Origin of the sequence: Klenkia terrae (assembly GCF_900491935.1) — a bacterium.
In the GTDB taxonomy this organism is placed as follows: domain Bacteria; phylum Actinomycetota; class Actinomycetes; order Mycobacteriales; family Geodermatophilaceae; genus Klenkia; species Klenkia terrae.
This window is the reverse complement of sequence record NZ_UEXK01000004.1, coordinates 1,651,060-1,695,294: the sequence shown is the minus strand read 5'-3', so window position 1 is coordinate 1,695,294 and position 44,235 is coordinate 1,651,060. Positions and strand designations below refer to the sequence as shown.

The 44,235-nt window shown below is 74.9% G+C and carries 44 protein-coding genes and 1 tRNA gene (1 of these 45 only partly in view); 16 read left to right on the top strand and 29 right to left on the bottom strand.

Translation table 11 applies throughout. The annotated features are described in order from the left end of the window. The 8 genes from LFA75_RS08785 to LFA75_RS08755 form a co-directional block, all read right to left on the bottom strand. A partial coding sequence (locus tag LFA75_RS08785) for a hypothetical protein (RefSeq protein WP_225233262.1) occupies positions 1-727 on the bottom strand: 727 nt, incomplete at its 3' end. A gap of 43 nt (positions 728-770) precedes the next feature. Next, positions 771-1,424: a TetR/AcrR family transcriptional regulator gene (locus LFA75_RS08780; RefSeq protein ID WP_225233261.1), complete on the bottom strand. Its 654-nt coding sequence runs from the start codon at positions 1,422-1,424 to the stop codon at positions 771-773. Between the two features lie 163 nt (positions 1,425-1,587). Beyond that, entirely contained in the window at positions 1,588-1,713 is a 126-nt protein-coding gene (locus LFA75_RS23825) for a hypothetical protein (RefSeq protein WP_263639366.1), read from the bottom strand. 64 nt (positions 1,714-1,777) lie between these two features. Then, the gene (locus LFA75_RS08775; protein WP_225233260.1) at positions 1,778-2,665 is read right to left on the bottom strand and encodes a metal ABC transporter permease; all 888 of its coding nucleotides are present in this window, start codon (positions 2,663-2,665) and stop codon (positions 1,778-1,780) included. 12 nt (positions 2,666-2,677) lie between these two features. Continuing rightward, the gene (locus LFA75_RS08770; RefSeq protein ID WP_225233259.1) at positions 2,678-3,463 is read right to left on the bottom strand and encodes a metal ABC transporter ATP-binding protein; all 786 of its coding nucleotides are present in this window, start codon (positions 3,461-3,463) and stop codon (positions 2,678-2,680) included. Further along, positions 3,460-4,389: a metal ABC transporter solute-binding protein, Zn/Mn family gene (locus LFA75_RS08765; RefSeq protein WP_225233258.1), complete on the bottom strand. Its 930-nt coding sequence runs from the start codon at positions 4,387-4,389 to the stop codon at positions 3,460-3,462. The genes LFA75_RS08770 and LFA75_RS08765 overlap by 4 nt, the downstream gene beginning before the upstream one ends. 80 nt (positions 4,390-4,469) lie before the next feature. After that, on the bottom strand, positions 4,470-5,480 hold the full coding sequence (locus LFA75_RS08760) for a TIGR03617 family F420-dependent LLM class oxidoreductase (RefSeq protein ID WP_225233257.1): 1,011 nt from the start codon (positions 5,478-5,480) through the stop codon (positions 4,470-4,472). After that, positions 5,480-7,009, bottom strand: a complete 1,530-nt coding sequence (locus LFA75_RS08755; RefSeq protein ID WP_225233256.1) for an acyl-CoA synthetase — start codon at positions 7,007-7,009, stop codon at positions 5,480-5,482. The genes LFA75_RS08760 and LFA75_RS08755 overlap by 1 nt, the downstream gene beginning before the upstream one ends. 112 nt (positions 7,010-7,121) lie before the next feature. Between LFA75_RS08755 and LFA75_RS08750 the strand changes: the two genes are divergently transcribed. The 8 genes from LFA75_RS08750 to LFA75_RS08715 all read left to right on the top strand — a co-directional run bounded on the left by LFA75_RS08750 (position 7,122) and on the right by LFA75_RS08715 (position 17,332). Further along, positions 7,122-7,832, top strand: a complete 711-nt coding sequence (locus LFA75_RS08750) for a TetR/AcrR family transcriptional regulator (RefSeq protein WP_225233255.1) — start codon at positions 7,122-7,124, stop codon at positions 7,830-7,832. A 50-nt stretch (positions 7,833-7,882) separates the two neighbouring features. Then, positions 7,883-8,650: a TIGR03084 family metal-binding protein gene (locus LFA75_RS08745; protein WP_225233254.1), complete on the top strand. Its 768-nt coding sequence runs from the start codon at positions 7,883-7,885 to the stop codon at positions 8,648-8,650. Beyond that, a complete protein-coding gene (locus tag LFA75_RS08740) occupies positions 8,647-10,347 on the top strand; it encodes an acyclic terpene utilization AtuA family protein (protein ID WP_225233253.1) in 1,701 nt (566 codons plus the stop codon). The genes LFA75_RS08745 and LFA75_RS08740 overlap by 4 nt, the downstream gene beginning before the upstream one ends. Continuing rightward, positions 10,344-11,495 (top strand): acyl-CoA dehydrogenase family protein, encoded by a 1,152-nt coding sequence (locus LFA75_RS08735; protein WP_225233252.1) that lies wholly within the window; start codon positions 10,344-10,346, stop codon positions 11,493-11,495. Before LFA75_RS08740 ends, LFA75_RS08735 begins: the two co-directional genes overlap by 4 nt. Beyond that, positions 11,492-13,105, top strand: a complete 1,614-nt coding sequence (locus LFA75_RS08730; RefSeq protein WP_225233251.1) for an acyl-CoA carboxylase subunit beta — start codon at positions 11,492-11,494, stop codon at positions 13,103-13,105. Before LFA75_RS08735 ends, LFA75_RS08730 begins: the two co-directional genes overlap by 4 nt. Then, positions 13,102-15,030 (top strand): ATP-binding protein, encoded by a 1,929-nt coding sequence (locus LFA75_RS08725; RefSeq protein WP_225233250.1) that lies wholly within the window; start codon positions 13,102-13,104, stop codon positions 15,028-15,030. The genes LFA75_RS08730 and LFA75_RS08725 overlap by 4 nt, the downstream gene beginning before the upstream one ends. Further along, positions 15,030-16,178, top strand: coding sequence for a long-chain fatty acid--CoA ligase (locus LFA75_RS08720; protein ID WP_225233249.1), 1,149 nt, complete (start codon positions 15,030-15,032; stop codon positions 16,176-16,178). The genes LFA75_RS08725 and LFA75_RS08720 overlap by 1 nt, the downstream gene beginning before the upstream one ends. After that, positions 16,175-17,332 carry an acyl-CoA dehydrogenase family protein gene (locus tag LFA75_RS08715; RefSeq protein ID WP_225233248.1) on the top strand — a complete coding sequence of 386 codons (1,158 nt, stop codon included), beginning with the start codon at positions 16,175-16,177 and terminating at the stop codon, positions 17,330-17,332. The genes LFA75_RS08720 and LFA75_RS08715 overlap by 4 nt, the downstream gene beginning before the upstream one ends. 2 nt (positions 17,333-17,334) lie before the next feature. On the opposite strand, the gene LFA75_RS08710 is transcribed toward LFA75_RS08715, so the two are convergent. From LFA75_RS08710 to LFA75_RS08700, 3 genes are all read right to left on the bottom strand, one after another. Further along, entirely contained in the window at positions 17,335-17,505 is a 171-nt protein-coding gene (locus tag LFA75_RS08710; RefSeq protein WP_225233247.1) for a hypothetical protein, read from the bottom strand. Between the two features lie 35 nt (positions 17,506-17,540). Next, positions 17,541-18,461, bottom strand: a complete 921-nt coding sequence (locus tag LFA75_RS08705) for a ribokinase (RefSeq protein WP_225233246.1) — start codon at positions 18,459-18,461, stop codon at positions 17,541-17,543. 63 nt (positions 18,462-18,524) lie between these two features. Continuing rightward, positions 18,525-19,034: a DUF6328 family protein gene (locus LFA75_RS08700; protein ID WP_225233245.1), complete on the bottom strand. Its 510-nt coding sequence runs from the start codon at positions 19,032-19,034 to the stop codon at positions 18,525-18,527. 17 nt (positions 19,035-19,051) lie between these two features. On the opposite strand from LFA75_RS08700, the gene LFA75_RS08695 reads away from it, so the two are divergent. Genes LFA75_RS08695 through LFA75_RS08685 form a run of 3 tightly spaced genes read left to right on the top strand, consistent with a single transcriptional unit; the run spans position 19,052 to position 21,210 of the window. Beyond that, complete coding sequence (locus LFA75_RS08695) at positions 19,052-19,420, top strand: DUF3140 domain-containing protein (protein ID WP_225233244.1); 369 nt, start codon at positions 19,052-19,054, stop codon at positions 19,418-19,420. Between the two features lie 10 nt (positions 19,421-19,430). Then, the gene (locus tag LFA75_RS08690; RefSeq protein ID WP_225233243.1) at positions 19,431-20,159 is read left to right on the top strand and encodes a methyltransferase domain-containing protein; all 729 of its coding nucleotides are present in this window, start codon (positions 19,431-19,433) and stop codon (positions 20,157-20,159) included. Positions 20,160-20,181: 22 nt separating this feature from the next. Next, positions 20,182-21,210 carry a type III polyketide synthase gene (locus LFA75_RS08685; RefSeq protein WP_225233242.1) on the top strand — a complete coding sequence of 343 codons (1,029 nt, stop codon included), beginning with the start codon at positions 20,182-20,184 and terminating at the stop codon, positions 21,208-21,210. Between the two features lie 204 nt (positions 21,211-21,414). On the opposite strand, the gene LFA75_RS08680 is transcribed toward LFA75_RS08685, so the two are convergent. The 3 genes from LFA75_RS08680 to LFA75_RS08670 form a co-directional block, all read right to left on the bottom strand. Then, positions 21,415-21,948, bottom strand: a complete 534-nt coding sequence (locus LFA75_RS08680; protein ID WP_225233241.1) for a GNAT family N-acetyltransferase — start codon at positions 21,946-21,948, stop codon at positions 21,415-21,417. Between the two features lie 23 nt (positions 21,949-21,971). Continuing rightward, positions 21,972-22,541, bottom strand: a complete 570-nt coding sequence (locus LFA75_RS08675) for an NADPH-dependent FMN reductase (RefSeq protein WP_225233240.1) — start codon at positions 22,539-22,541, stop codon at positions 21,972-21,974. A 149-nt stretch (positions 22,542-22,690) separates the two neighbouring features. Further along, positions 22,691-22,764 (bottom strand) — tRNA-Gly (locus LFA75_RS08670). 75 nt (positions 22,765-22,839) lie between these two features. Here LFA75_RS08670 and LFA75_RS08665 point away from each other — a divergent pair. Then, entirely contained in the window at positions 22,840-23,463 is a 624-nt protein-coding gene (locus LFA75_RS08665; RefSeq protein WP_225233239.1) for a methyltransferase domain-containing protein, read from the top strand. Between the two features lie 119 nt (positions 23,464-23,582). Next, positions 23,583-24,737, top strand: a complete 1,155-nt coding sequence (locus tag LFA75_RS08660; RefSeq protein ID WP_404820936.1) for an IS481 family transposase — start codon at positions 23,583-23,585, stop codon at positions 24,735-24,737. Here LFA75_RS08660 and LFA75_RS08650 read toward each other — a convergent pair. Beyond that, positions 24,734-27,364, bottom strand: coding sequence for a S8 family serine peptidase (locus tag LFA75_RS08650; RefSeq protein ID WP_225233238.1), 2,631 nt, complete (start codon positions 27,362-27,364; stop codon positions 24,734-24,736). The genes LFA75_RS08660 and LFA75_RS08650 overlap by 4 nt on opposite strands. 78 nt (positions 27,365-27,442) lie before the next feature. After that, positions 27,443-28,177, bottom strand: a complete 735-nt coding sequence (locus LFA75_RS08645; protein WP_225233237.1) for a dienelactone hydrolase family protein — start codon at positions 28,175-28,177, stop codon at positions 27,443-27,445. A gap of 58 nt (positions 28,178-28,235) precedes the next feature. Here LFA75_RS08645 and LFA75_RS08640 point away from each other — a divergent pair, with 58 nt between their 5' ends. From LFA75_RS08640 to LFA75_RS08630, 3 genes are read left to right on the top strand one after another with little or no spacing between them, the layout of a single operon-like run. Further along, on the top strand, positions 28,236-28,520 hold the full coding sequence (locus tag LFA75_RS08640) for a hypothetical protein (protein WP_225233236.1): 285 nt from the start codon (positions 28,236-28,238) through the stop codon (positions 28,518-28,520). After that, positions 28,474-30,033 (top strand): sensor histidine kinase, encoded by a 1,560-nt coding sequence (locus LFA75_RS08635; protein WP_225233235.1) that lies wholly within the window; start codon positions 28,474-28,476, stop codon positions 30,031-30,033. The genes LFA75_RS08640 and LFA75_RS08635 overlap by 47 nt, the downstream gene beginning before the upstream one ends. Continuing rightward, on the top strand, positions 30,030-30,689 hold the full coding sequence (locus tag LFA75_RS08630; protein WP_225233234.1) for a response regulator transcription factor: 660 nt from the start codon (positions 30,030-30,032) through the stop codon (positions 30,687-30,689). Before LFA75_RS08635 ends, LFA75_RS08630 begins: the two co-directional genes overlap by 4 nt. A gap of 26 nt (positions 30,690-30,715) precedes the next feature. On the opposite strand, the gene LFA75_RS08625 is transcribed toward LFA75_RS08630, so the two are convergent. From LFA75_RS08625 to LFA75_RS08565, 13 genes are all read right to left on the bottom strand, one after another. Continuing rightward, on the bottom strand, positions 30,716-30,985 hold the full coding sequence (locus LFA75_RS08625) for a hypothetical protein (RefSeq protein ID WP_225233233.1): 270 nt from the start codon (positions 30,983-30,985) through the stop codon (positions 30,716-30,718). A gap of 89 nt (positions 30,986-31,074) precedes the next feature. After that, positions 31,075-32,256 carry an aminoglycoside phosphotransferase family protein gene (locus tag LFA75_RS08620; protein WP_225233232.1) on the bottom strand — a complete coding sequence of 394 codons (1,182 nt, stop codon included), beginning with the start codon at positions 32,254-32,256 and terminating at the stop codon, positions 31,075-31,077. Between the two features lie 73 nt (positions 32,257-32,329). Next, positions 32,330-32,947 (bottom strand): methyl-accepting chemotaxis protein, encoded by a 618-nt coding sequence (locus LFA75_RS24070; RefSeq protein ID WP_225236031.1) that lies wholly within the window; start codon positions 32,945-32,947, stop codon positions 32,330-32,332. Between the two features lie 340 nt (positions 32,948-33,287). Continuing rightward, positions 33,288-33,854: a PAS domain-containing protein gene (locus LFA75_RS08610; protein WP_225233231.1), complete on the bottom strand. Its 567-nt coding sequence runs from the start codon at positions 33,852-33,854 to the stop codon at positions 33,288-33,290. Between the two features lie 71 nt (positions 33,855-33,925). Continuing rightward, the gene (locus LFA75_RS08605) at positions 33,926-35,221 is read right to left on the bottom strand and encodes an MFS transporter (RefSeq protein WP_225233230.1); all 1,296 of its coding nucleotides are present in this window, start codon (positions 35,219-35,221) and stop codon (positions 33,926-33,928) included. A gap of 43 nt (positions 35,222-35,264) precedes the next feature. Then, on the bottom strand, positions 35,265-36,269 hold the full coding sequence (locus LFA75_RS08600) for a sugar phosphate isomerase/epimerase family protein (protein ID WP_225233229.1): 1,005 nt from the start codon (positions 36,267-36,269) through the stop codon (positions 35,265-35,267). After that, a complete protein-coding gene (locus LFA75_RS08595) occupies positions 36,269-37,453 on the bottom strand; it encodes a Gfo/Idh/MocA family protein (protein WP_225233228.1) in 1,185 nt (394 codons plus the stop codon). Before LFA75_RS08595 ends, LFA75_RS08600 begins: the two co-directional genes overlap by 1 nt. A gap of 58 nt (positions 37,454-37,511) precedes the next feature. Next, positions 37,512-38,555 carry a substrate-binding domain-containing protein gene (locus tag LFA75_RS08590; RefSeq protein WP_225233227.1) on the bottom strand — a complete coding sequence of 348 codons (1,044 nt, stop codon included), beginning with the start codon at positions 38,553-38,555 and terminating at the stop codon, positions 37,512-37,514. A gap of 41 nt (positions 38,556-38,596) precedes the next feature. Further along, positions 38,597-39,796: an ABC transporter permease gene (locus LFA75_RS08585; protein ID WP_225233226.1), complete on the bottom strand. Its 1,200-nt coding sequence runs from the start codon at positions 39,794-39,796 to the stop codon at positions 38,597-38,599. After that, entirely contained in the window at positions 39,793-41,334 is a 1,542-nt protein-coding gene (locus LFA75_RS08580) for a sugar ABC transporter ATP-binding protein (RefSeq protein WP_225233225.1), read from the bottom strand. Before LFA75_RS08580 ends, LFA75_RS08585 begins: the two co-directional genes overlap by 4 nt. A gap of 137 nt (positions 41,335-41,471) precedes the next feature. Further along, the gene (locus LFA75_RS08575) at positions 41,472-42,647 is read right to left on the bottom strand and encodes an ROK family protein (RefSeq protein WP_225233224.1); all 1,176 of its coding nucleotides are present in this window, start codon (positions 42,645-42,647) and stop codon (positions 41,472-41,474) included. A 69-nt stretch (positions 42,648-42,716) separates the two neighbouring features. Next, positions 42,717-43,676 carry a DUF389 domain-containing protein gene (locus tag LFA75_RS08570; RefSeq protein ID WP_225233223.1) on the bottom strand — a complete coding sequence of 320 codons (960 nt, stop codon included), beginning with the start codon at positions 43,674-43,676 and terminating at the stop codon, positions 42,717-42,719. A gap of 35 nt (positions 43,677-43,711) precedes the next feature. Beyond that, positions 43,712-44,235: the 3' portion of a hypothetical protein gene (locus LFA75_RS08565; RefSeq protein ID WP_225233222.1), read on the bottom strand. The gene runs 37 nt beyond the window's last position; 524 of the gene's 561 nt are visible here — the last part of the coding sequence; the start codon falls outside the window, past its right edge; it ends in the stop codon at positions 43,712-43,714.

Below are 44,235 nucleotides of genomic sequence, written 5' to 3'. Positions count from 1 at the left end.
CCCCTGCGTCGTCCTCTCCGCCCGCCGCCGCCGGCTGCTGCTGCACCCGCGCGCGCTCACCGCGGAGGCGGCCCGGCCCGGCGCCTCGGCCCTGCTCATCCCCCCCCCGCACGCCCCCCCGGCGCCCCCCCTCCCTCTCCTCCCCCCCACCGCCGGGGGGGCGCCGCCGGCCGCGGGGCCGCCCCGGCGCCGCGGCGGCGCCGCCCGGCAGCTCCGCGGCGGCGGCGGCAGCCTGCGCGGCCGGGCGCGGGGCGCCGTGCGGCGGGCCGGCGGCGCGGCGCGGGCCGGCGGCCTGGGGCGGCACCGGGCGGGCCGCGGGGGGGTGGCGGACCGGTGGCGCCCCCAGCCCGGCGGGGCCGGCGTGGTCGGCTCGGGCCTCGAGCACGTGCCGGTCGCCGCCGGACAGCTCGGTGCGGGCCCGGGCGTCGGCCGCGCGGAACGCCGTCCAGTAGCCGTCGTCGTAGTCCTCGACGACCTGGAAGGTCCACCGGTCGGCCACCACGTCGCGGCCCAGGAGGTCCCGCTCCAGGTCGTCGGCCAGCGCGGTGGCGCCGGCCTCCCGGAAGGAGTCCAGCGCCTCGCCGAGCAGGATGTCGGCCTTGCCGGAGAGCTGGTGGAACGCGTAGAGGAAGCCGCGGGCCTGCTCCACGGTCTCCAGCGCCTCGGACAGCTTGCCCAGCGCCTCGACGGTGGTGTCGTCGAGGTCGGGGCGGGATCGGTCGGTCACGCAGGCACTGCTGCCCCGGCGCGACCGGCTCGAACCGTCGCGGTCAGGCGCCGGCGACCGCGGCGTCCACGAGGCGCTCGGCCAGGCGGCGGCCGTGGCTGGCCGGGCCGTCGGGACCCAGCAGGCCACCGGACAGCTGCATGCCGTCGATGATCAGGTGCAGCTGCGAGGCCAGGTCGTCGCCGTGCCCGGGGACGAGCTCCTCGGCGAGGTGGACCAGGCGCATGTGCAGCTCGTACTTGTAGTCCGCCGCGGCCGAGCGGGCCGGGTGCTGCGGGTCGTCGTACTCGCTGCTGACGTTCGTGAACGGGCAGCCGCGGAAGCCGGTGCGGGTGACGTCCTTCTCCACCACGTCGACGACGGCCAGCAGGGCGCCGCGCGGGTCGTCGGCGAAGCCGCCCAGCTGGGAGTCGATGTAGCCCAGCAGCGTGGCGGCCTTGCGGGAGAGGTAGGCCCCGACCAGGTCGTCCTTGCTCTTGAAGAGCCGGTAGACGGTCATCTTGCCCAGGCCGGTCTCCCGGACCAGCTCGTCCATGCCGACGCTGCGCGAGCTGCGGCCGGAGAACAACCGCTCGGCGGTGTCCAGCACGATGGCCTGGCGTTCCTCGCGGCTGCGGCGCACCGGGATCGGTGCGGCCAGCGAGCCGTGGGCGTCGCTGGGCGCGGGGCTGTAGTCGAGGGCGAGGGCGGCGGTCACGTCAGCGATGGTGCACGTCTCCGTGACGGAGCAGTTCGCGGCACGCCGGTGTGTCGGCGCCACAACTCAGGGTCATACGTACTGGTGAGCCGCCCGTGCCACCGGAGACGGAGGGGACCGTTGTGACTGGGCGGTCACGCCTGGCCGAACTCTGCCGAGGGGGTCAGGCGCGTCGTACCCGGCGCGGGTTGGCCAGCATCCGGATGACCGGTGCGGCGGTGGGCTCGCTGCCCTCGGCGGGGTCGGTGGAGGAGGTGCCGCTGCGCTGCGGCTGGTCCGGGCTCGTCATCGCCCCAGGATGCACCCGGTGACCGCCCGCTGACCACCGGTGGCGCGTGGCACCCCCGGAGGGGTCAGTGCGTGTGCTCGGGCACCGCGGGCACGGTGTCGTGCCCGCCGGCCACCGGGTCGGTCGGCCGGGCCCGGTGACGCTCCCGGGTGCCCAGCAGCACCGCACCCCAGATCAGCACCGCCACGCTGACCACGAAGAAGCTCGGCGGCAGGTCGACGACGGCCGAGAGCACCAGGCCGATCCACACCGAGGCCAGCGCGAACGCCACCGACAGCGCCGCCACGAGCCCCGGCCGGGCGGTGAGCCGCAGCGCCGCCGCGGCGGGGGTGACCACCAGCGCGAACAGCAGGAGGGTGCCGACGACCTGCACGGCCATCGTCACGGTCAGGGCCAGCAGGACGACGAAGGCGACGCCCAGCGCGCGCACCGGCACGCCCCGGGCCTCAGCGACGGCCGGGTCGACCGAGGCGAACACCAGCGGCCGGGCGATGACCGCGAGCGCCACGACCACCAGCAGGGTGAACCCGCCGAACAGCCACAGCTGGTCGGTGCTGATCGCCAGCAGGTTGCCGAAGAGCACGTTCGTCGTGGTGGAGGCGTTGGCGGTGGCCAGCGAGGCGAACAGCACGCCCAGGCCGGTGGCGAAGGCGAGGATCGTGCCGGTGGCGATCTCCCGCTCGGCCACCCGCTTGCCGAACAGGCCGATCAGCAGCCCGCCGCCCACGCAGAAGACCGCCAGGCCCAGCGTCACCGGGGCGCCGACGAGGATCGCGCCGGTGGCGCCCGGGAAGCCGATGTGGGCCAGGGCGTGCGCGGCGAACGCGTTCTGCCGGGTGATGACGAAGTAGCCCATGAGGCCTGCGGTGAGGGCGACCAGGCTGCCGCCGACGAGGGCGTGCTGCATGAAGGTCGTCTGCAGGATCTGGAGCCAGTTCTCCTGGTAGCGCACGGGAGGGCTCCTTCAGCCGCTGCGGGTGAACAGGTCGCCCTGCGCGGTCCGGACGACGCGCACGCGGGTGCCGTAGAGGTGGGTGAGCAGCTCCTCGGTCACGACCTCGCCGATGACGTCGTGGTGCGGGTGGCCGTCGAGCAGGTAGACCGCGTCGGTGAGCACCGGCAGCAGCGGGTTGAGGTCGTGCGCGACGACCATGATCGTCACCGCCCGCTCCTGCCGCAGCTCACCGAGCAGGGTGACGATCTCCTGGGAGTTGCGCAGGTCCAGGTTGGCCAGCGGCTCGTCGAGCAGCAGCAGGTCGGCGTCGTCCACGATCGCCTGGGCGATCGCCACCCGCTGCTGCTGGCCGCCGGACAGCTCGCTCATCCGGCGGTCGGCGTAGCCGGCGGCGCCGACCCGGCGCAGCGCGTCGTCGACCCGGGCGCGCTCGGCCGGCGTGCTGCGCCGGATGCCGAACCGGTTGCCGGTCAGCCCCAGGCCGACCAGGTCGCGGGCACGCACGGCCTCGCCGAGCGCGGCGGTGTAGTTCTGCGGCACGTAGCCGATCCGGCGGTTCCCCCGCCGGGGCGGGGCGCCGAGCACCTCGATCCGGCCGGTGGCCACCGGCAGCAGGCCCAGGGCCAGCTGGAAGAGGGTGGTCTTGCCCGCGCCGTTGGGCCCGATCACGCCGACGACCGCGCCGGCGGGGACGGCGAGGTCGCCCTCGGTCCACACGGTGCGCCCGCCGCGCACGACGGAGACCCCGTCCAGCACGAGGGCAGGCGGGGTCTCCGAGGTCGATCCGTGCGTCACTGACCCCCACCGAGTGCGTCCGCGAGCTGCTGCAGCTGGGCCAGCTGCCACTCGACGAAGGAATCATCCCCGTCCGGCACGGATTCCGTGACCTCGACCACCGGGACGTCGGCGGCCTCGGCGGCGGCCCGCAGCTGCTCGGGCACGCTGCCCTCGGTCTGGGTGTTGTAGACCAGCACGTCGATGCTGCCGTCGGACAGAGCGGCCTCGAACGCCGCCACGTCACCGGAGGACGGGTCGCTCTCGTTGCTGGCGGCGTCCCGGTAGCCCTCGGGGGTGGCGTCGGTGAGCCCGACGGCGGCCGCCGTGTAGTCGAAGACCGTCTCGGTGGCGGCGTAGCTCTTGCCGGCGGCCAGACCCTGGATCGTGGTCAGCTCGGCGGTGCAGGGCTCCAGGTCGGTGGCGAAGGCGGCGGCCCGGCCGGCGAAGTGGTCCGCGGCGTCGGGCGACAGCTCGGTCAGCTCGGCGGTGATCGCCGCGGCGGTCTGCTGCACGTAGTCGGGGGAGTACCAGAGGTGCGGGTTGGTGCCGTCGGCCACGCCGACGACCTCGGCGGCGTCGACGACGGCCGGCTCGGGGTCCAGGTTGGCCAGGGCGTCGGAGGCCCAGTGGTCGTAGTCGGCGCCGTTGACCACGACCAGGTCGGCGTCCTCGAAGGAGGCGATGTCGCCGGTGCTGGGCTCGTAGTCGTGCGGGTCGACGGCCGTGGAGTTGATGACCGTGGTGACGGTCGCGCAGTCGCCGCCCAGCGCCCGGGCGATGTCGCCCCACTGGTTCACCGAGACCACGACGTCGAGCACGTCGCCGGGGCAGTTGGCCGTGTCGGCCTCGGTGGTGAGGGTCGAGTTGCCGCCGTCGGAACCGCAGGCCGCGAGGGCGAGGGACGAGGCGGCCAGCAGGGCCAGGACGGTGGGACGGCGGGACACGATGGCACTCCTGCGCAGCTTGTTGACAATGATTCTCGGAAGCAATGTCACCACACCGGGCAGGGTGCCGTCCAGTCGGGTCAGCGCAGGGCCTGCACCACCGGGTCCCAGGCGGCCAGCGGGACGCCGGTGCCGGGGTAGATGCTGAACCGGTCGACCAGCCCGTCGAACCGGGCCAGCAGGGCGGCGCCGGCCTCGTCCGGGTCGGCGACCACGGCGAACGTGCCGAGCACCTCGTCGTCCACCAGGTCGGCCATCGCCTGCCACTTGTCCTCGCTGCGCGACGTCGACAGCGCGTGCAGCTCGTCGCCCAGGTCGCCCCAGCCGTGCAGCTCGAGCACCGGGCGGTAGGCCGGCGTCGACCCGTAGAACGCGATCTGGCCGCGCACCGCGGCCGCGGCGGCCGACCGCTCGGCGTCGTCCCGGCCGCCGACGACGAACCCCGGCAGGCTGACCTGGACGTCGGCCCGGGACCGGCCCTCGGCGTCCAGGCCCTCGTGCAGGGCGGGCAGGGTGCGCTCGCGCAGGTAGCGCTCGGTGGTGAAGGAGTGCGCGAGCAGCCCGTCGGCGGCCTCGCCGGCCAGTCGGGTCATCAGCGGGCCGACCGCGGCCAGGTGCACCGGCGGGGCGCCCCAGGCGTGCCGGGCCGGGGTGAACATCGGGGTCATCAGCGTGTGCCGGTAGTGCTCGCCGCGGAACCGCAGCGGGACGTCGTCGGTCCAGGTCGCCCAGATCGCCCGCAGCGCGCCGAGGTACTCCCGCATCCGCGCGGCCGGGGCCGACCAGGGCATGGAGAACCGGCGCTCCACGTGCGCCTGGATCTGGGTGCCCAGGCCCAGCACGAACCGGCCCCGGCTGTACCGCTGCAGGTCGTAGGCGGTGTAGGCCAGCGTCATCGGCGAGCGGGCGAAGGCCACCGCGATGCCGGTGCCCACCGACACCCGGGAGGTGGCCAGCGCCGCGGTGTGCAGCAGCAGGAACGGGTCCTGCGCGACCTCGGAGGCCCACACCCCGGCGTAGCCCCGCTCCTCCAGGTCGCGGGCGGTGGCGGCCGGGTCCTCGGCGGTGGTCAGCGACGCGTCGAGCAACATCAGCGGTACACCTCGGTCAGCCGGCGCTTGACCAGCTTGCCGGCGGCGCTGCGCGGGAGCTCGGCCATGAACTCGATGCGCCGGGGCACCTTGTAGCCGGCCAGCCGCTCGCGGGCGAAGCCGATCAGGTCGGCGGCCAGGTCCGGCGAGGGCTCGACGCCCTCGACGGTCTGCACCACCCCGAGCACGGCCTCGCCGAGGTCGTCGTCGGGGATGCCGATCACCGCCACGTCGGCCACCGCCGGGTGCATGACGAGCACGTCCTCGGCCTCCTGCGGGTACACGTTCACCCCGCCGGAGATGATCATGAAGGCCTTGCGGTCGGTGAGGTAGAGGTAGCCCTCGTCGTCCACCCGGCCGATGTCGCCGATCGCCGACCAGGTCGGGTGGTCGGGGTGCTGCGCGGCCGCGGTCTTCTCCGGGTCGCCGTGGTAGCTGAAGGGCATGGCGTCGCGCTCGACCCAGACGGTGCCGATCTCCCCGGGCGGGAGCTCGGTCCCCTCCTCGTCGCAGATGTGCAGCACGCCGAGGGCGGCCCGGCCGACGGTGCCGGGGTGGGCCAGCCAGTCCTGCGGGCGGATGATCGTGACGCCGTTGCCCTCGGTGGAGGAGTAGTACTCGTCGAGGATGGGCCCCCACCACTCCATCATCTGCTGCTTGACCTCGACCGGGCACGGCGCGGCGGCGTGGATGGCCACCTGCTGGCTGGACACGTCGAACCGCTCGCGCACCTCCGCCGGCAGCTTGAGCATCCGCACGAACATGGTCGGCACCCACTGGCTGTGCGTGACGCGGTACTGCTCGATGTGCCCGAGCGCGGTCTCGGCGTCGAACTTCGCGGCCATGACGACGGTGCCGCCGGACCGGTGCTGCATGCCGCCGAAGCGCAGCGGCGCCGCGTGGTAGAGCGGCGCGGCCGAGTAGTAGACGGTGTCGGCGTCGAACCCGTAGAGCGGGCCGAAGACGGCGGTGAACACGTCGCCGGGCTCGTCGATGCGGTGGGTGGGCAGGTTGGGCAGCACGCCCTTGGGCCGGCCGGTGGTGCCCGAGCTGTAGAGCATGTCCGCGCCCGCGGGCTGCACGGCCGGCCGCTCGGGCGAGGCCGCCGCCAGGGCCGCCTCGTAGTCCTCGTACCCCTCGACCGGGCCGCCCCAGGCCAGCCGCAGGCCCAGGTCGGGGCAGCGCTCGGCGACGCCCCGGGCCAGGGCGCCGGCACCCGCCGACGCCACGAGCACCCGGGCGCCGCAGTCGCGCACGATGTAGGCGGCCTCGTCGGCGGTCAGGTGGTTGTTGACCCCGGTGACGTACAGGCCCGAGCGCAGCGCGGCCCAGTAGACCTCGAAGACCTCGGGGGTGTTGTCGGCGATGAACGCGACGTGGTCGCCGGGGCCCAGCCCCTGCCGGCGGAGGACGTCGGCGAGCCGGGTCGACCGGTCGTCGAGCTCGGCGTAGGTGACCACCCGCCCGGTCTCGGCGACGACGACGGCCGCCTTGTCCGGCGTGCGGTCGGCGTAGGTGCCGGGGTACACGGCGCGCTCCCTCGGGGTGCTCGGCGGCGGGTGTACCGGGGGATCCTGCGGTGTGACCGGGCGCACGGTCAACCCTGACTGCCCGGGGCCGGTGCCCGGTACGGTCGGCGCCGTGGGCGGACCCGTGCGGCGCGGCAGCAGGCGCGGCGACATCCTCGACGCCTTCACCGCGATGGTGGCCGAGCGCGGCTACGACGGCACGAACTTCGGCGACCTCGCCGCCGGCCTGGGGCTGAGCAAGGGCACGATCGTGCACCACTTCGGCACCAAGGAGCAGCTGCTCACCGAGCTGCACGAGACCTACATGCGACGCCGGCTGGCCGAGGTGCGGGTGGTCTGGGACGCCCTGCCCGGGCCGGCCCAGCGGCTGGCGGCCTTCCTGCACCTGGGCGTGCGCTACCAGGTCGTCGACCGGACGGCGACGATCGCCTTCCAGCGCGAGGTGCGCCGGTTCGCCGCCGCCCCGGGCATGGAGACCTCCCGCGGGCTGCGGGACGAGTACCGGCAGCTGGTGGTGTCGGTCCTGACCGAGGGCGAGCGCACCGGGGACTTCCGGCCCGGCGACGCCCGGCTGCGCACGCTGCAGCTGTTCGGCTCGGTGCACTGGATGTGGACCTGGTTCGACCCCGCCGGGGCCGAGCCGGTGGCGGCGGTGGCGGCGTCCTACGTGGACACCTACCTGGGCGGGCTGCTGGCCGACCCGAGCCGCGCCGCCGACCTGGCCGACCCCGCCGGGGCGGTGGTGGCGGTGGTCGACGAGGCGCTCGCCGCCGGTCGCGCGGTCGCGGGTCTTGACGCCGACGAGGACGTCGGGCCAAGCTGACCGTACGGGCGGTCAGTGCTGACCGCCCGGCCTGGCGAGGGAGATCTCGGGTGTCGCTGCTGCAGGGTCTGCTGGCCGATCTGGACGCCGAGAGCAGGGCGCTGGACGACGTGGTCGCCGGTCTCGACGACACCGGCTGGGCCACCCCGACGCCGGCCGCGGGCTGGACCGTCGCCCACCAGGTCGCCCACCTGGCCTGGACCGACGACGTCGCCGCGCTGGCGGCCACCGACCCGACGGCCTTCCGCGCGCTCCCGGACACCGACGGCCTGGTCGACGCCGAGGCCGCGGCCGGCGCCGCCGTCCCCCCGGCCGAGCTGCTCGAGCGCTGGCGGACCGGGCGCGCAGCCCGGGCCGCAGCGCTCGCGGCCGTCCCCGCGGGGCAGAAGCTGCCCTGGTACGGCCCGCCGATGAGCGCCGCGTCGATGGCCACCGCCCGGCTGATGGAGACCTGGGCGCACGGCGTCGACGTCACCGACGCGCTGGGGCTGCCGGTCTCGGCCACCGACCGGCTGCGGGCGGTCGCGCACCTGGGCGTGGTCACCCGCGGCTTCGCGCACGCCCAGCACGGCCTGCCGGCCCCGACCGAGGACGTGCGGGTCGAGCTCGTCGCGCCGTCGGGGGCGGTGTGGAGCTGGGGCGAGGAGTCCGCGGCCGACCGGGTGACCGGCCCGGCGCTGGACTTCTGCCTGCGGGTCACCCAGCGCCGTCCCCTCGCCGCGCTCGACCTGGCCACGACCGGCGAGGCCGCCGCCCGCTGGATGGCCGTCGCCCAGGCCTTCGCCGGTGAGCCCGGCGCCGGCAGCGAGGCCCGGTGACGCCGCCGGCGCTGCGGGTCGGCAACGCGTCGGGCTTCTACGGCGACCGGCGGGCCGCCGTCCGGGAGATGCTCGAGGGCGGCCCGCTGGACGTGCTCACCGGGGACTACCTGGCCGAGCTGACCATGCTGATCCTGGGCCGGGACCGGGCTCGCGACGCCTCCCGCGGGTACGCCCGGACCTTCCTGGCCCAGCTCGAGGAGTGCCTGGGCCTGGCCCGGGACCGGGGCGTGCGGTTGGTGGTCAACGCCGGCGGCACCAACCCGGCGGGGCTGGCCGACGCCGTCCGCGCGCTGGCCGACCGGCTCGGCGTGCCGACGGCGGTCGCGCACGTGGAGGGCGACGACCTGCTGCCCCGCGCGGCCGAGCTCGGGTTCGGCGAGCCGATCACCGCCAACGCCTACCTGGGCGCGTTCGGCATCGCCGAGTGCCTGCGCGCGGGCGCCGACGTCGTGGTCACCGGGCGGGTCACCGACGCCTCGCTGGTCGTCGGCCCGGGCATCGCGCACTTCGGCTGGGGGCGGGAGGACCACGACGCGATCGCCGGCGCGATGGCCTGCGGGCACGTGCTGGAGTGCGGCACCCAGGCCACCGGCGGCAACCTGTCCGCCTTCGACGAGCACCCGCTGGAGCAGCTGCTGCACCCCGGCTTCCCGCTGGCCGAGCTGCGCGCCGACGGGTCCAGCGTGATCACCAAGCACCCGGGCACCGGCGGGGTCGTCGACGTGGACACCGTCACCGCGCAGCTGCTCTACGAGATCACCGGCGCCCGGTACGCCGGCCCCGACGCCGTCGCCCGCTTCGACACCGTGCGGCTGACCCCGGACGGCCCGGACCGGGTACTGCTGGACGGCGTCCGCGGCGAGGCCCCGCCGCCGGACGTCAAGGTCTGCCTCAACGCCCTGGGCGGGCACCGCAACGAGGTCACCTTCGTGCTCACCGGCGACCGGATCGAGGCCAAGGCGGCGCTGGCCCGGGCCCAGTTCGAGGCCGCGCTGGACCCGCGCCCGGCCGAGCTGGTCTGGTCGACCGTCGGCGTGCAGCGCCCGGACGCCGACACCGAGGCCGGCGCCAGCGTGCTGCTGCGCGCCCAGGCCACCGACCCGGTCGCCGAGGTCGTCGGCCGGGCGTTCTCCGGCGCCGCGGTGGAGATGGCGCTGGCCTCCTACCCGGGCTTCCACCTGACCGCGCCGCCCGGGTCGGGCTCGGCGTACGGCGTCTACGCGCCGGCCTACGTGCCGCAGACCGCGGTGCCGCACGTCGCGGTGCTGCCCGACGGCAGCCGGGTGGACATCCCGCCGCCGGCGGTCACCGCACCGCTGGCCGACCTGCCCGCCGTCCCCGCCACGTCCGTCGAGCCCGGTCCGACCCGGCGCGCGCCGCTGGGTGCGGTCGCCCGGGCCCGCAGCGGCGACAAGGGCGGGACGGCGAACGTCGGCCTCTGGGCGCGCACCGACGAGGGCGCCGCGTGGTTGGCCGCCGCGCTGACCCCCGACGTCGTCCGGGAGCTGCTGCCCGAGGCCGCGGACCTGCCGGTCACCGTGCACCCGCTGCCGAACCTGCGCGCGGTCGACGTGGTGGTCGAGGGCCTGCTCGGTCAGGGGGTGGCCGCCAGCACCCGGTTCGACCCGCAGGGCAAGGCGGTCGGCGAGTGGCTGCGCGGGCGCGAGATGGATATCCCGGAGGCCCTGCTGTGAGCTGGGAGTCGGCGGAGCGCGTGCAGCTGCGGGAGTCGGCCGCCGGGTTCGTGCAGCGGCACGTGCTGCCCGACCTGGACGCCTGGGAGACCGCCGGCGCGGTGCCGCGCGCGCTGCACCGGGCCGCCGCGGACGCCGGGCTGCTGGGCATCGGCTTCCCCGAGGAGGTCGGCGGGCAGGGCGGTGACCTGGTCGACGTGGTCACCGTGCTGGAGGCGATGCTCGCGGCCGGGGCGTCGTCCGGGCTGCTGGCGGCGTTGTTCACGCACTCGATCGCGCTGCCGCACCTGGTCGCCGCCGGGGATCCCGACCTGGTCGAGCGGTACGTCCGGCCGACGCTGGCCGGGGAGCTGATCGGGTCGCTGGCGGTCAGCGAGCCCGACGCCGGCTCCGACGTCGGCGCGCTGCGCACCCGCGCGGTCCGGGACGGCGACTCCTTCGTCGTGGACGGCACCAAGACCTTCATCACCAGCGGCACCCGCGCGGACTTCGTGACCACCGCGGTGCGCACCGGCGGGCCGGGCGCCCGGGGGGTCGGCCTGCTGGTCGTCGACCGGGGCACGCCCGGGTTCACCGTCTCCCGGGCGCTGGCGAAGATGGGCTGGCACTGCTCGGACACCGCGGAGCTGGCCTACGCCGGCGCCCGGGTGCCGGTGGGCAACCTGGTCGGCCCGGAGGGCGGCGGGTTCGGCCAGATCACCCGGCAGTTCGTCACCGAGCGGCTGGCGCTGGCCGTGCACGCCTACGGCGTCGCCGACCGCGCGCTGGCGCTGACCCGCGCCTGGACCCGGGACCGGACGACGTTCGGCGTCCCGCTGGCCGGCCGGCAGGCCGTGGTGCACCGGCTGGTCGAGATGCACTCCCGGGTCGAGCTGGCCCGCACCTACACCCGCTCGGTCGTCGTCCGGCACGCCGCGGGGGAGGACGTCGCCGCCGAGGCCTGCCTGGCCAAGAACGCCGCCGTCGCCGCCGGGGAGTGGGTCTGCAGCCAGGCCGTCCAGCTGCACGGCGGGATGGGCTACCTGCGCGACTCGGAGGTGGAGCGCCACTTCCGAGACGTCCGGATCCTCGGCATCGGCGGCGGCGCCACCGAGGTGCTCACCGACCTGGCCGGCCGGCTCCTCGGCTACTCGGAGGCCCCCGCATGACCGTGTTCCGCTCTGCCCTGGACACCGCCGGCGACCAGTTCGCCGCCAACCGGACCGCGGTGCTCGCGGCGCTGCGCGCGCTGGACGACGAGCACGCCCGCGCCGTCGCCGGGGGAGGGGAGAAGGCCGTCGCCCGGCACCGGGGGCGGGGCAAGCTGCTGGCCCGGGAGCGGGTCGAGCTGCTGCTGGACGCCGACAGCCCGTTCCTGGAGCTCTCCCCGCTGGCCGCGTGGGGCACCGACTTCACCGTCGGCGCCAGCGTGGTCACCGGCGTCGGCGTGGTGGAGGGCGTCGAGGTGGTCGTGATCGCGCACGACCCCACCGTCCGCGGCGGGTCGAGCAACCCGTGGACGCTGAAGAAGACGCTGCGCGCCATGCAGGTCGCCCGGGAGAACCGGCTGCCGCTGGTCAACCTGGTGGAGTCCGGCGGCGCCGACCTGCCCACCCAGAAGGACATCTTCATCCCGGGCGGGCAGCTGTTCCGCGACCTCACCCGGCTGTCCGCGGCCGGCATCCCGACGATCGCGATCGTCTTCGGCAACTCCACCGCCGGCGGGGCCTACGTGCCCGGCATGAGCGACCACGTCGTGATGGTCGACGGCGGCGCGAAGGTGTTCCTCGGCGGCCCGCCGCTGGTGAAGATGGCCACCGGCGAGGTCGCCGACGAGGAGTCCCTGGGCGGTGCGGCGATGCACGGCCGGGTGTCCGGGCTGGCCGACCACGTCGCGGTCGACGAGGTGGACGCGCTGCGGATCGGCCGCCGGGTCGTCGCCCGGCTGAACTGGCGCAAGCGCGGGCCGGCGCCCTCGGCGGTGCTGCCGCCGCGGTACGCCGAGGACGACCTGCTCGGCGTCGTCGGCACCGACCTGTCCCAGCCCTTCGACCCCCGCGAGGTGCTCGCCCGGGTCGTCGACGACTCCGACCTCGACGAGGTCAAGCCGCGCTACGGGCCCTCGCTGGTCACCGCCTGGGCGCGCATCCACGGCCACCCGGTCGGCGTGCTGGCCAACGCGCAGGGCGTGCTGTTCAGCGCCGAGGCGCAGAAGGCCACCCAGTTCATCCAGCTGGCCAACGCCAGCGACACCCCGCTGCTCTTCCTGCACAACACCACCGGCTACATGGTCGGGAAGGAGTACGAGCAGGGCGGGATCATCAAGCACGGCGCGATGATGATCAACGCCGTCTCCAACAGCCGGGTGCCGCACCTGTCGGTGCTGCTGGGCGCCTCCTACGGCGCCGGCCACTACGGCATGTGCGGGCGGGCCTACGACCCGCGGGTCCTGTTCGCCTGGCCGACGGCGAAGTCCGCCGTCATGGGCCCGGCCCAGCTCGCCGGCGTGCTCTCGATCGTGGCCCGGGCCGCGGCGGAGTCCCGCGGCACCCCGTTCGACGAGGACGGCGACGCCGCCATGCGCGCCGCCGTCGAGGCCCAGATCGAGGCGGAGTCGATGCCCCAGTTCCTGTCCGGCCGGGTCTACGACGACGGGATCATCGACCCGCGCGACACCCGCACCGTGCTCGGCATGTGCCTGTCCGCGATCGCGTCCGGCGAGGTCGCCGGCACCGGCGCCGGCCACGGCACCCCCGCCTACGGGGTGTTCCGCCCGTGACCGTCACCCGCGTGCTCGTGGCCAACCGGGGGGAGATCGCGCGGCGGGTGTTCCGGACCTGCCGCGACCTGGGCATCGGCACGGTCGCCGTCTACAGCGACCCGGACGCCGGCAGCCCGCACCGGACCGAGGCGGACCGGTCCGTCCGGCTGCCCGGGGCCACGCCGGCGGAGACCTACCTCCGCGCCGACCTGCTGGTCGCCGCGGCGAGGGCCGCCGGCGCCGACGCGGTGCACCCGGGCTACGGGTTCCTGTCGGAGAACGCCGACTTCGCCCGGGCGGTGGTCGACGCCGGGCTGACCTGGATCGGCCCGCCGGCCACCTCGATCGACGCGATGGGCTCGAAGGTCGAGGCCAAGGCGCTGATGGCCGCCGCCGGTGTGCCGGTGCTGCAGCTGAACGAGGTCACGGAGGCCGACCTGCCGGTGCTGGTCAAGGCGTCGGCCGGCGGCGGCGGCTGCGGGATGCGGATCGTGCGCGCGCTGGCCGACCTGGACGCGGAGGTCGAGACGGCCCGGGCCGAGGCCGCGTCGGCGTTCGGCGACCCGACGGTGTTCGTGGAGCCCTACGTCGAGGCCGGCCGGCACATCGAGGTCCAGGTGCTGGCCGACGCGCACGGCACCGTCTGGTCGCTGGGGGAGCGGGAGTGCTCGCTGCAGCGCCGGCACCAGAAGGTGGTCGAGGAGACCCCGTCGCCGTTCGTCACCCCGGAGCTGCGCGCCGCGCTGAGCGACGCGGCGGTCACCGCGGCCCGGGCGATCGACTACGTCGGCGCCGGCACCGTGGAGTTCCTGGTCCGCGCCGACGGGGCGTTCTTCTTCCTGGAGACCAACACCCGGCTGCAGGTCGAGCACCCGGTCACCGAGTGCGTCACCGGCCTGGACCTGGTCGCCTGGCAGCTGCGGATCGCCGCCGGCGAGCGGCTGCCCGCGGAGCCCCCGGCGCCGACCGGCCACGCGATCGAGGTCCGGCTCTACGCCGAGGACCCGGCGCAGGACTGGCGGCCGGTCAGCGGACCGGTGCACGGCTTCGACGTCCCCGGGACCGCGTTCGCGGTGCCGCCCGCCGCGGGCATCCGGGTGGACGCCGGGGTCGTCGCCGGCAGCGTGGTCTCCACCCACTACGACCCGATGCTGGCCAAGGTCGTCGCCTGGGCGCCCACCCGGGCCGAGGCCGCCGCCCGGCTGGCCGCCGCGCTCGCGAACGCGCGGCTGCACGGCCCGACCACCAACCGCGACCTGCTGGTCCGCTCGCTGCGGCACCCGGCGTTCCTGGCCGGGGAGACCGACACCGCGTTCTTCGACCGGCACGGCCTGGACGTGCTGGCCGCACCGCTGGCCAGCGACGACGAGGTTGCCCTGGCCCCGCTCGCCGCTGCGCTGGCGCTGGCCGCCGGACGGCGCCGGGACGCCGCCGTGCTGGGCGACCTGCCCAGCGGGTGGCGCAACGTGGTCTCGCAGCCGCAGCGGACGGCGTTCGAGACGGCCGAGGTCAGCTACCGGTTGACCCGCGACGGCCTGCAGGGCCCCGAGGGCGTCGAGCTGGTGTCCGCCGAGCCGCACGAGGTGGTGCTGACCGTGCACGGCGTCGAGCGCCGGCTGTCCGTCGCGGTGCACGGGGACGACGTCTGGGTGGACGGCGACGGCTGGTCGGTGCCCCTGCGGGTGCTGCCGCGGTTCCCCGACCCGTCGGCCGCCGTCGCCGCCGGGTCGCTGGTCGCCCCGATGCCCGGCTCCGTGGTCGCCGTCCACGTGTCCGTCGGGGACCGGGTCACCGCCGGCCAGCGGCTGCTCGTGCTCGAGGCGATGAAGATGCAGCACCCGGTCACCGCGCCCGCCGACGGCGTCGTGACCAGCGTGGACGTCGTCGTCGGTGCCCAGGTGGAGGCCGGCGCGGTCCTCACCGTCCTGGAGGGGGAGACCTGATGGACCTGTCCACCGCACTGCGCGAGGCGCCCGACCGGCCCTTCCTGCTCGGCGGGGCCGACCCGGTCACCGTCCGGGAGCTCGACGCCCGGGCCGACCGGTGCGCGGCCGGGTTGGCAGCCCGCGGCATCCGGCCCGGCGACCGGGTGGCGGTGTCCGGGCTGAACACCACCGACTGGCTGGTGCTCTTCTTCGGCGCCGTCCGGGCCGGAGCCGCCGTCGTCACGCTGAACCCGCGGTACCGGGAGACCGAGCTGACCCACATGCTCGGCCAGTCGGGGACGACGCTGGTGGTCAGCGAGGGCGAGCTGCCCGGGGTCGACGTCCGGGCGCTGTACGCCTCGCTGGACCTGCCCGGCCTGCAGGTCATCTGGTTCGGCGACGACGGCCCGGACGGCTTCGCCTCGCTCTGCGACGTCGACGCCGCGGTGCCCGAGGTCGAGCTCGGCCCGGACACCCCCGCCGTCGTGCTCTACACGTCGGGCACCACCGGCCGGCCCAAGGGCGCGGTGCTCACCCACGGCAGCCTGCTGGCCTCCGCCATCGGGCAGCGCGACCGGCAGCAGGCCGGCCCGACCGACGTCTTCGTGTCCAACCTGCCGTTCAACCACGTCGGCGGCATCACCTGCACGGTGCTCGCGGCGCTGACCTCGGGGGCGTCGATCGCGATGCTGCCGGCCTTCTCCCCGGCCGCCGCGCTGGACGCCGTCGCCGCGCACCGGGTGACCGTGGTGGCCGGCGTGCCGACGATGTACGTGCTCATGCTGGCCGAGCAGGCGAAGCCCCCGCGGGACGTCCCCAGCGCCCGGAGCGCCGTGGGGGGCGGCCCCAGCGTGGCCCCGCCGCTGGCCCGGGCGATGGGCGCTGCGTTCCCCGGCGCCGTGGTGCAGAACCTGTTCGGGCTGTCGGAGACGTCGGGCGCCTGCGTGATGAGCCCGCTGACCGACGACCTGGACACCGTCTGCCGGACGCTGGGCACCGCNAAGAGCTGGGCATACGAAACCCTCGTTGGTCTCGTGGGCGCGGAAATGTGTATAAGAGACACCTACAGGGGCCCCCGCCGGTTCGAGGTGCGCGGCGAGCTGCCGACGACGCCCGCCGGGAAGATCGCGAAGGCGCAGCTGCGCCGTGAGGTGGTGTCCCCGTGACCCTGGACTTCGACGAGGGCGATGAGCTGCGCGACCTGCGCACGGCCGTGGCCGACCTGGCCGGCCGGTACGGCCACTCCTGGTACCTGGAGCAGTCCCGCACCGGCGGGACCACCCGGGCGCTGTGGGACGAGGCCGGCAAGGCCGGGTTCCTGGGCGTCAACCTGCCCGAGGAGCACGGCGGCGGGGGCGGCGGCATGGTCGAGCTGTCGATCGTGCTGGAGGAGCTCGGGGCGGCCGGCTGCCCGCTGCTGATGATGGTGGTCAGCCCGGCCATCTGCGGCACGATCATCGCCCGCTCCGGCACCCCCGAGCAGCGCGACCGCTGGCTGCCCGGCATCGCTGACGGCTCGCTGACCATGGCGTTCGCCATCACCGAGCCCGACGCCGGGTCCAACAGCCACGAGATCACCACCGTCGCCCGCCGGGACGGCGACGAGTGGGTGCTGAAGGGCCAGAAGGTGTGGATCAGCGGCGTCGACGTCGCGGACGCGGTGCTCGTCGTGGCGAAGCTGGCCGACTCGGCCAAGGGCACGCTGCGGCCGGCGCTGTTCGTCGTCCCCGTCGATGCGCCGGGCCTGTCGCGGACCCCGATCCCGATGGAGCTGGTCAGCCCCGAGCACCAGTTCCAGCTCTTCCTGGACGACGTCCGGCTGCCCGCCGACGCCCTCGTCGGCTCCCCGGACGCCGGCATCGCGCAGCTGTTCGCCGGGCTGAACCCCGAGCGGGTGATGGGCGCGGCCTACTCGCTGGGCACCGCCCGGCTGGCGCTGGACAAGGCCGCCGCCTACGCCAGGGACCGCCGGGTCTGGGGCACCCCGATCGGCGCGCACCAGGGCGTCTCGCACCCGCTGGCCGCCGCGCAGGTCGAGGTCGAGCTGGCCCGGCTGATGACGCTCAAGGCCGCCTGGCTGATCGACACCGGCAAGGACGCGGCGTCGGCGGCCAACAGCGCCAAGTACGCCGCCGCCGAGGCCGTCGTGCACGCCGTGGACGCCGCGGTGCAGACCCACGGCGGGACGGGCCTGTCCCAGGAGACCGGGATCGGTGCGCTGATCACCTCGTCCCGGTTCTCCCGGATCGCGCCGGTCAGCCGGGAGATGGTGCTGAACTTCATCGCCCAGCACGACCTCCGGCTGCCCCGGTCCTACTGAGCTCAGATGCCGGTGACCCGGTTCTCCGGGTCCAGGCCGGCGGCGGCGTCGGCCTCGTCGTCGCCGCCCTCGGCGGGCTCGTCCGGGTGCGGGGTGCGGCCGGCGCCGTCGGGACCGGTGGGGTCGGCGCCCTCGGCGGGGTCCTCGGGGTGCGTGGGCGTGGTGTCGGTCATGGCTGTGCCGTGCCCGATCGGTGCGCGGGCCAACCTCAGACCTGGCGCGCCCCCGGCAGTCGGGGCAGCGCGGCCCGGACGGCGTCGTCGTCGGGCAGCCCGCCCCGGGCGCCCGGCCCGGTGGTGGACAGCGCCGCGGCGACCGCGGCGTAGCCCACCGCGGTCGGCAGGTCGTCGCCGCGGGACAGCGCCTGGCACAGCGCGCCGTTGAAGCAGTCCCCGGCGCCGGTGGTGTCCACCGGCTCGACGGCCAGCGGCGGCTGGTGCAGCGCCGGGCCCTCGGCCGGGACGACGAGCACCCCGGCGCCGCCGAGGGTGACCACGACGGAGCGGGCGGCCAGGCCGCGGGCCAGCTCGGCGAGCTGCGCGGGGGAGCGCTCCGCGGTCGGCGCACCGGCCAGCTGGACCAGCTCGTGCTCGTTGGGCACCAGCACGTCGACGGCGGCCAGCAGCTCGGCCGGCAGCGGCTGGGCGGGGGCCGGGTTGAGCACCACGGTGCCCCCGGTGGCGCGGGCGGCGGCCAGCACGGTCTCCAGCGGGGTCTCCAGCTGCAGCAGCAGGACGCCGGCCCGGTGCACGCTCTCGACGTCCACGTCGGCCGCGGTCAGCGCGGCATTCGCCCCGGGGACGACGACGATCAGGTTCTCCCCGCCCGCGGCCTCGACGGGGATGGTCGCCGAGCCGGTCGGGACGCCGTCGGTCCGGTGCACCCGGCCGACGTTCACGCCCGCCTCGGCCAGGGCGGCCAGCTGCCGGTCCCCGGCGTCGTCCGCACCGACCCGGCCGACCATGTGCACGCCGCGGCCCAGCCGACCGGCCGCGGCCGCCTGGTTGGCGCCCTTGCCGCCGGGCAGGACCTGGACGCCGGTGCCGATGACGGTCTCGCCGCGGCCGGGCAGCCGGTCGACGGTCACCACGACGTCCTCGTTGAGGCTGCCGACGACGGTCACGCTCACAGCTGGATCACGGTCGGGAGCCTAGGTGGCGCCGCCGGGGGCCCGGTCGGCCAGGCGCCGTCCTCACCGCAGCTGATCATCCCGGTCGCTCCGGGTGCGGATGCGGATCGGCACCGCGTACCAGGTCACCAGGCCCGCGACCGCCACGACCCCGCCGCCGACCAGGGCCGCCGTCCAGCCGAGCACCACGTCCAGGACCAGCAGCACCGCGCTGACCACGCCGAGCAGCAGCAGGGCCAGCCCGACCACCAGCAGCCGGTCGCCGACGCGGACCAGCGCCGCCCGCTCGCGCCGCCGGAAGAGCAGTCGGTGGACCGGGACCGGGGCGATGAGCGCGATCGTCGACAGCGCCGTGGCCATGAGCGTGACCGTGTAGAGCGCGGTCTCCAGGCCGTCCAGGTCGCCGAAGCGATAGCTGAACGGCAGCGTCAGCAGGAAGCCGAACAGCACCTGGACGCCGGTGATCGTGACCCGCAGCTCCTGCAGCAGCTCACCGGTGTTGCGGTCGAGCACCTGGTCAGGGGTCTCGTCCCGATCGCGGGCGGTGTGCTGCGGTCCCGGTTTCCCCTCCATGGCCAGGCGGTACCCCGGTGGGGAGCACCGATCACCTGGAGGACGGCGTGGCCGACGACGACAAGCAGACCCGGGACGGGTTCCACGAGGCGGTGAACATGACCGCGAAGCAGCTCGAGGACTTCCTGGACACCGACGAGTCGAAGTCGGTGGGCCAGAAGTCCGGCGGGTCGGGGGAGTCGACCGGACACGAGTCCGGGCGCCGGATCGTGGAGCTGCTGCACACGAAGGTGGCCGACCTGACCGACGACGACCACGAGCACATGCGGAAGGTGACCGGTTACGTGAAGCGGCACCTGGCCCAGCGGCCCACGTCGGAGTCGATGGAGGACTCCCGCTGGCGGTACTCGCTGATGAACTGGGGTCACGACCCAGTGAAGAAGTAGCGTCCCGGGGGTGCCGCTGGCCAGGAACGACCCCGCCCAGTACGACCAGCTCGCCGACCAGTGGTGGGTCCCGGCCGGTGGGTTCGCGATGCTGCACTGGCTGGCCGCCTCCCGCGCCGAGCACCTGCCGCCGGCGCCGTCCCCGGACGCCGTCCTGGTGGACCTGGCCTGCGGCGGCGGTCTGATGGCCCCGCACGTCCGCAGGCTGGGCTACCGGCACGTCGGGGTCGACCTCGGCGCGGCCGGTCTGGGGCTGGCCAGAGAGCACGGGGTGGCCGCCGTCCGCGGGTCCGTGCTGGCCGTGCCGCTGGCCGACGGGTGCGCCGACGTCGTCGTCTGCGGCGAGATCCTCGAGCACGTCGAGGACGACGTCGCGGTGCTGGCGGAGTGCGCCCGGCTGCTCAGGCCGGGTGGGACCCTGGTCGTCGACGCGATCGCGGACTCCCGGCTGGCCGGGCCGGTGGCCATCGGCATCGCCGAGCGCATCCCGGGCGGGCCGCCGCCGGGCATCCACGACGCGGCACTGTTCGTCGACCGCCGCCGGCTGCTGGCCGCCGCCGACCGCCTTGGCCTGGACCTGCGGCTGGTCGGTCTGCGGCCGTCGGTGCGCGACCTGGTCGCCTGGAAGCGCGGACGGCGGCCCACCGTGCGGATGGTGCCGATGCGCTGGAGCGGCATCCTGTTCGCCGGCTACGGCCGCAAGCGCCCCGGCGCTCCCGCCCGTACCGTCGAGGAGTGACGTTTCCCCAGGACCGGCCCCGATGAGCGGCGCCGTGATCACCGGTGCCGGCCGGGCGCTGCCGGCGACCTACACCCAGGACGAGGTGTGGGACGGCTTCTTCGCCGAGCACTACGCCAGCCTGCGGTCGGCCCGCCGGGTGTTCGACGCCGCCGGGGTGCGGACCCGGCACGCGGTGGCCAACCCGGTGCACGAGGACCTGTCGCAGTGGGGCACCGGCGCCCGGATGGAGCGGTTCATCACCGAGGCGCTCCCGCTGGGCAAACAGGCGGTCGCCTCCGCGCTGGACTCCGCGGGCTTGGCACCCGGGGACGTCGGGCTGTTCGCCGTCGTCACCTGCACCGGGTACGCCACCCCGGGTCTGGACATCCGGCTGGCCAGCGACCTGGGCATGCCGGCCGGGGTGCAGCGCCTGCTGGTCGGGCACATGGGCTGCTACGCGGCACTGCCCGGCCTGGGCGCGGTGGGGGACTACGTGACCGCGCGGTCCCGGCCGGCGGTGCTGCTGTGCTGCGAGCTGACCAGCCTGCACGTGCAGCCGGCCCGGCACGACCTGTCGCAGGTGGTGGCGCACGCGCTGTTCAGCGACGCGGCCAGCGCGGTGGTGCTCGAGCCCGACGCCCGCCGCGGCATGCGGGTGGCGGCGACGGTGGCGCGCACCGACCACTCCACCGCCGACCACATGACCTGGGACGTCACCGACCTCGGCTTCAAGATGGGCCTGTCGCCGCGGGTGCCCGACGTGCTGGCCCGGCACGTCGGCGACGTGGTGCAGGAGCTGCTGGACACCGCCGGCCTGAAGGTGGAGGACGTGGCCGGGTGGGCGGTGCACCCCGGTGGCCCGCGGATCCTGGACGTCGCCCGCGACCAGCTGGGGCTCACCGAGGCGCAGATGGCGCCCTCGCGCCGGGTGCTCGCCGAGCACGGCAACTGCTCGTCGGCGACGGTGCTGCTGGTCCTCGAGGACCTCGGGGACGTCGACGGGCCGGTGGTCGCCATGGCCTTCGGGCCTGGGCTGACGCTCTACGCCACGCTGCTCCTGCCGGCCTGAACCCGGGGGCGACCGGGCGGGGGCAGGGCCTGGTCGGGCGGGCACGAGCGGAACGATGCCGTCTCACATCCGCCGCGTCGATCGTGACGGCTGGCACGCCGGGCCGCCAGCCCTCCGGCGTCCCGGACGAACCGTGCGCACCGCTTGTCCCACCGCTCCGGCGGGTCGGCACGCTGTGGCAATCGGCGCGCACAACCCGCTAGCTCACCAGAGGCTGCCGCGCCGCCAGTCGCAGACCAGGGGGATGGTCGGGTCCAGGGCGATCGGGGTCTCCGGCGTGGCCAGCACGTAGACCCGGGACGCGTCGCCCTCGGTCCGGCCGTCCGGGGTCAGGGCGCACAGCGGGCCCTGCCACCGGGTCCAGCCGCGGGCCTCGTACAGCCCGACGCCGTCCACGCTGGCGGCCAGCGCGCCGAGCTCGGAGCCGCCCCGCACCAACCGCTCGACCTCGGTCATCAGTGCGGTCGCGACCCCCTGCCGGCGCGCCGAGGAGGCCACCGCCACGGCCTCGACGTAGCCGGTGCGCAGGGTCCGGTCGCCGACCAGGAGCTGGCGGCCGACCACCGCGGCGTGCCCGACGAGCTCGCCGTTGCGGGTGGCCAGGACGTGCAGGCCGCCGCGGGCGTGGCTCCAGTGGTCGTCCCGGAAGCCGTCGGTGAAGACGCCGTCCAGGAAGGCGCGGAGCGCGACCAGCTCACCGGCGTCCAGGTCGGCGGTCGGGAGGGTCCGCAGGTCCATCCCGACAGCCTCGTGCCTGCCGGTCAGCGGCGCACGGTCTGCAGGCCCGCGGTCAGCCGGGCGATCTCGTCGAGCATCGCCGTGGCGCCGGCCTCCAGCTCCGCGTTGCCGGTGAAGACGCCGTCCTCGTCGATGAACTGGGTGAAGAACGGGATGGTGGCGGCCTCGACGACGGGCACCATGCGCAGCGCGCCGAGGACCGGCTTGAGCGCAGCGGCCGAGCGGGTGCCGGCCGAGACGCCGCCGTAGGAGACCAGGCCGGCGGCCTTGTCGGCCCACTCGTGGAACAGGAAGTCCAGCGCGTTCTTCAGACCGCCGGGCATCGAGTGGTTGTACTCGGGGAAGACGAACACGAAGGCGTCGGCCCGGGAGATCGTCGCCGACCAGTCCTTGGTGTGCTGCTGGGTGTACTGGCCCAGCCGCGGGTGGTTGGGCTCGTCGAGCACCGGCAGACCGGCGTCGGCCAGGTCCACCAGCTCGACGTCGAACCCGCCGTGCGCCTCGGCCTGCTGCGCCACCCAGCGGGCGACGGCGATGCCCTTGCGGCCGGGACGGGTGCTGGCGGCGATCACCTGGAGGACGGGAAGCGGCACGGCGGAACTCCTCGGGACGACTGGTTGAGCCCTCAAGCTACGCCGCAGCCCGGATCGACCCGCTCTCGGTGACGGGTGCTCACGTCGGTCGGCCCGGCGGCAGCGACGACGAAGGCCCCGGGATCCACGACGGACCGGGGCCTTTCACGTGGAGCGGGTGACGAGAATCGAACTCGCACTGTCAGCTTGGGAAGCTGATGTTCTACCATTGAACTACACCCGCGTGAGCGCTCCAGAACCTTACCGCAGCGCCCGCTCCGCCCGGCGGAGACCCCCGCACCGGCCGCAGACTCGACGGGTGACCACCGACCCGTACGACGGCTTCCCGCCCGGCTTCTTCGACCGGGACGACCCCACGCCGGACACCGTCTTCTACGGCCCGCCCCGCCTGGTCACGCACATCGACGACCGCGCGATCGCCGCGGTCGGGGCGCTGTACACCGAGCTCGGACTCACCGGCCGGGTGCTGGACCTGATGTCGTCGTGGGTCTCGCACTTCGAGCAGCCGCCGGTCGAGCTCGTCGTCCTGGGCATGAACGCCGCGGAGCTCGACGCGAACCCGGCCGCGACCCAGCGCATCGTGCACGACCTCAACGCCGACCCGCGGATCCCGCTGCCCGACGCCGACGTGGACGCCGTCGTCTGCTGCGTCTCGATCGACTACCTGACCCGTCCGGTCGAGGTGCTCACCGAGGCCGTCCGGGTGCTGCGACCCGGCGGGACCGTGGCGATCACCTTCTCCAACCGCTGCTTCCCGACCAAGGCCGTGCACGGCTGGCTCGGCACCTCCGACGCCCAGCACGGGGCACTGGTCGTCGAGCTGCTGCGCCGGGCCGGCGGGTTCACCGAGCCCGAGGTGCAGCTGCGCACCCCGGCCGGCCGCGGCGACCCGCTCTGGGCGGTCACCGCCCGTCGCGCCTAGGATGTTGCGGTGCATGAGGTTGTTGACAGCGGGGCGGTAGGGGCCGGGACGTAGGACGGGTCCCCGGCGGCAGGATGTGAAGCGCTGACCACACGTCCTGACCGACCCGGAGACCCGTCTTGTCCCACGCTAACGCGCCCCTGACCCCTGCTGGCCGGCTGCGGTTGATCGACCGGTGCGCTACCCGTCCGATCGCGCACATCGCTGCTGAGGCCGGTGTGTCCCGGCAGTGCCTGTCCAAGTGGAAGAACCGCTACGACGCCCTTGGCGAGGTCGGGCTGCTGGACCGCTCCAGCGCCCCGCACGCCAGCCCCACCCAGACCGAAGGCGAGGTGGTAGCCCGCATCGAGGCGCTGCGGCGGGAGAAGAAGTGGTCCGCGCGGTTGATCACCGCCGAGCTCAACGGCGACGGTGTGGACATCAGCGCTGCCACCGTCGGACGGTGGCTGGCCCGACTGGGCATCAACCGCCGCCGCTTCCTGGACCCCGACGGGGACAACAACCGCGCCCCAGGCAAGATCACCGCCCGCTACCCCGGGCACATGATCCACGTCGATGTGAAGAAGGTCGGCCGCATCCCCGACGGCGGCGGATGGCGCGCCCACGGCCGCGGCAGCGACGGTGACCGCGCCGCCGCACGCGCCAAGACCGCCGCGGCCAAGACCGGCCAGAAGGCCGGCTACGTCTACCTGCACTCGGCCATCGACGGGTTCTCCCGACTGGCCTACACCGAACCCCTGGCCAACGAGACCGCCAAGACCGCCATCGCGTTCTTCGCCCGCGCCCGCGCGTTCTTCCGCGCCCACGGCATCGGCCGCATCACCCGGGTCATCACCGACAACGGGTCCTGCTACCGCGCCGGGGCGTTCACCAGGTCACTGTTCGACGCCAGCCGCCACCAGCGGACCCGGCCGTTCACGCCCAAGCACAACGGCAAGGTCGAGCGCTACCAGCGGATCCTGGCCGAGGAGCTGCTCTACGCCCGCACCTGGACATCCGAAGCCCAACGAGCCCGGGCGATCGCNGCCAGCCGCCACCAGCGGACCCGGCCGTTCACGCCCAAGCACAACGGCAAGGTCGAGCGCTACCAGCGGATCCTGGCCGAGGAGCTGCTCTACGCCCGCACCTGGACATCCGAAGCCCAACGAGCCCGGGCGATCGCGGTCTGGACCGTGCACTACAACTACCACCGACCACACACCGCCGCCGGGAACCGACCACCCGCCTCACGCCTCCACGCCGGCGTCACCAACGTCATGACGAGCAACACCTAGAGCAGCGTCCCGGAGCAGGACGACGAGCAGTCGACCGTCCACACCGAGGCCGGGATGGAGCTGAAGAACGCCGTACCGACCAGGCGCTGCCCGCCCGGCCCGGTGACGATCACCGGCCCCGACGGGGTCGGCGAGGGGACGGCGACCGTCGGGGTTGCCGGCGCGGACGTGCTGGTCGGCGCCGCGGTGGTCGGCGCAGCCGTGCCCGCGACGTAGGTGAGTGCGCCGGTCAGCTGGGATCTCTTCCCGTCCGACGTGGACAGCAGCAGGGTGTAGCTGCCGGCCACCCGCGCAGGCGCGGTGAACACGACCTGCGTCGCGCTGGAGGAGACCACCGTCGCCGTCGTGGTGGAGCCGACGAGCACGGTCGGCCGGGACGGGAACGTGCCGACCACGGTGACCTGCGCGCCACCGGCCACGTCCACGTGGTCGGGGCTGACCGAGGTGACCAGGAAGTCCCCGACACCCGGGTAGACGGTGCCGCCGCTGGGCGGGGCGGTCCCCACCGCGGTCGGGGCCGCGGTCGTGGTCGGTCGGGGAGACGTGCTCGTCGGACCCGCGCCCGGGGTGCTGCTGGTCGGGCCAGCACCGGTGGTCGGCGTCGTGGTCGACGTCGGCCCGGCGCTGGTGGGTGCAGTGGCCGTCGGGACGGCCGGGCGGGTGGTGCTGGGTGCCGCCGTCGGGGCGGCGGTCGGACCTGCGGTCGATGTCGGTCCGGCAGCCGTGGTCGGTGCGGACCCGCTGCCCGGTGTGGTGGGCGCGGCCGGTGTGCTGCTCGGGCCGGCCGTGCCCGAGGGCGCGGGCGATCCGGTCGCGCCGGGTCCAGAGGTGGGGGAGCTGCCGCCGGGCGACGTCCCGGTCGGCGGCGCGGCCGTCGTGGGGGCCGGGCCGCCGGTCGTCGGGGCGCTGGTCGGGCTTGCGGTCGGGGTCGGGGTCGGTGCCGTCGCCACCGTGAGCGGGGCGGCCGAGGCGCGGCCGAACGGGTCACCGTCGAGCAGCAGCTGCACGGTGAGCACGTAGCGGCCCTCGAGCAGGGTCGTGGTCGGGGAGAGGACCAGGGCGCCCGACGCCGGGCCGCGGGCGCCCAGCGGGAATGCCGCCGTCCCGGTGTCGTCGGTGGCCACGGTCGAGCCGCCGACGGTCAGCGGCTGCCCGGCGACGGCGTAGACCTGGCCGTCCACCCGCATCCCCAGACCCAGCACGGCGGTGTAGTCGCCGGTCGGCAGGTTCGAGCTGGTGGTCAGGGCGGGGCGCACCGGGCCCGGTGCGCCGGTCATCGAGCTGTAGGTCCAGCGCACCTGGGTGGTGCCGAGCGCGGCCAGCCCGTTCGTCGTGAGCCGGCCACCGGAGACCGACCGGCCGACGAACCCCGGGATCGGGTCGACGTCGGCCAGCAGCGCCTGCTTGATGTCCTGCGCGGTGGCCGTGGGCATGAGGCTGCGGTACTGCGCGATGACGGCGGCCACCTCCGGGGCGGAGAACGACGTGCCCGACGCCAGCCGGTACCCGCCGTCGGGCCAGGGCAGGAAGACCAGCGTGCCCGGTGCCATGAGGTCCACCGAGGTCGCACCCCAGGCCGAGAACGCGGACAGCGTGTCGGCCGCGGTCGAGCTGCCCACCGACACGATCGCCGGGTCGGGGAGCGACGCCGGGTACATGGGCGTGGCGTCGCGGTCGACCGCGTCGTTGCCCGCCGCGGCCACGACCAGGACGTCGTTCGCCCCGGCGTAGGCCACCGCCGACTGCAGGGCCGGCAGCAGCGTGGGCCCGCCCCACGAGGCGTTGATGACCGTGGCGCCGTGGTCCACGGCGTACCGGATGGCCTGCGCGCCCAGGTTGACGTCCACCGTCGATCCGCTCCCGATGACCAGCGGCATGATGCTGGCCCCCGGGGCCACGCCGGCCGAGCCGATCCCGTTGCCTGCCCGCGCCGCGGCGACACCGCTGACCGCCACGCCGTGCGAGCCGCTCTCGGTCGCGTCGGTGATCGGCGCGTTGCGGGTGAAGTCCCAGCCGTTGCAGTCCCCGGCCAGTCCGTTGCCGTCGGTGTCGACCGATCCGCAGGCCTCCAGCGGGTTGCTCCACAGGGCACCGGACATGTCCGGGTGGTCGAGGTCGTAGCCGGAGTCGAGCACGGCCACCACCTCGCCGGTGCCGGTGGTCGCGGCCCACCCGGCGGTGGCGTCGACGTCGGCGTCCCGCGTCCCGGTCTGGTTGTAGAAGTTCGTGCCGGTGTTCTCCAGGTTGTAGCCGTAGTCCGACCAGTAGGGGTCGGTCGGGTCGGCCATCAGCTCGGCGGACACCGACGGCTCGACCGAGGTCACACCGGGGATCGCGGCCAGACCGGTCGGGTCGGCCGAGGTGGTGGCGACCAGCACCCCGCCGTCGAACAGCGGCTGGGCGTTCACCACACCGGGCGTGGCCTCGGCGGCGGGGACGAGCGCGACCGGGTCGGCAGTGCCCAGCACCCAGCGGCTGAGGCCGTCACCGGGTCCGTAGCCCTCGGCGACGGCCACCTCGGGGGCGGCCAGCGCGTCGACGGCGGCCGCGACGACGAAGCCGACCACCACGGTGGCCGCCATCCCGGCGGCCAGGATCCTGCGGTCGGCACCCCACGCACTGCCCACGACGGACGGCTCCCTCCGGCGTGCCCGGTGCACACCTCGGGGATCCATCGGCCGCCGGGCCGCGATCTGGAGGGGGTGTCACCCGTGCGGGGCGGTGTGCTCCTCCAGGAAGGCGAAGATCCGCGGCCAGGCCTGCTCGGCCGCCGACGCGGTGTACCGGGTGCCCGGCAGCGGCACGAAGCCCAGCAGCCGGTGGTCACCGGTCAGGAAGGAGTGCGCCGCCCCCGGGTAGGTGTGCACCTCGTTGGCCACCCCGGCGGCGGTCAACCGGGCCTGCAGCGCCGGGCCGGCGCCGGGCAGCGACCGGTCCCGCTCCCCGTAGCTGGCGATCACCGGCGGGCACCGCGTGAGGTCGACGTCGTCGGCCGGGGGCTGCCCGTAGTTGGCGCTGACCGCGGCGAGCCCGTCCGGCGCGAGCGTGCCCAGCAGCAGGGCGAACTGCCCACCCATGCAGAACCCGATCGCCGTCGTCCGGTCGGCCGCGACGTCGTCGCGCGCAGCGAGCCACCGCTGGACGGCGACCAGGTCGTCGATGACCGGGCCCGGGCGGCGGGCGACCATCTCCTTGGCGGTGCGCAGCAGGCAGGCCATCCGGCTCCCGGCGCTGACCAGGTCGGGGACGACGGCGACCCACCCCCGGTCGGCGAACATCGTGGCGACCGCGGTGATCTCCGGGGTCACGCCGAAGACCTCGTGGACCACGAGCACGCCGGGCCAGCCACCCGCCGGCGCCTCGCTGTCGGGCAGCACGACGGTGGCCCGCATCGAGCGGTCGCCGGGCAGCGGGACGGCGGCGTCGGTGGTGCTGGACATGAGAGTCCTCTCATCGGTGTCTCACGGGTGCCGCCCCAGCGTGCGGCACGCTGGGGCGGTGCGCACCCGGCCTGCCCTGCTCGTGGTCCTCGTGACCGCGCTGGGCGCGGTGCTGCTCGGGGTGGGCTGGCTGGCGCTGCAGCCCTCGGCCACCGGCATCGGGCGGGTCCCCGCCCCGATCTCCGTGCCGGCGCCGACCGCGGTGCCCTCGCCCACCGCCCCGGTCACCAGCTCGCCGACCGGGACTGCGGGGCCGACCGACGTCGTCCCCCCGCCGCCGCTGGACGATGACGACGATGACGACGACGACCCGGACGACGGTGTCGACGACGGTGAGGACTGACCGCGGCAGCCGGGGTCGGCGACGGTGGTCGCCCCGTGCTGCGCGCACCCGCATCATCGGCTGGGTCCTGCTGCTGGTCCTGCTGTCCCTCGCCGCGGTCACCTTCGTCACCTGGCGGCTGCTGGTCGCCCAGACCGACGCCCGGATGGCCGAGTCCCTGCGCGCCGAGGTGACCGAGTTCCGCGCCCTGGTCGACAACGGGCTGGACCCCGGCACCGGCCAGGGGTTCGCCTCCGTCGCCGACGTCCTGCAGGCGGTGATCACCTACAACCAGGCCCGGCCCAACGAGAAGTTCCTCGGCTACGTCGACGGCACCTACCGGTTCCAGAGCCGGATCGAGGCCCCGGTCCGCCTGGCCGAGGACCCGGCGTTCACCGCGCTGGTCAGCTCGGCGACCACCACGACCTCGGGCACCTACGCCTCCGGGGCCGGGGAGGTGCTGTACCTCGCGGTGCCGGTCAGCCTGGCCGACGACCCGGCCACCGGCGTGGTCGTGGCCGCCTTCTTCGCCGACGAGGAGCGGCAGCCCGCCGACGACACCGCGCGCCTCATGCTGCTGGTCGGCGGGTTGACCTCGCTGGCCGCCGCCGGGGGCGCGTGGGTCGTCGCCGGGCGGATCCTGCGCCCGGTGCGCGACGTCGCCGCGACCGCCCAGGGCATCACCGAGACCGACCTGTCCGGCCGGATCGAGGTGGCCGAGGGCCCCGGCGACGAGCTGGCCGACCTGGCCCGGTCGGTGAACGCGATGCTCGACCGGGTCGAGGGCGGGGTCGCCGCCCAGCGCCGGTTCCTGGACGACGCCGGCCACGAGCTGCGGACGCCGATCACCATCGTCCGCGGCCACCTCGAGGTGCTCGACCCGACCGACCCGGCCGACGTCCGGGAGACCGTCGCGCTGGTCGACGACGAGCTCGAGCGGATGAACCGCATCGTCTCCGACCTGCTGCTGCTGGCGCGGGCCGAGCAGCCGGCCTTCGTCCGCCCGCAGCCGGTCGACATCGCCGCCCTCACCGCCGAGGTGGTCTCCAAGGTGCGTCGGCTCGGCGACCGGGAGTGGGTGCTGGAGTCCGCGGCCGAGCTGGACGCCGTCCTGGACCCGCAGCGGGTGACCCAGGCCGTCGTCGCGCTGGCCGACAACGCCTGCCACGTGACCGAGCCCGGCGACCGGATCGGCATCGGCAGCCGTCGGACCGGCGACGAGCTGCGGTTCTGGGTCGCCGACACCGGCCCCGGGGTGTCCGACGCCGACCGCGAGCGGATCTTCGCCCGGTTCGGCCGGGGGTCGGCCGGCGCCCGGCGGACCGACGGCGCCGGGCTGGGCCTCGCCGTCGTCACCGCCATCGCGGCCGCGCACGGTGGGCGGGTGGCGCTGGACTCGGTGCCCGGCCAGGGCGCCACCTTCAGCCTGGTGCTGCCCGCCCGGCCGGCCCCGCCCGCCGACACCCCGGACGGCACGGTGGACGACGCCCTGGCCACCGCCGACGACCCACGAGCTGGAGGAGAGACCCCGTGAGCCGGATCCTGGTCGCCGAGGACGAACCGCGCATCGCCTCGTTCGTGGAGAAGGGCCTGAAGGCCAACGGGTTCACCGTCACCGTGGTCGGCGACGGGCTGTCCGCGCTGGACGCCGCCCGCAGCGGGGACCACGACCTGGTGGTGCTGGACATCGGGCTGCCGGTGCTGGACGGCTTCGCGGTGCTGCGCGCGCTGCGGTCGGAGGGCAGCGCCGTCCCGGTCGTCGTCCTCACCGCCCGGGACTCGGTCACCGACACCGTCGCCGGGCTCGAGGGCGGTGCCGACGACTACATGCCCAAGCCGTTCCGGTTCGAGGAGCTGCTCGCCCGGGTGCGGCTGCGGCTGGCCCCGGACCGGCAGGGCGGCGAGCTGACCGTGCTCACCGTCGGCGACCTCGCGCTGGACCTGCGCCCCCGGCGGGCGCACGTCGGTGGTCGCACGGTGGACCTGTCGGCGCGGGAGTTCGCGCTGGCCGAGACCTTCCTGCGGCACCCTGGCCAGGTGCTGGCCCGCGAGCAGCTGCTGTCCCACGTGTGGGGCTACGACTTCGACCCGGGCAGCAACGTGGTCGACGTCTACGTCCGGTACCTGCGCAAGAAGCTGGGTGCTGCCCGCATCGAGACCGTCCGCGGGATGGGCTACCGGTTGGTCTGAGCCGGTCGCCCATCCCCACGGCTGGGTCAGGCGTCGGGGGTGTCGTCGGCGTCGTCCGGGGTGTCGTCGTCGGGGGTCGCGGTGTCCGGGGTGTTGTCGTCGGGCGTCGCGGTGTCCGGGGTCGCGGTGTCGGGGGTGACGTCGCCGGGGGTGTCGTCGGCGGGGACGTCGGAGACCGAGGTCGGCTGGGTGGCCGGCGCGTCGTCGTCGGCCACGGCGACGCCGGCACCGGCGATGCCCAGGCCGGGCAGGGCGACGCCGAAGGTGATGGTCTTCCAGGTGGCGGGGCGGTTCACGGGGGTCCTCCTCGATCGGTGGTCATGCTGACGGGGACCACTCTGCGCAGCCGCCGTGAGGCCACCGGGAGAGCTCGATGAGCCCTCTCTCACGCCCCGTCGAGCAGCTGCTCGACCAGCGCCAGCCGGGCCTCGGTCGCCCGCGGCCACCCCCGCTGCTGCACCCGGAACGGCCCGGTGGCCAGGCCCAGCACGACCGCCGTGACCCGCGGCGCCAGCTCCGCCGGCCCCCACGGCAGGGCCGCGGCGAGCTCGGCGCGGTACCCGTGCGCCCCGGCGACCGCCATGTGCCCCAGCAGGGTGGCCCAGTCGTCGATGCGGTGCCCGGCCCCGGCACCGTCGACGTCCAGCAGGCCGGTGACCTCGCCCCGGTCCACCAGCAGCTGGGCCTCGTAGAGGTCCCCGTGCACCGGCACCAGCGGGTGCGTGCCCGGGTCGGCGTCGGCGAGCCGACCGGCCACCCGGTCCCACCGGTGCCGCAGGTGCGGCAGCACCAGCGCCAGCACCGCCGCGTGCCCGCCGGCCCGCTCCAGCGGCCCGCGCACCCGGGGCAGCGCGAGGAGCTCGCCGGGCAGCCGGTCGAGCAGGGCGGTCAGCGTCGCCGCCGCCGGGCGGGCGGTCGGGTCGGCGAGCAGCGCGCGGGCCGGGGTGCCCGGCAGTGCCGGCAGGACCAAGACGCCGTCGTCGGTGGCGGTCAGCACCGGGGGAGCGGGCACCGCGCCGGCGAGCACCCGGTGCCGGGCCAGCAGGCCGGCGACCTCGGCCGGCCGGACCACCTTGAGGAACCAGCGCCGGTCCGGGGCGGTCACCTCGACCACGGCCCGGCGGCCGGGCCGGTACGCCCGCACCCGCAGGACGGCGTCGGCCGCGCCGAGCCACCGGCCCACCGCGGCGGTCGAGGTGGCCCTCGCCAGTGCCGGCAGGGCGGGGTCGTGCGGCCAGCGCCACAGGCCGACCCGGGTCTCGGCGCCGTCGACGTCGCCGGCCAGCACCGCGGCGCCGGGCGGGATCCGGCTGCCGGGGGGGGCGGCGAGGGGGTCCCGGGCGGGACGGCCGGCGACCTCGAGCGCCGCGGCGTACTGCACCGTCGCGCTGCCGTCGGTGCGTAGCGAGACCGACGTCGCCCGCAGCCCGCGCAGCGCCGCCCCGGTCGGTGCCAGGGCCGCCGTCCACAGGTCCACGGCCGCCTCGCCCAGCAGCAGCTGCAGCGTCCCCGGCCAGGCGGAGGTGAGGTCCGGGCCGGCGGCGGGGGCGAGCAGCGAGGAGGTCACCGGCCGACCCTGCGGCCCGTCGGTGGCACCGCGGTGAGCGCGGGATGAGGAGGTCCTCATCCCGCGCCGGCGGTCAGTGCCGCATCGCGGCCAGGAAGCCGGTCATCTCCGAGCTGAGCTGCTCGGCCAGCCGGGACAGCCCGGTCTGGTCGGTGACCCCGCCGAGGGAGTGCGAGCCGTCGACGGCGGCGGCGATCCCCTCCACCAGCCCGGTCATCGCCAGCACGGTGTCCCCGACCGAGCTCATCACCGCCGCGACGTCCCCGCAGGAGGCCTGGATGGCCGCGACCTGCTCGGTGACCTGCTCGGTGGCCCGGCCGGTCTGGTCGGCGAGGTCCTTGACCTCGCTGGCGACCACCGCGAAGCCGCGCCCGGCCTCGCCGGCCCGGGCGGCCTCGATGGTGGCGTTGAGCGCCAGCAGCCGGGTCTGCCCGGCCACCGTCTCGATCAGCGCGATGACCTGCTGGATCTCCTGGGACGAGCGGGTCAGCGAGTCGATGGTGGTGCGCGCGGCGCCCACCTCGGTGCTGGCGGCCCCGGCGGCCCCGGTCAGCCCGGCGGCGGTCGCCGACAGCTCGGTGGCCGCGGTCGCCACGCCCTCCGAGGTCGACAGCACCACGGACTCGAACTCGTCGGCCAGCTCCAGGCGGGCGACGGCGGCGGCGTCCACCCGGCCGGCGGAGTCGCGCATGGCGTCGCGGGCGGCGTTGATGGTGGCGGCGCTGCGCTTGAAGGAGCCGGGCAGGCCGGTGAGCAGGACCTTGCGGTGGAACCGGCCCTCGGACGCCGAGGTCAGGGAGGCGCTGGCCTCGCGGACGAAGGCGTCGGAGACGTCCAGGACCCGGTTGACGCCGTCGCCCAGGGCGACGAGGGCGGGGATGTCGGCGGACCCGGGCACCGGGCGGCTGCGGGCCTCGAGGTCACCGCGGGCGGCCGCGGCGCAGTCCTCGGTGAGCTGGGCGACGAAGGCGCGGTAGACGGCGAGCTCGGCGGCGTCGTCGCGGCCGCGGGAGGGGCGGTGCAGGGCCATGTCAGTTCTCCTGGGCGGCGATGATGGACCAGATCATGTCCTCGTAGCCGGCGGCCTTCTCGGCCACCAGCCGGTCCAGGAGCTGGGCGGAGGCGGTGACGGCGGCCTTGGCGGTGGAGTGCCGGCGCTCCTCGGCGAGCAGGGCCGCGTAGAGGGGGCGGATCTGGGCCAGGGCGCCGGGGGAGGGCCGGCGGCGGTTGGAGTGGTAGCCGACGATCGTGCCGCGCTCGTCGACCGAGGGCGTGACGTGGGCGAGCACCCAGTAGTGGGCGCCGTCGGCGGCCAGGTTGTTGATGTAGGCGAAGAGCTCGTGGCCGCGGCTGATGGTGTCCCAGAGCAGGTGGAACACCGCGCGGGGCATCTCGGGGTGCCGGATGAGGTTGTGCGGCTGCCCGATGACCTCGTCCAGGGAGTACGCGCCGACGCGCAGGAAGACGTCGTTGGCGTAGGTGATGACGCCGCGGCGGTCGGTCTTGGAGACGATGAGCTCGTCGGCCCCGAAGCTGCGCTCGACCCCGGTGGGTCGTACGGCGGTCCTGGCCCTGGCGGTCGCCTCGGTCGTGGTCATGCAGGCTCCGTCCGGTGGGGGTGTCGCCCCCTCATCGGACAGTTGTGTTCCGGCTTGAGCCGAAACCCGGGTCAGCCGCGGGGTTCGAGCACCACCGGGGACTCCACGCCGGCCGCCTCGACCGCGGGGGACCCGGTCGGCGTCGTGGACGTCTGCAGACCCGGCACCTCGTCGTCGACCTGGCGGTCGGCGCAGACCAGCCATCCGGTCACGAACAGCCCGGCCACCCCGGCGTAGACCAGCACGAACATGCCGGTGTAGCCGCCGGTCAGCCCGCGCAGCAGCCCGACCAGCACCGGGCCGGCCGCGGCGATCGCGTAGCCCCAGCCCTGCACCACGGTCGACAGCGCGTTCACCGTCTCCGGCGTGCGCGCCCGCAGGCCGAGCAGCGACAGCACCATCGCGAAGGTGCCCATCCCGATGCCGAGCATCGACATCCACAGCCAGGTCAGGGTCAGCGGCGACAGCAGCAGCCCGGTCCAGCCGACCAGGTAGCAGGCCATGAAGCCGACCAGCATCGGCCGCTGCCAGGACTGCCGCACCGCACCCGACGGCACCAGCGCGTTCAGCGGGATCACGATCAGCGCGTTCACCCCGACCAGCACGCCGGCGGCAGCCGCGGACATGCCCTCGTCGCGCAGGTACTGCGCCGTCCACCCGACGATCACGTAGGCCTGCATCGCCTGCAGGCCGAAGAACACGGCCAGCTGCCAGGCCAGCGAAGACCGCACCAGCAGGCGCAGCCGGACGCCGCGCGGTGCCCCGCCCACCGACGTCCGGCGCGGCACCAGCAACCACGGGACGACGGCCAGGACGGCGAACACCGCCCACACGCCCAGCGCCCACCGCCAGCCGTCGACCCCCACCGAGGCGGCGATCGGCGCGGTCGAGACGCTGGCCACCGCACCGCCGACGGCCATGGTGGTGCTGTAGGCGCCGACCAGCAGCCCGGTCCGGGCGGGGAACCAGTGCTTGACGATGCCCGGCAGCAGCACGTTGCCCAGCGCACCGCCGACCATGGTGGCCACGGTGCCCAGCAGGAACAGCCAGAACGACGGCGCCGCGGCCCGGCCGACCACGCCCAGCGCCATCACCAGCAGGGCGGCGGCCAGCACGTGCCCGTCGCGGAACCGGGCGGCCAGCGGGGGACCGGCGAACCCGATGACCGCGAAGCACAGCAGCGGCATCGTGGTGATCAGGCCGGCGGCGCCCGAGGAGATGCCGAGGCCGTCCTCGATCTCCTGCAGCACCGGCCCGACGCCGTTGACCGCCGTCCGCAGGTTGAACCCGGTCAGCACGATCGCCACGGCGACGAGCACCAGCCCCCGTCGGGAGGATCCGGCGGGGGCTGGTGCTGCGGTGCTCACGAGGGTCCAGTCTCCTCGACGCCCGCGGTGCGCGGGCGGCGGGTCAGCTGCGCGAGAAGGCGGCGTCGAACGCGGCCGACGGCGGGTCGAAGGCCAGCTTCCGGACGAACTCCAGGGCCTCGGGGGCACCGACCAGGCGGTCCATGCCGGCGTCCTCCCACTCCACGGAGATCGGGCCGTCGTAGCCGATGGTGTTCAGCATCCGGAAGCACGCCTCCCAGGGGACGTCGCCGTGCCCGGTGGAGACGAAGTCCCAGCCGCGGCGCGGGTCGGCCCAGGGCAGGTGCGAGCCCATCCGGCCGTTGCGGCCGTTGCCGACCTGCTTCTTCGCGTCCTTGCAGTCCACGTGGTAGATCCGGTCCTTGAAGTCCCAGAGGAACCCGACCGGGTCCAGGTCCTGCCACACGAAGTGGCTGGGGTCCCAGTTGAGGCCGAAGGCCTCCCGGTGGCCGATGGCCTCCATGGTGGCGACCGTCGTCCAGTAGTCGTAGGCGATCTCCGAGGGGTGCACCTCGTGGGCGAACCGGACGCCGGCGGCGTCGAACTCGTCGAGGATCGGGTTCCACCGGTCGGCGAAGTCGCGGTAGCCGGCCTCGACCATCGACTCGGGCACCGGCGGGAACATGGCCACGGTCTTCCAGATCGAGGACCCGGTGAACCCGACGACCGTCTTGACGCCGAGGGCCTGCGCCGCGCGGGCGGTGGCCTTCATCTCCTCGGCGGCCCGGCGGCGGACACCCTCGGGGTCGCCGTCGCCCCACACGCGGGGGTCGACCATGTTGGCGTGCCGCTCGTCGATCGGGTCGTCGCAGACGGCCTGGCCGTTGAGGTGGTTGCTGATCGCGAAGACCTGCAGGCCGTGCTGCTCCAGCAGGTCCTTCTTCGCGCGCAGGTAGCCGTCGTCCTCGGTGGCCCGGACGACGTCGAGGTGGTCGCCCCAGCAGGCGATCTCCAGGCCGTCGTAGCCCCACCCGGAGGCGAGCTCGCAGACCTCGGCGAAGGGCAGGTCGGCCCACTGGCCGGTGAACAGGGTGACGGGGCGGGGCATCAGGAACTCCTCGGGTCAAGGACGACGGGGGTCCAGGTGGACCGGTCGGCGGCGCTGCGCTGCACGGCGTCCAGCACATGCTGCACGGCCAGCCCGTCGGCGAAGGACGGCGTGGGCTGCTCGCCCGCGGCGAGTGCGCCGACCAGGTCGACCACCTGGTGGGTGAAGGCGTGCTCGTAGCCCAGCCCGTGGCCGGCCGGCCACCAGCCGGCGACGTAGGGGTGGTCGGGCTCGGTGACCACGATCCGGCGGAAGCCGGCGGTGGCCGCCGGGTCGGCGCCGTCGAAGAAGTGCAGGACGTTCATGTCCTCGAAGTCGAACGCCAGGCTGCCCAGGGAGCCGTTGATCTCCAAGCGGATGGCGTTCTTGCGGCCCAGGGCGAAGCGGGTGGCCTCGAAGGTGGCCAGCCCGCCGCCGGAGAAGCGGGCGAGGAACACGGCGGCGTCGTCGACGGTGACCGTGCCGGTGCCCTCTCCGGCGGTGCCCGACAGCGACCCGGCCGCGGCCGGCAACGGGCGCTCCTTCACGAACGTCTCCAGCGCCGCGCTGACCCCGGTGACGGTCTCGCCGGTGATGTGCTGGGTCAGGTCGACCACGTGCGCGCCGATGTCGCCCAGCGCCCCGGAGCCGGCCTTGTCGGCCTCCAGCCGCCACGACATCGGTGCCTCGGGGTCGGCGATCCAGTCCTGCAGGTAGGCGGCCCGGACGTGCCGGACCTGGCCGATCCGGCCCTCGGCCACGAGCTGGCGGGCCAGCGCGATGGCCGGGACCCGGCGGTAGGTGAACCCGACCATCGCCCGGACGCCGTGCGCGGCGGCGCGGTCGGCCGCGGCGGTCATGGCCTCGGCCTCGGCGACCGAGTTGGCCAGCGGCTTCTCGCACAGCACGTGCTTGCCGGCCTCGAGCGCGGCGATGGCGATCTCGGCGTGGGTGTCGCCGGGGGTGCAGATGTCGACCAGGTCGACGTCGTGCCGCTCGAGGACCGCGCGCCAGTCGGTGGCGGTCTCGGCCCAGCCGAGCTGCTCCGCCGCGGCGGCGGTCCGCTCGGCGTCGCGGCCGACCAGGACGGCGAGCTCGGGGCGCAGCGGGAGGTCGAAGAAGCGGGGCGCGGTGCGCCAGGCGTGCGAGTGGGCCTTGCCCATGAAGGCGTGCCCGATCATCGCGACGCGGAGGGGGGTGCTCATGCCGGTCCTTCCGTGGGGAGCCGGGGTGCGCGGACGGGCCGCGCACCCCGGCGGGGGATCAGGACTCGAACGCGCTGTCGATGTACTGGTCGACGTTGTCCGCGGTCACGACCGGGGCCGACAGGGTGATCTGGCGGGGCACCTCGACGTCGATGAGGTCCGAGAGCGCCTTGCCCTGGGCGATCAGGCGGGCCAGCCGGACGCCGTCCGCGGCCTGGCTGGCCGGGTAGATGACGGTGGCCTGCAGGACCGAGTCGCCGGCCTGGATGCTGCGCATGGCGTTGGCCGAGCCGGCGCCGCCGACCATGAAGAACTCGTCGCGGCCGGCGTTGGTGATGGCGGCCAGGACGCCGATGCCCTGGTCGTCGTCGTGGTTCCAGATGGCGTCGATCTGCGGGGCGGCCTGCAGCAGGTTCGCCGTGACCTCCTCGCCGGACTCCACGGTGAACTCCGCGGCGACCCGGTTGTCGACGTCCAGGCCGCAGTCGGCGAGGGCGTCGGAGAAGCCCTGGCTGCGCTCCTGGGTCAGGGGCAGGGAGTCGATGCCGGCGACCTCGGCCACGACGGCGTCGGGCTTGTCCTCGAGCTGCGAGCAGATGTAGGCACCGGCGGAGACGCCCATGCCGTAGTTGTCGCCCAGGATCGTCACGCGGGCGGCGTCCGGGTCGTCGAACTCGCGGTCGACGTTGATGACCGGGATGCCGGCCTCCATGGCCTCCAGCGCGATCGGGGTGAGCGCGGCACCGTCGAAGGGCAGCAGCACGATCGCGTCGACGCCGTCGTTGATGAAGGTCTCGACCTGGGCGATCTGGGCGGACACGTCGTTGGTGCCCTCGGCGACGACCAGCTCGACGTCGTCGTAGCCGTCGGCCTCGGCCCGGGCGGCTGCGGTGATCTGGGCCATCCAGCCGTGGTCGGCGGCCGGGGCGGAGAAGCCGATGGTGACGGTGTCACCGGCGTCGTCGTTGGAGCTGGCGGCGTTGTTGCCGCCCCCGCCGGAGCTGGAGGCCTCGGGGGTGTTGCCGGTGCAGCCGGCGACCATGACACCGGCGCCGAGCAGGGCGACGGTGCTGGTCAGCAGGCGACGGTGCCGTGCGGACATGTGTTTCTCCTTGAGGGGGGTGGGTGGTGCCGTGGGAGGGGTCAGGANGCCGGCGACCATGACACCGTCGCCTGCTGACCAGCACCGTCGCCCTGCTCGGCGCCGGTGTCATGGTCGCCGGCTGCACCGGCAACACCCCCGAGGCCTCCAGCTCCGGCGGGGGCGCCCTCCGCAGCGGTGGGCGGCAGGGCCTTGGGCGAGCGGCGCTGCCGACGGCCGGCGGCGACCCGCTGCTGGAGCAGGACGGCGGCCACGATGATCACGCCCTTGGCCACGGCCTGGGCGGAGCTGGACAGGTTGTTCAGCGTGAAGACGTTGCTGAGCGTGGTGAAGATCAGCACGCCCAGGACGGTGCCGACGATCGTGCCGCGGCCACCGATCAGCAGCGTGCCGCCGATGACGACGGCGGCGATCGCGTCCAGCTCCAGCAGCGTGCCGTGGGTGGAGCTGCCGGTCGTCGTCCGGGCCATGAGCATGACCGCGGCCAGGCCGCAGGTCACCCCGGACAGCACGTAGAGGGCGACCGTGTGCCGCTGCACCCGGATGCCGGCCAGGCGGGCGGCCTCGGCGTTGCCGCCAACGGCGAAGGTGCGCCGGCCGAAGGTGGTGCGGTTGAGCAGCACCCAGCCGGCGAGGGCGACCAGGGCGAACATCCAGACCAGCGTCGGGACGCCGAGCGGGCTGCTGGAGAAGAACCGGAGGAAGTCCTGGTCCTGGACGATCTGGGTGCGCCGGTTGGCGATGATCTCGGCCAGGCCGCGGGCGGCGGCGAGCATGGCCAGGGTGGCGATGAAGGCCACCAGTTTCCCGTAGGCGATCACCACCCCGTTGACCAGCCCGGCGATCGCACCGACCAGGACGGCGGCGCCGGCCATGAGGATCCAGTGCGTGTCGGCGGCCAGCGCCTGGGTGGCCAGCGTGGTGGCCCAGATCGAGGCCAGCGCGACCAGGGCGCCGACGGACAGGTCGATCCCGCCGCCGATGATCACGAAGGTCATCCCGATGCTGACCACGCCGACGACGGCGGCCAGCCGGAGGATGGTCAGCACGTTGTCGGTGCTGGCGAACCGGTCGCCGGCGGTGATGATCCCGACGATGCACAGCAGGGCGAACGCGACGACCAGGCCGAGGTTGCGCCCGACCGGGCCGGCCAGGAGGCCGGCGCCCGACGACGTCGGGGTGCTGGGTGCCGGCGCGTCCGACGCGGTGGTCGTGCTGCCGGTGGTGGTCTGCTCGCTCATGCCACGTGCCCCTCGATGGTGTGGGTGGCCCCGGTGGGGAGCCCCTGCATGACCAGGTCCAGGACCCGGTGCTCGTCCAGTGCGGTGGCCGGCTCGTCGGCCAGCACGCGGCCGTCGGCCAGCACGAGGACCCGGTCGGCCAGACCGAGCACCTCGGGGATCTCGCTGCTGACCAGGACGACGGCCACGCCGCGGTCGGCCAGCGCGCGGATCAGCGCGTAGATCTCCGACCGGGCGCCGACGTCGACGCCGCGGGTGGGCTCGTCCAGCAGCAGCACCCGGCAGTCGCGCAGCAGCCAACGGGCCAGCACTACCTTCTGCTGGTTGCCGCCGGACAGCGTGCGGACCTCGCGGTCGACGTCGACCGGGCGCAGGTCCAGCGCGTCGGTCTGCTCGCGGGCGGCGGCCCGCTCGGCCCGGCCGGACAGGAAGCCGGCGCGGGCGAAGCGGGACAGGCTGGACACGGTGATGTTGCGGTAGATCGGCTCGCCGAGCAGCAGCGCCTGGCTCTTGCGCTCCTCCGGGGCCAGCCCGACCCCCGCGCCGACCGCCGCGGCCACGTCGCCGGGGCGCAGCCGCTTGCCGCCGACCCGGACCTGGCCGGTGCTGGGGCGCCGCGCGCCGTAGACGGCCTCCAGCACCTCGGAGCGGCCCGAGCCCACCAGCCCGGCCAGGCCCAGGATCTCCCCGGGCGCGACGGTGAAGGACACGTCGTCGACGTGGCCGGGCACGGTCAGGTGCTCGACCTCCAGCAGCGGCGCCGCGGTGGCCGCGGCGCGCTCGGTGCGCTGGGGGAAGACGTACTCGATGGTGCGGCCGGTCATCAGGGAGATGACCTCGCGGGTCGAGGTCTCCCGGGCGGGCAGGCCGGTGGCCACCGTCGCGCCGTCCTTGATGACGGTGATCCGGTCGCCGATCTGCCGGATCTCCTCCAGCCGGTGGGAGATGTAGACGACGGCCACCCCGTCGGCGGTGAGGTCGCGGACGACGGTGAACAGCCGCTCGACCTCCTCGTTGTCCAGCACCGCGGAGGGCTCGTCCATGACGATCAGCCGGGCGTCCTGGGACAGCGCGCGGGCCATGCTCACCATCTGCTGGCTGGCCGCCGAGAGCGTGCCGACCTCGGCGCCGGGCCGGATCTCGGGGTGGCCGAGCCGGGTGAGCAGCGCGGCCGTGGCCCGGTGGTCGGCGGCCGGTCGGCTGAGGCCGAACCGGGAGCGCTCCCGGCCGAGGAAGACGTTGTCGGCGACGGAGAGGCCGGCGACCAGGTCCAGCTCCTGGTAGATGGTCGCGATCCCGCGGCTCATCGCCGCCTGCGGGTCGGTGAGCCGGATCGGCTCGCCCTCCCACCGGATGGTCCCCTCGTCGGGCTGGTGCGCGCCGGCCAGCACCTTGATCAGCGTGGACTTCCCCGCGCCGTTCTGGCCGAGCAGGCAGTGCACCTCGCCCGCGCGGACGTCGAGGTCGACGCCGTCGAGGGCCCGTACCCCGGGGAAGGTCTTGACGATCCCCTGCATCTCGAGCAGCACGCCGCTCACTCCCACCGCCTCCACTTATGCTCAGCAATGAGCATTAGTCCGTTGCAGCGTCAACCTATGGTCTGGCTGAGCGTGTGTGACCCAGGTCCCGGTGAACCGTTACCGAAACGAGATGGGCTGCCGGTTTCGGCCGCCGGTCAGCTGGTGATGGCCTGCCGGACGGACTCGTCGTCCAGGTAGCCCTCGATGGCCATCAGTGCCGCGCCGACCCGCCCGGAGAGCTCCGGGGCGTCGCTGACCGAGATGTCCAGGGTGCGGGCGGCCAGCGGCATCGCGCGGGCGTAGACGGACTCCCGGATGCCCGACAGCAGCGGCAGGCCGGCCTGGGCCACCCCGCCGGTGACCACGATCCGGTGCGGGTTGAAGAAGTTGACCAGCGCGGCCAGCACGGTGCCGATCGTCCGGCCGGCGTCTCGCACCAGCTCCAGCGCCGGGCCGTCCCCGCGGACGGCGAGGGCGACGACGTCCCGGGTGCTGGCGACCGGCAGGCCGGCGTCGAGGGCGTCGCGCAGCAGCGAGGCCCCGCTGGCCAGCGCCTCCAGGCAGTTGGTGTTGCCGCAGCGGCACAGCACGCTGCGGCCGTCGGCTGCGTGGACGTGGATGTGCCCGATGTCCCCGGCGCTGCCCTGCGCGCCCCGGTAGACGCGCCCGGCCACGATCACGCCGCAGCCGACCCCGGTGCCGACCTTGACCACGAGGGCGTCCTGGTCGGAGCCCTCGACACCCAGCTCGCCCAGGGCCATCACGTTGACGTCGTTGTCGACGAAGACCGGGGCCGCCCAGCGGGCGAACGCCTCGGGGATCGGGTGGTCGTGCCAGCCCGGCATGATCGGCGGGTGCGAGGGCCGGCCGGTCGAGAACTCGACCGGGCCGGGCACCCCGACCCCGACCGCGCGCACGTCGGCGTCGCGCAGCCCGGCCTCGGCGAGCACCTGGCGGCCCAGCCGGCTCGCCTCGCCGAGCACGGCCGCGGGTCCCTCGGAGATGTCGATCGGGTGCCCGGCCGTCGCCAGCACGCGTGCCGACAGGTCGGTGACGGCGACGTCGACGCTGGTGACCCCGAGGTCCACCGCGAGCACGCAGCCGGCCTCGCTGTTGAACTGCAGCAGCGTCGGCGGCCGTCCGCCGGTGCTCCAGCCGCGGCCGCCCTCGGCCAGCAGGTTGGCGCCGATCAGCTGGTCGACCCGGCCGCTGATGGTGTTGCGGGAGGCGCCGGTCAGGGCCACCAGCTCGGCCCGGCTGCGCGCGCGACCCGTGCGCACGTGGTGCAGCAGCGCCGCCGGGGAGGCGGACACGGCCGGGGTCGCGGTCACGGCTGACATGGTGGCACGTCCGGCCCGCGGCGTGTCGCCGCAGGTCAGCGGCGTGCGCGCCGGCGGAGGTCAGGCCGCGGTGTCGGCCAACCGGTGCGGCACCGTGCGGGGCACCCGTCGCCAGACCGCCTTCTGCAGGGCCAGCGTGGCCAGTGCGGCGACCAGGATGCCGACCAGGTTGATGCCCAGCTGGGCCGCGGCCTCGCCGAGTTCCCGACCGCCGCCCAGCGCCAGCGACAGCGCGATGTCCCCGGCTGCCGGGACCGTGGTCACCGAGATGAAGACCCCGACCAGGGCGCCGGACTTGGCCGAGGTCAGCGACAGCACGCCGGCGATGCCGGCCAGCACCGCCACGACCAGGGACCAGCGGTCGGGCTGGGTGATGAAGCCGGTCGCCGGCCGGGCCGCGTCCAGCAGCTCGGGTCCGTACCAGCCCAGCGCCCGGCCCAGCACGGCCACCGCCGTGGTGACCGCGATCGCGACGGCGAAACCGACGACCAGGGCGATCACCGCCCGGCGGGCGATCGAGCGCCGGCCGTGCACGACCGCGACCGCCAGCGCGGCGATGGGGGCGAACTCGGGCCCCAGCACCATGGCGCCGATGACCAGGACGGCCGAGTCGTTGACGATGGCCACCGCGGCCAGCAGCGTGGCGATGGTCAGGAAGGCCACGTAGGCGACCGACAGCGAGGAGTCGGCGTCCGTCGTGCGGACGACCTGCTCCCAGACCACCGCGTCCGCGCCGTCCCCCGGCGCCCGGTCCTCGGCCTCCTGGGCCGGCCGGGAGACCGCGGCGTCGACGGACTCGATCGCGATGCCGCCGTCCCGGTCGATGCCCAGCTCGCGCAGCGCGGAGATGACGCCGTCGGCGGACTCCCGGGCGACGTCGACCAGGAACACGTCGCCGGGCGGGCTCACCGAGCAGCCGGGCAGCAGCGCCAGGTGGGCGGTGCCCGGGTCGTCGGCGAGCAGCGTGCGGACGGCCTCGGTCCGGTCGGCCGGGGAGGTGATCCGCAGGTGGAGCAGCACGGGTGATGTGTACCTTGCCGGGCTGCCCGTCGTCGTCAGCCCGTGCCGCTGACCTGGATCGTGACCGCGGCGACCTGGATGGTGGAGCCGTCGGCCGCGAGCCGTTGCAGGGCGAGCTCGTGCGCGCCGTCGCCGGCGGGGACGGCCAGGGCGAGGTCGGGGGACAGGCACTGGGCCAGCCGCAGCGCGGGGCCGGCCGGGGTCTCGGTGTAGTCCACCGTCGACCCGGCGTCGCCGCGGACCGGTTCGCCGTCGACGGTCAGCACGAAGTCGGTGTCATCGGGACCGGTGAGCCGGACGTACATGGTCTGGCCGCGGACGACCTGGCTGGAGGAGACCCCGATCGCCGGGGTGCTGCAGTTCGCCGTCAGCGGCACCTCGTCGGCGCCGCGGGAGCTGGTGAACGCCAGCACCGCCAGGGCGACCACCGCCACCGCCAGCCACGCCCAGTGGTTCCCGCGCCGGATGGTGGGCCGGTCACCGGCCAGCGCCCGCTCGTCGCCGATGTCGCGGGCGTAGTGGTTCGCCGAGCGCCGGTTGCCCGCCGCCAGCTCGGGGT

Excerpts from the sequence above, each read along its gene's own strand:
- LFA75_RS08680 (WP_225233241.1), bottom strand. The coding sequence starts at position 21,948 with ATGGACCTGCGGACCCTCCCGACCGCCGACCTGGACGCCGGTGAGCTG.
- LFA75_RS08595 (WP_225233228.1), bottom strand. The coding sequence starts at position 37,453 with ATGAGCACCCCCCTCCGCGTCGCGATGATCGGGCACGCCTTCATGGGC.
- LFA75_RS08710 (WP_225233247.1), bottom strand. The coding sequence starts at position 17,505 with ATGACCGACACCACGCCCACGCACCCCGAGGACCCCGCCGAGGGCGCC.
- LFA75_RS08635 (WP_225233235.1), top strand. The coding sequence starts at position 28,474 with ATGACGACGACGACCCGGACGACGGTGTCGACGACGGTGAGGACTGAC.
- LFA75_RS08600 (WP_225233229.1), bottom strand. The coding sequence starts at position 36,269 with ATGCCCCGCCCCGTCACCCTGTTCACCGGCCAGTGGGCCGACCTGCCC.
- LFA75_RS08760 (WP_225233257.1), bottom strand. The coding sequence starts at position 5,480 with ATGTTGCTCGACGCGTCGCTGACCACCGCCGAGGACCCGGCCGCCACC.
- LFA75_RS08645 (WP_225233237.1), bottom strand. The coding sequence starts at position 28,177 with ATGTCCAGCACCACCGACGCCGCCGTCCCGCTGCCCGGCGACCGCTCG.
- LFA75_RS08685 (WP_225233242.1), top strand. The coding sequence starts at position 20,182 with ATGAGCGGCGCCGTGATCACCGGTGCCGGCCGGGCGCTGCCGGCGACC.
- LFA75_RS08700 (WP_225233245.1), bottom strand. The coding sequence starts at position 19,034 with ATGGAGGGGAAACCGGGACCGCAGCACACCGCCCGCGATCGGGACGAG.
- LFA75_RS08730 (WP_225233251.1), top strand. The coding sequence starts at position 11,492 with ATGACCGTGTTCCGCTCTGCCCTGGACACCGCCGGCGACCAGTTCGCC.
- LFA75_RS23825 (WP_263639366.1), bottom strand. The coding sequence starts at position 1,713 with ATGACGAGCCCGGACCAGCCGCAGCGCAGCGGCACCTCCTCCACCGAC.
- LFA75_RS24070 (WP_225236031.1), bottom strand. The coding sequence starts at position 32,947 with ATGCGCGACTCCGCCGGCCGGGTGGACGCCGCCGCCGTCGCCCGCCTG.
- LFA75_RS08590 (WP_225233227.1), bottom strand. The coding sequence starts at position 38,555 with ATGTCCGCACGGCACCGTCGCCTGCTGACCAGCACCGTCGCCCTGCTC.
- LFA75_RS08610 (WP_225233231.1), bottom strand. The coding sequence starts at position 33,854 with ATGACCACGACCGAGGCGACCGCCAGGGCCAGGACCGCCGTACGACCC.